The sequence below is a fragment of the Chryseobacterium sp. OSA05B genome (assembly GCF_019970065.1).
Lineage (GTDB): Bacteria > Bacteroidota > Bacteroidia > Flavobacteriales > Weeksellaceae > Chryseobacterium.
The window spans coordinates 1-57,671 of the sequence record NZ_JAHXYH010000009.1 but is presented as its reverse complement, the minus strand read 5'-3'; the positions used below and the strand labels follow the sequence as shown (position 1 = coordinate 57,671).

General features: G+C 38.8%; 50 protein-coding genes (1 of these 50 running past the window's edge). 35 read left to right on the top strand and 15 right to left on the bottom strand.

Going from position 1 to position 57,671, the window contains the following annotated elements:
* The 8 genes from LC419_RS22595 to LC419_RS22560 all read left to right on the top strand — a co-directional run.
* Positions 1-1,242 carry the final stretch of a DUF2723 domain-containing protein gene (locus LC419_RS22595; protein ID WP_223609478.1) on the top strand. The gene continues 2,244 nt to the left of window position 1, outside the view, so 1,242 of the gene's 3,486 nt are visible here — the last part of the coding sequence; its start codon lies off the left edge, out of view; it ends in the stop codon at positions 1,240-1,242.
* 170 nt (positions 1,243-1,412) lie between these two features.
* Positions 1,413-2,414: a GlxA family transcriptional regulator gene (locus LC419_RS22590; protein WP_223609477.1), complete on the top strand. Its 1,002-nt coding sequence runs from the start codon at positions 1,413-1,415 to the stop codon at positions 2,412-2,414.
* 204 nt (positions 2,415-2,618) lie between these two features.
* Entirely contained in the window at positions 2,619-3,251 is a 633-nt protein-coding gene (locus LC419_RS22585) for a DJ-1/PfpI family protein (RefSeq protein WP_223609476.1), read from the top strand.
* Positions 3,252-3,570: 319 nt separating this feature from the next.
* Complete coding sequence (locus LC419_RS22580) at positions 3,571-3,795, top strand: hypothetical protein (protein WP_047454104.1); 225 nt, start codon at positions 3,571-3,573, stop codon at positions 3,793-3,795.
* 100 nt (positions 3,796-3,895) lie between these two features.
* Positions 3,896-5,608, top strand: coding sequence for a S41 family peptidase (locus tag LC419_RS22575; protein WP_223609475.1), 1,713 nt, complete (start codon positions 3,896-3,898; stop codon positions 5,606-5,608).
* 56 nt (positions 5,609-5,664) lie between these two features.
* Positions 5,665-5,829, top strand: a complete 165-nt coding sequence (locus tag LC419_RS22570; protein WP_223609474.1) for a hypothetical protein — start codon at positions 5,665-5,667, stop codon at positions 5,827-5,829.
* Positions 5,813-7,018, top strand: a complete 1,206-nt coding sequence (locus LC419_RS22565; RefSeq protein ID WP_223609473.1) for a lanthionine synthetase C family protein — start codon at positions 5,813-5,815, stop codon at positions 7,016-7,018. Before LC419_RS22570 ends, LC419_RS22565 begins: the two co-directional genes overlap by 17 nt.
* Complete coding sequence (locus tag LC419_RS22560; RefSeq protein ID WP_223609472.1) at positions 7,008-10,118, top strand: lantibiotic dehydratase; 3,111 nt, start codon at positions 7,008-7,010, stop codon at positions 10,116-10,118. Before LC419_RS22565 ends, LC419_RS22560 begins: the two co-directional genes overlap by 11 nt.
* A 58-nt stretch (positions 10,119-10,176) precedes the next feature.
* Here the strand turns inward: LC419_RS22560 and LC419_RS22555 are convergent, their stop codons facing one another.
* The gene (locus LC419_RS22555; protein WP_223609471.1) at positions 10,177-10,668 is read right to left on the bottom strand and encodes a GNAT family N-acetyltransferase; all 492 of its coding nucleotides are present in this window, start codon (positions 10,666-10,668) and stop codon (positions 10,177-10,179) included.
* A 326-nt stretch (positions 10,669-10,994) separates the two neighbouring features.
* Between LC419_RS22555 and LC419_RS22550 the strand changes: the two genes are divergently transcribed.
* The 3 genes from LC419_RS22550 to LC419_RS22540 all read left to right on the top strand — a co-directional run bounded on the left by LC419_RS22550 (position 10,995) and on the right by LC419_RS22540 (position 18,012).
* Positions 10,995-12,428 (top strand): tetratricopeptide repeat protein, encoded by a 1,434-nt coding sequence (locus LC419_RS22550; protein WP_223609470.1) that lies wholly within the window; start codon positions 10,995-10,997, stop codon positions 12,426-12,428.
* A 73-nt stretch (positions 12,429-12,501) separates the two neighbouring features.
* On the top strand, positions 12,502-13,926 hold the full coding sequence (locus LC419_RS22545) for a tetratricopeptide repeat protein (RefSeq protein WP_223609469.1): 1,425 nt from the start codon (positions 12,502-12,504) through the stop codon (positions 13,924-13,926).
* Positions 13,927-14,994: 1,068 nt separating this feature from the next.
* Positions 14,995-18,012 (top strand): reprolysin-like metallopeptidase, encoded by a 3,018-nt coding sequence (locus LC419_RS22540; protein WP_223609468.1) that lies wholly within the window; start codon positions 14,995-14,997, stop codon positions 18,010-18,012.
* A 126-nt stretch (positions 18,013-18,138) separates the two neighbouring features.
* On the opposite strand, the gene LC419_RS22535 is transcribed toward LC419_RS22540, so the two are convergent.
* Complete coding sequence (locus LC419_RS22535) at positions 18,139-18,516, bottom strand: VOC family protein (protein ID WP_223609467.1); 378 nt, start codon at positions 18,514-18,516, stop codon at positions 18,139-18,141.
* 267 nt (positions 18,517-18,783) lie between these two features.
* On the opposite strand from LC419_RS22535, the gene LC419_RS22530 reads away from it, so the two are divergent.
* The 3 genes from LC419_RS22530 (at position 18,784) to LC419_RS22520 (ending at position 21,549) form a co-directional block, all read left to right on the top strand.
* On the top strand, positions 18,784-19,788 hold the full coding sequence (locus LC419_RS22530) for an aldo/keto reductase (protein ID WP_223609466.1): 1,005 nt from the start codon (positions 18,784-18,786) through the stop codon (positions 19,786-19,788).
* 16 nt (positions 19,789-19,804) lie between these two features.
* Positions 19,805-20,707, top strand: a complete 903-nt coding sequence (locus tag LC419_RS22525; protein WP_223609465.1) for an AraC family transcriptional regulator — start codon at positions 19,805-19,807, stop codon at positions 20,705-20,707.
* Between the two features lie 77 nt (positions 20,708-20,784).
* Positions 20,785-21,549, top strand: coding sequence for a hypothetical protein (locus LC419_RS22520; protein ID WP_223609464.1), 765 nt, complete (start codon positions 20,785-20,787; stop codon positions 21,547-21,549).
* Positions 21,550-21,792: 243 nt separating this feature from the next.
* Here the strand turns inward: LC419_RS22520 and LC419_RS22515 are convergent, their stop codons facing one another.
* From LC419_RS22515 to LC419_RS22505, 3 genes are all read right to left on the bottom strand, one after another.
* The gene (locus LC419_RS22515) at positions 21,793-22,296 is read right to left on the bottom strand and encodes a DinB family protein (protein ID WP_223609463.1); all 504 of its coding nucleotides are present in this window, start codon (positions 22,294-22,296) and stop codon (positions 21,793-21,795) included.
* 80 nt (positions 22,297-22,376) lie between these two features.
* Entirely contained in the window at positions 22,377-23,537 is a 1,161-nt protein-coding gene (locus LC419_RS22510; RefSeq protein WP_223609462.1) for an NAD(P)/FAD-dependent oxidoreductase, read from the bottom strand.
* Positions 23,538-23,562: 25 nt separating this feature from the next.
* Positions 23,563-24,321, bottom strand: coding sequence for an AraC family transcriptional regulator (locus tag LC419_RS22505; RefSeq protein ID WP_223609461.1), 759 nt, complete (start codon positions 24,319-24,321; stop codon positions 23,563-23,565).
* Positions 24,322-24,509: 188 nt separating this feature from the next.
* On the opposite strand from LC419_RS22505, the gene LC419_RS22500 reads away from it, so the two are divergent.
* The 5 genes from LC419_RS22500 (at position 24,510) to LC419_RS22480 (ending at position 29,022) form a co-directional block, all read left to right on the top strand.
* On the top strand, positions 24,510-25,649 hold the full coding sequence (locus LC419_RS22500) for a CDC27 family protein (protein ID WP_223609460.1): 1,140 nt from the start codon (positions 24,510-24,512) through the stop codon (positions 25,647-25,649).
* A gap of 52 nt (positions 25,650-25,701) precedes the next feature.
* A complete protein-coding gene (locus LC419_RS22495; RefSeq protein WP_223609459.1) occupies positions 25,702-26,694 on the top strand; it encodes an MsnO8 family LLM class oxidoreductase in 993 nt (330 codons plus the stop codon).
* A gap of 16 nt (positions 26,695-26,710) precedes the next feature.
* Positions 26,711-27,073 (top strand): hypothetical protein, encoded by a 363-nt coding sequence (locus LC419_RS22490; protein WP_223609458.1) that lies wholly within the window; start codon positions 26,711-26,713, stop codon positions 27,071-27,073.
* A gap of 78 nt (positions 27,074-27,151) precedes the next feature.
* Complete coding sequence (locus tag LC419_RS22485; protein ID WP_223609457.1) at positions 27,152-27,733, top strand: Crp/Fnr family transcriptional regulator; 582 nt, start codon at positions 27,152-27,154, stop codon at positions 27,731-27,733.
* Between the two features lie 353 nt (positions 27,734-28,086).
* Positions 28,087-29,022 (top strand): ketopantoate reductase family protein, encoded by a 936-nt coding sequence (locus LC419_RS22480; RefSeq protein ID WP_223609456.1) that lies wholly within the window; start codon positions 28,087-28,089, stop codon positions 29,020-29,022.
* A gap of 157 nt (positions 29,023-29,179) precedes the next feature.
* On the opposite strand, the gene LC419_RS22475 is transcribed toward LC419_RS22480, so the two are convergent.
* The 7 genes from LC419_RS22475 to LC419_RS22445 form a co-directional block, all read right to left on the bottom strand.
* Positions 29,180-29,893: a hypothetical protein gene (locus LC419_RS22475; RefSeq protein ID WP_223609455.1), complete on the bottom strand. Its 714-nt coding sequence runs from the start codon at positions 29,891-29,893 to the stop codon at positions 29,180-29,182.
* 115 nt (positions 29,894-30,008) lie between these two features.
* The gene (locus LC419_RS22470) at positions 30,009-32,156 is read right to left on the bottom strand and encodes a S8 family peptidase (RefSeq protein ID WP_223609454.1); all 2,148 of its coding nucleotides are present in this window, start codon (positions 32,154-32,156) and stop codon (positions 30,009-30,011) included.
* 200 nt (positions 32,157-32,356) lie between these two features.
* On the bottom strand, positions 32,357-32,707 hold the full coding sequence (locus LC419_RS22465) for a 4Fe-4S dicluster domain-containing protein (protein ID WP_223609453.1): 351 nt from the start codon (positions 32,705-32,707) through the stop codon (positions 32,357-32,359).
* A 157-nt stretch (positions 32,708-32,864) separates the two neighbouring features.
* A complete protein-coding gene (locus LC419_RS22460) occupies positions 32,865-33,188 on the bottom strand; it encodes a 2Fe-2S iron-sulfur cluster-binding protein (RefSeq protein WP_223609452.1) in 324 nt (107 codons plus the stop codon).
* Positions 33,189-33,211: 23 nt separating this feature from the next.
* Entirely contained in the window at positions 33,212-33,772 is a 561-nt protein-coding gene (locus LC419_RS22455; protein WP_223609451.1) for an NADPH-dependent FMN reductase, read from the bottom strand.
* 6 nt (positions 33,773-33,778) lie between these two features.
* Positions 33,779-34,279: a DUF2480 family protein gene (locus tag LC419_RS22450; protein ID WP_223609450.1), complete on the bottom strand. Its 501-nt coding sequence runs from the start codon at positions 34,277-34,279 to the stop codon at positions 33,779-33,781.
* A 143-nt stretch (positions 34,280-34,422) separates the two neighbouring features.
* Complete coding sequence (locus LC419_RS22445) at positions 34,423-35,049, bottom strand: superoxide dismutase (protein ID WP_223609449.1); 627 nt, start codon at positions 35,047-35,049, stop codon at positions 34,423-34,425.
* 192 nt (positions 35,050-35,241) lie between these two features.
* Here LC419_RS22445 and LC419_RS22440 point away from each other — a divergent pair, with 192 nt between their 5' ends.
* A complete protein-coding gene (locus LC419_RS22440) occupies positions 35,242-35,877 on the top strand; it encodes a metalloregulator ArsR/SmtB family transcription factor (RefSeq protein ID WP_223609448.1) in 636 nt (211 codons plus the stop codon).
* 126 nt (positions 35,878-36,003) lie between these two features.
* Here the strand turns inward: LC419_RS22440 and LC419_RS22435 are convergent, their stop codons facing one another.
* A complete protein-coding gene (locus LC419_RS22435) occupies positions 36,004-36,390 on the bottom strand; it encodes a hypothetical protein (RefSeq protein ID WP_223609447.1) in 387 nt (128 codons plus the stop codon).
* Between the two features lie 172 nt (positions 36,391-36,562).
* Positions 36,563-37,942 carry an MFS transporter gene (locus LC419_RS22430; RefSeq protein WP_223609446.1) on the bottom strand — a complete coding sequence of 460 codons (1,380 nt, stop codon included), beginning with the start codon at positions 37,940-37,942 and terminating at the stop codon, positions 36,563-36,565.
* Between the two features lie 74 nt (positions 37,943-38,016).
* On the opposite strand from LC419_RS22430, the gene LC419_RS22425 reads away from it, so the two are divergent.
* The 3 genes from LC419_RS22425 (at position 38,017) to LC419_RS22415 (ending at position 40,338) form a co-directional block, all read left to right on the top strand.
* Positions 38,017-38,883: an AraC family transcriptional regulator gene (locus LC419_RS22425; RefSeq protein WP_223609445.1), complete on the top strand. Its 867-nt coding sequence runs from the start codon at positions 38,017-38,019 to the stop codon at positions 38,881-38,883.
* A gap of 199 nt (positions 38,884-39,082) precedes the next feature.
* On the top strand, positions 39,083-39,577 hold the full coding sequence (locus tag LC419_RS22420; RefSeq protein WP_223609444.1) for a MarR family winged helix-turn-helix transcriptional regulator: 495 nt from the start codon (positions 39,083-39,085) through the stop codon (positions 39,575-39,577).
* The gene (locus tag LC419_RS22415; protein ID WP_223609443.1) at positions 39,574-40,338 is read left to right on the top strand and encodes a hypothetical protein; all 765 of its coding nucleotides are present in this window, start codon (positions 39,574-39,576) and stop codon (positions 40,336-40,338) included. Before LC419_RS22420 ends, LC419_RS22415 begins: the two co-directional genes overlap by 4 nt.
* Positions 40,339-40,347: 9 nt before the next feature.
* On the opposite strand, the gene LC419_RS22410 is transcribed toward LC419_RS22415, so the two are convergent.
* Positions 40,348-40,974 carry an RNA polymerase sigma factor gene (locus LC419_RS22410; RefSeq protein WP_223609442.1) on the bottom strand — a complete coding sequence of 209 codons (627 nt, stop codon included), beginning with the start codon at positions 40,972-40,974 and terminating at the stop codon, positions 40,348-40,350.
* Between the two features lie 242 nt (positions 40,975-41,216).
* Between LC419_RS22410 and LC419_RS22405 the strand changes: the two genes are divergently transcribed.
* The 12 genes from LC419_RS22405 to LC419_RS22350 form a co-directional block, all read left to right on the top strand.
* Positions 41,217-42,164 carry a FecR family protein gene (locus tag LC419_RS22405; protein WP_223609441.1) on the top strand — a complete coding sequence of 316 codons (948 nt, stop codon included), beginning with the start codon at positions 41,217-41,219 and terminating at the stop codon, positions 42,162-42,164.
* Between the two features lie 58 nt (positions 42,165-42,222).
* Positions 42,223-45,531, top strand: coding sequence for a TonB-dependent receptor (locus LC419_RS22400; RefSeq protein ID WP_223609440.1), 3,309 nt, complete (start codon positions 42,223-42,225; stop codon positions 45,529-45,531).
* A 299-nt stretch (positions 45,532-45,830) separates the two neighbouring features.
* Positions 45,831-47,144, top strand: a complete 1,314-nt coding sequence (locus tag LC419_RS22395) for a hypothetical protein (protein WP_223609439.1) — start codon at positions 45,831-45,833, stop codon at positions 47,142-47,144.
* Positions 47,145-47,212: 68 nt separating this feature from the next.
* The gene (locus tag LC419_RS22390; RefSeq protein ID WP_223609438.1) at positions 47,213-48,136 is read left to right on the top strand and encodes a T9SS type A sorting domain-containing protein; all 924 of its coding nucleotides are present in this window, start codon (positions 47,213-47,215) and stop codon (positions 48,134-48,136) included.
* A 210-nt stretch (positions 48,137-48,346) separates the two neighbouring features.
* Positions 48,347-49,087, top strand: a complete 741-nt coding sequence (locus tag LC419_RS22385; RefSeq protein WP_223609437.1) for a hypothetical protein — start codon at positions 48,347-48,349, stop codon at positions 49,085-49,087.
* Between the two features lie 15 nt (positions 49,088-49,102).
* A complete protein-coding gene (locus tag LC419_RS22380; RefSeq protein WP_223609436.1) occupies positions 49,103-50,452 on the top strand; it encodes a S41 family peptidase in 1,350 nt (449 codons plus the stop codon).
* A gap of 37 nt (positions 50,453-50,489) precedes the next feature.
* Entirely contained in the window at positions 50,490-50,762 is a 273-nt protein-coding gene (locus LC419_RS22375; RefSeq protein WP_223609435.1) for a hypothetical protein, read from the top strand.
* A gap of 532 nt (positions 50,763-51,294) precedes the next feature.
* Positions 51,295-51,864, top strand: a complete 570-nt coding sequence (locus tag LC419_RS22370; RefSeq protein WP_223609434.1) for a sterol desaturase family protein — start codon at positions 51,295-51,297, stop codon at positions 51,862-51,864.
* Positions 51,865-52,183: 319 nt separating this feature from the next.
* Complete coding sequence (locus LC419_RS24255; protein ID WP_223609433.1) at positions 52,184-53,671, top strand: T9SS type A sorting domain-containing protein; 1,488 nt, start codon at positions 52,184-52,186, stop codon at positions 53,669-53,671.
* A 5-nt stretch (positions 53,672-53,676) separates the two neighbouring features.
* Positions 53,677-56,115, top strand: a complete 2,439-nt coding sequence (locus tag LC419_RS22360; RefSeq protein WP_223609432.1) for a hypothetical protein — start codon at positions 53,677-53,679, stop codon at positions 56,113-56,115.
* Positions 56,094-56,729, top strand: a complete 636-nt coding sequence (locus LC419_RS22355; protein WP_223609431.1) for a hypothetical protein — start codon at positions 56,094-56,096, stop codon at positions 56,727-56,729. Before LC419_RS22360 ends, LC419_RS22355 begins: the two co-directional genes overlap by 22 nt.
* Positions 56,730-56,737: 8 nt before the next feature.
* A partial coding sequence (locus LC419_RS22350) for a DUF6443 domain-containing protein (RefSeq protein ID WP_223609430.1) occupies positions 56,738-57,671 on the top strand: 934 nt, incomplete at its 3' end.

The window sequence follows — 57,671 nt, the reverse complement described above, 5'->3', positions numbered from 1 at the left end:
GACGGTGTGAACGACCAGATTTATATGATGAAAAAAGAAGACTGGGAAGGTGTTTTCTCTATGTTAAAAGAACAGGGCGTTCCGGATACGGAATTCGGGGCCTTTAGAAAATACCTTACGCAGGATTCTATGACTTTGAAAGAGGCGGTGAATTTTCTGAAGTTCAAATCTCCTGAAAAAGACCATCTTTTAAAAATGTATTTCGGAGAAGAAAAATTTGAGGAATACAATATTCTTCCCGTTAATAAATTCATCCTTCCGGTGAATAAGGAAAATGCATTAAAGGCTGGAATCATCACCCAGGACGATCTTCCGAACGTCGTGAACCAGATTCTGATCACCTATAAAGGCAACACCCTTTACAAAAACAACCTCATGATGCTGGATATGCTTGCGAATTTCGACTGGAAACGTCCCATCAACTTTTCTTCCGGAGGAGTTTATGATAGCGAAAATATTTTCTATCTGGATGAATACCTGCAATTTGAAGGATTCAGCTACAAACTCGTGCCTATTCGTACCGCTCCTAAGCCGGATGGTGATATGGGCCGGGTAGATGTGAATGCTCTTTATCATGTGGTGAAAAATTTCAGATGGGGAAATTTTAAAGACCTTAGTATTCATTATGATGAAGCCGCGACATCCAATATCATGGTTTACAGAATGACGGCAGGAAGAGCCGCCTCAGCATTAGCTTTAAATGGACAGAAAGGAAAAGCGCTGGAGATTTTGGATCTGGTTTCAAAGGAAATTCCGGCCCAAAAATACAATGATCCGCGTTCGCTGAGTTCCATTGTGACAGGGTATATCATGACAGGACAGGAGAAAAAGGGTCTTCAGCTCGCCGAAATCCTTAAGAGAGAAATTTTTGAAGAATATGATTATTATCTGAGTCTTTCTCCTGCATTCCAGAAGCAGTCAGCCAGACAAATGCGGGTGAAACCTATGGAATATTCTATGGTCGTAGCCGCAGTCACAGATGCTTATAAAAAAATTGGTCAGAATGAGAAAGCCTATGCCTATCTGGTGAAATCCATAGAACCTATCGATAAAAAGTTCAATGTTTTCATTAAAGAATTGCAACAAATGGGAAAAGAAAAGGCAATGAAGGAATCTGAAAATGTGCAGAAGATTGCCCCTTTCTATCAATATCTGTTTGATGTAATGCAGCCTTTTGATTCCACTTATTCAAAAGAAAAGGAAGATCAGATTACCAGAGCTATGATTAAGGTGACACAATAAACTAGAGAAGTATTTCCATAATATCAAAAAGCCTCCAAATTTCGATTTGGGGGCTTTTTTGTATAGAATTTAAACTAAATAAAAAATAAGAGATTTGGCCGAAACGGTATCTTTTTTGTCATTGCAGACAGAATGCTTTATCTGTAAATTTGTACCACAAGGAATGAGCTATGAAGACAGCAGAAAACAATTCAGAAACGAAAAATATAGTGCTTTTGGTACTGCCGCAGGTACAGCTGCTTGATATTGCAGGTCCTTGTGATGTGTTTACATCTGCCAATCGTTTTATGGTCAATGAGCAGCCTTATTCCGGGTACAGGATTCATTTGTTATCGGGAACTTCAGAGAAAATATTGTATTCAGGTTCCGGAATGCCGATTATGTGCAGCCATACCATTTATGATATAGATTTTCCTGTAGACACTTTATTGGTTGGAGGAACGGACCTTGCTGTTCTGAATGATCTGAATACAGACATTTATACTTTTCTCCAAAAATTAACCCCGAAAGTACGACGGATGGGATCAGTCTGTACCGGAGCATTTGTACTCGCCAAAGCCGGTCTTCTTCAGGGGAAACAGGTAACGACGCACTGGAAATTTGCAGATATACTACAAAAGTCTTATCCTGAACTGGAGGTGAATGTCAATCCATTTTTTATCCGTGATCAGCAGATCTATACCTCAGGAGGCGTTACTTCAGGGATGGATCTCGCATTAGCGCTGCTGGAGGAAGATTTTGGTAAGGCGACGGCTTCGGAAGTAGCCCGTCATCTCGTTCTGCATCTGCACAGACCGGGGATTCAGCCACAGTTCGGAAATGCCCTGCCGGATTATGATATGATGAGCCCTTTCATCAAAGAAGTCAGGGATTTGCTTAAACATAAACTCGGAGAACATATTTCAGTAGAAGATATGGCCGAAGCCGTCAATATGAGTGTGCGAAACTTTTCCAGGGTATTTGTAAAAGAATCCGGATTGACGCCCGGACGGTTTCTGGAAAAGATGAGGCTGGACCAGGCGAAAAATATGCTGGAATTTACAGATTTGAGTATTGAGATGATTGCAGATAAATGTGGTTTTGGAAGTTCTGTTTCGCTCCGAAGGCTGTTTCTGAAACACATTTCCCTTTCTCCTTCCCAGTACAGAAAGGCTTTTAAAGGAACCGAATAATCATTTTATTTTTTTGAATTTACCATTGACCGCGAAAAATAGCTTCGGGGAACAATATTCTTGTGAAAATTTTGAACTTTGATAAGGACATCCTAACTATTTAAAAGAATGCCAAATAGTAACTTCTGTCCTCCCTCTTCCAGCTTCCAATCCTGGTTTTTATTTTCTTAACATAAAATTCAATTTAACTCTAAATATCACATTATGAAAGATGTAGAAAACACCAAAACAATGAATGCCGCATTTTTAATCTATGATCAGGTAGAAGTATTGGATCTGAACGGTCCATTGGATGTTTTTGTAAAGGCCAATGCTTTATTCCCCGGAAGTTACCATTGCTATACGGTGGGGAAAACCAGAGAGCCTGTATATGCTGAAGCCAATACCATGGCGCTTATTCCAACGTATGACATTGAAAATTGTCTGAAACCGGATATGATCGTGATTCCTGGAACCAATCCTGAACATGTGATGAAATATCTTCAGGATGACGTTTTTCAGAGCACAGTACTGAAGTGGGTAAAAGATCAGTATGAAGACGGAACAACGATCTTTACAGTGTGTACAGGATGTATGCTATTGTCCAGAACAGGTATTCTTGTCCATCATGAGATCACCACTCACAGTATGCTGCTGGACGCACTGGAACAGCACAATCCGGAAAGTATGGTCAAAAGGGGAGTACGATATGTAGATCAGGGACAACGTATTACGACAGCCGGAATTACAGCCGGAATAGATGCTGCATTATATTTGATTGGAAAACACCAGGGGCAGGAAGCTGTAGATACAATTGTAGCGCTTTTTGAATATCAGCATGCGAATTCGGATAAATAGAAAGGTCCGTTTAAACAAAAAAGTAATCAAAAAGCCGATGATCACCTTTATTTAAGCAGATTTTGAAATTTTTTTTAATATTTTTCAGTAAGATTTTTCTGTGAATTATATTCATTTTTCATTGTTATCAATTCTTGTTTTTCCCTTTGCTGTGGCTTAATACAAGTGAATTCGGAAACTGAATGTTCTATGAAGCTGCCTCGTAACAGAAACTTACTGATAACTTTGACCGGCTCGATTCTTCCCGTTTTCGTGATTTTTTGTTTTATATGTGAAATATTTTTTTATTTTTGTTCTGCAATTAAAATAATTAACAACCATGAAAAAATTAACAAAACTTAAATTTGATAAGAAAGTTATCAATGAGTTAACAAAAGTAGAGCAGAGCTCTGTAAAAGGAGGTGCATTAGAATTGGAACAGGAAGTAGGTGTTTCCAAAGATTTTGATACCCCAACATTTAATGACAAGTGTTTTGACGGAGGTTCTACAACTTTCAGAAAAGCTTGTACATGGTGTGGTTTCTTCCACAGTACGAAGTGGTAAAAAATAGCTAACTATTTGCTGCAGATGATTTGTTTTAATTAACAGATCATCTGTGTTTTTATATGGATATACTGCCGGGAACTTCTTAGCCGTTAATTTTATGAAAATCAAATTTTTTTTCGGAATTCTTGTTTCGGTTTTGATCGGGATCTTTTTTTTCAGTAAAAGAAATACCACCAAAGAAGGCACAGTCCTTTTCTACAATAACATTCCGGATATCATAAGTGATTCTTCCGCGGTAGGAAAAGAGAAAGAGCTGCTGGAATTGTGTAAAATCTGGGGGGCCATAAAATACCATTCATCCGATCGCGATCTTATGCTGTCTTCCGATGCCTCGCTTATCAAAGTCTATGAAAAAATCATGGCGGGCAAAGCAGATCTTAATCATTTAATTTCCCGGGACCTTCAGTTACCCGCACATAATAAGTCCGAAGCCCGTCAATCCTACATCGGTTTTCTACCGGATAAAAACTGGATTGAAACTTCCGGAATCATTAACCCGGAAAATAAGAAGAATTTAATAGAATTTATTGCTGCATCTTATCGGAATTCCGGTGAAAGGACGGTGACGGCTGAAAATAATGGAGAGTTAAATTTTGAAGATGATTCCTTATTTTTTGATGAATCAAAAACAACACCTGCAAAACGTTTCCTTTCCCTGTGTAAGCTGTGGAATATTACCCGTTATTATTATCCTTATTTTCAGACTATTTCAGGAACCTGGAATGAGGTCTTTTTTGAAATGCTGCCTCTATTCATTAATGCTAAAAATGAGCAGGCATATTATGCGGCGGTTCAGTTATTCGGTTCCAGATTAATGGATAGCCATGTTGCGGTCAAAATGGGGGATTCTGATGAATATGAAGGAAAATATGTAGGAAATGTTGTTTTAAAAACCATAGAAGGAAGAACTTTTGTAAAAGGTTTCATCATCAATTCTGTTCAGAGCGCACTGAAGAAAGGAGATGAAATACTGGCCATTAACGGACAGGATGTTATTTTGGTTCAGGACAGTTTAAAAAGGAAAACTTCAGGTTCCAATGATATTGTTTTAAGCCGTGATATCAATCGTTTACTGCTACTTTCCAAAAAGAAAACAGTTCAATTGGAGATTACAAGGCAAAACAGAATGATGACCGTTCAGGAACATTTAACGCATATCAATACGGCAAGAGAGGCTGAAGAAAAAGAATATAAAAACAATGCCGGAAAGGCTGTGTCTAAAATTATAGACCGGAATATCGGATACATTAGAATCAATGATATTTTTTCCGGGAATTTCAGGGTTTCTTTTGAGAAAATAAGACAGACTAAAGCCATCATTTTTGATTTAAGGGCTTATCCTAATGAAATAGCCGTAGATTTCCTCAAGTATTTCGATACCAGACCTTTTCAAACCATGAATTTATATCGGGCTGATGTCATATATCCGGGAATGATGAGAACTATAGAAAATGAAATGCATATTCCTGATTCAAAAAAAGACGCTTATACAGGACCTGTTGTTCTTTTGATCAACGAATATACCCAAAGTCAGGGCGAAAGCATGCTTCTGGCTATGAAATCAATAAAAAATTCAGTTACTTTAGGCGATTATACAGCAGGAACCAATGGAAATGTAATGGTGATCAAACTACCCGGAAAAACGAAGATCCGGATGAGCGGAATAGGGGTGCTCCTGCCTGATAACAGTACCACTCAGAGAACGGGAATCAGACCTGATATTCTGATTCAGGAAAATTCAGCTTCCTTGCTTAGAGGTGAGGATATCCAGCTGAAAGAAGCGATTAATTATATCAACAAAAAACTATGAAAACCAAACGTATTATAACCCTTTTTTTGATAAGTTTTATCACGGTAAACTTATTGATGTACCTAGACTATGAAACTGTTTCACTGATAGAAATATACAGGAATTCCGAATCAACCATGGAAGTGGCTTTCGGGACATTGATCCTGTTTATTGTGCTGTTGGTGATCTATTATATTGCGTATCTGATCAGAAAAAAAATGCTGCATGGAAAAACAAGATGAATTGAAAAAGCTGATTGAGATCTGCGAAAAAGAAATTAAGGAAGATATCGTAGACCTGGGCATTTTCACCGGATATCCAGGGCTGGCCCTGTATTATTTTGAAAAACATAAGCTTTTTAACGACAGTGAGGCATTTGAAAAGTTTGAATATTATCTGGATAAATCCCTCAACGGACTTCAGGATGACAAGGTTTTTTCTTTATGCTCCGGTTCTGTGGGGATCTATTATCTGATCTTTTACCTTACCAAAAATAAATATTTTGACGAACCAATTGAAGAATCCTTCGAAGAATTTCCCGAATATGCCGATGATCTTCTCGAATACTATGCCGGAAAAAGAAATTTCGATTATCTCCATGGCTTTATGGGTGTTCTGTTCTTATGTCTGGAGCTGTATTCATTTAGCACGGATAATGATTTTAAACATAAAATAAAAGACAGAATCATCACGGTGGTTCACCTGCTGAAATCCCTGTCTGTGCCGGTAGACGAAGACAAAATAGCCTGGATCTCAAAAGGTCTTTACAGTAAAGTGGAAGGCTTTTCATTTGGTTTTGCGCATGGAATTCCAAGTATCATAAGTCTGCTCAGCAATGTATATACGGCCGGTATTGAAAAGGAAATCATTAGAGAAATGCTGGATAAATCCTATAATTTCATCAGATCTGTACAGGGAGATTACGACGGTTCAAGCTTCCCGAATTTCATCACTGTACGTGACGGAGAGCGTATAGCCACCGACAGCAGCCGTCTGGCCTGGTGTTATGGTGACCTCAGTGTAGGGATCGCAATGCTGCATTACGGCAAAGCAATGGGAAATGAAGAAAGTATTTCCGAAGCTGAAAAAATACTTTTAAAAACCACGGAAAGAGAATACGGAAAAACAGGTGTTGTAGATGTATTCTTATGCCACGGCAGTTCCGGGCTGATCATGATGTACCAATATCTGTACAGGGTTACAGGAAATGAAGCCTTTAAAAAAGCGACAGATTTCTGGACCCGGGATACCCTTACCATTGGCAGCCATCCGGAAACCGGCATGAGAACATGGCTGGGCAGTGAAGGCTGGATAGAACAGGATACCATCCTCGAAGGCCGCACGGGACTGCTGCTACAGCTGTATGCTGTAACTCATGAAAACTATAAAAACCCATTAGAAAAACTATTTTTACTAGACCATGAACATTGAATTTATAGATAAAATGATCCTCAGGACGCCCATCGGGTCTATTGATGATCTTAAACCTATCAGTGAGATCAAAGATATTGCTACAGACGGACTGAAGTTTGTGGAAAAAACTTTTACAGGACACTTCAGACTGGCGCTTCTGTATGCCACAAAAAATTTATTTGAGGAAATTACAAAAGCCATAGAGACCAAAGACCTTCCTGAGAAAATGTTTTTCAGCTATGTAAAATATTATGTGCGCTACTGCTCAAGGTCTACACCGTTCGGGCTGTTTTCTACCTATGGTGTTTGCGATTTTAAAGAAGGTGGTGACTCGTTTTCCGTGGAGATAGAGGAGAGCGAAATCCGTATGAGAATAAGCCTGAGCTATATCTACGAATTAAGCAGGGAAATCAGCAGCAGTAAAAACCTTTGGAAGTACAGCTTTCTGTATCCTAATCAAACAGCTTTCAATATTGCTGATGATATTCGGTATAATGAACTGTATATCAAGCCGTATTCGATGAATTACAGATTGTCATCGGTAGCTTCCAACGATGTGCTGGAATACATCTTTTCAGAAAGCGGGCAGGGAATCTATTTTGAAGATCTTTCCGCAAAACTTCAGGAAGAAGGCTACGAAAGTGATGAAGTAGAAGAATATCTTTATGAACTGATTGAAAATAATGTTCTGTTGATGGATATTTTTCCGTCACCTGCCACGAATCATTATGTAGAGGCATTCATAGAAAAATTAAAACAGTTTAAAGATAATGACGAAGTTATTTCAATAAAAGATAAGGAAAAAACGCTGAATCAAATTATTGAAGAGGTAACTCAACTTCAGAATCATCTTAAAACCGTGATCAAAGAATCAGAAGCCGGATCATCGGAAAAACTTGAAAATCTGCTCCTGAATGAAATGCAGAATATCGATGTAACCAGTTTCAGAGACGGTGAAGCGGAGATCAGCAGCAAAGTCTTTCACAATGTAAGAAATACGCTTCTTTCACTTTCCCACCTGAATTCCAGACGGAAAGAAAAAGATCCTTCACTGACCCAGTTTATTGAGGAGTTTAAAGATAAATACGGCGAATCGGAACTTCCGCTTTTGCATGTGATTGATCCGGAGCTCGGAATTTTTACGGATCGCGTGAGCAGTATTTCCACACCATTTCTGGATGGAATTCTTTTTCAGACCGGAGGCGGAAAGGATTATAAATTCACAGAAGTTGATCAATACCTGTTCAGCAAATACCAGCATGCTCTTCAGTTCGGGAAAAGCGAGGTTGTATTGACGAAAGAAGAATGTGCAAAGTTCAAACCTTCCTACTCGAGGGTTTTCAGTCAGACTCTGAACTGTAATATGACTCTGTTTAAAGATCAGCAGAATCAAACGGTAACAGCTATTCACGGGGCATTCGGGTCCAGTGCGGTGAATAATATGGGGAGATTTACCCATGGTTCTGAAAAGTTACAGAAACTGGCCGAAAAAATCGTAGAGATAGAATACGAAAACCTGCATGATTCGGTAGAATACGCTGAAATTGTAGATCTGCCAAGTTTAAGGCATGGAAATCTAGTGGTGAGGGAAAATTATCTGAAAGACGAAATTCTGATCAATATTCCAGCCCCGTCTGATACAGGAAAAAATACCATAAAATTATCCGATATTACCATTTCCATACGAAGTGAAGAGGTGATTTTAAGAAATAAAAATACCGGGAAGATCATCGTTCCCCGCTTGAGTAATTCTCATAATTTCCAGCTGCAGAATCTATCCCATATTTACAGATTTCTGTCGCTCATTCAGGTTCAGTGGGACTGCTCGATCAGTTTTTCATGGGGCTTTATAGATTCCTTTGCGAAATTTACTCCTCGTGTAAAAATTGAAAAAGTAATCGTCAAAGAAGCAGCCTGGAATCTGAATCAGGTCGATCTTACCTTTTTAAAAGCAAAAGAAGAAGACCTTTTCTCAGAATTCAAAAAATTCAAAGAAGAATGGAAAATTCCGGACCATGTTTATCTGGTGGAAGGGGACAACAAACTTCTGTTTGATCTTTCCTCTGAAGTTTTTATCCGTCTTTTCGTTTCTATGATCTCGAAAAAAGGGAAAATTACCTTAGTGGAAGATCTGGTTACGGAAAATTCCAATGTTGTGAATGCGGATAAGAAACCTTTTTATTCTGAGCTCCTGATTCCGGTTATCATACAGGATGAAAAGCAGAATTTCCAGTTTAAAGACTTTTCCGGTAATCGTTCCAAGCTATCCCCGCTGTCTGAATGTTTATATATGAATATCTATACCGGCGAGCAGCAGATGGATTCTCTGATCAGGAATGAGCTTTTTGAACTGAACGGAAAATTGTTTGAAAAAGATCTGATCAACAACTTTTTCTTTATACGGTACAACGAAAACGGAAACCATATCAGACTGAGGTATTTTATCAAAAATTATGAAGTCTACAATGATCTTTTTGCCCATATCCGGGAAGCGATGGGTAAATATATCGAGCAGGATATCATCAAGTCATTTGAGATCACCACTTACAAAAGAGAGCTTGAAAGATATGACTATGCCGGTATTGAATTTTCTGAAACCTATTTCGGGAAAGAAAGCACCATGATCATGCTCCTGTTGAGAGAGCTTGACGAAATCGGGTTTGAAGACCGTTGGCTGGCGGGAACTGTTTTCATAGATAAACTGTTGGATAAGTTTGCGTATACACTGGACGGTAAAATGGAATTTTTCACTCAGCTGAGCAGCCAGTTCAATCAGGAATTCAATTCCAATAAAGCACTGACAAAAGTAATTGCTACAAAATATAAAGCATCCGAACAGTCGATCCACAGCTCTATTGGGTTGAAAAATGATGAATTAGCCAATGTTTACAGACTGTTTGATTCATTCCTGAATTCTTTCTCACTTGATAATCTTTTAAGTGAAAAGGGCAGGGAAGACCGCAACAGCTATGTGGGAAGCTTAATTCATATGTTCTTTAACAGGCTGCTTGTTTCCCAGCACAGAAAGCAGGAACTTGTGATTTATAATTTCATGCTGAAGTTTTATAAAACTCAGTTGAATAAAACGACATCGGTGAAAGAAACTCCTGTTGTATAAATAAATAATTCAAAAATAATTGAAAGTCCACCGAATCGGAGATTCGGTGGACTTGTTTTTATCCTGCGGTATGAAGATAAAGTTGAGTGTTACCGGAATTTTCATTTTGCCAGCTATCTTCAATGACCTCTGTAAACCCGATTTTTCTGTACAGATTGTAGGCTTTTTCATTTTTATCCGTCACTTCTAAGAAAATGGTGATCCCGGGAAACCTTTCAGAAGTTTCTTTAATCACAGCCCGAATCAGTCCCAAACCGATATTCTTTCCCTGAAAACTCTCTTTTACATACATCTGGTAGATACTGCCTGTAAGATTTTCTTCTTTTACAAAAGCACAGATTCCGATCAGTTCATCATCTGAAAATGCACCTGCCATAAATCTTCCTTGCGTCTGATTCTCGATATCGGATTCCATTCTGAACTTTTCAATTTGTAAAGCTTCCTGATAAACGTCCCCGAATGATTCCGGAAATTTTTCCAGACTTTCCAGCCTGATGTTTCTGTAATTTTTGCTTTCGTGAGGTAAGAGTACGCGGTAATTAATATTCATATGAAATAAAATTCGGATTACTTTTTTTAGTGATATTAGTTAAATTTGAGGAAATGTTTTTAAAATAAAATCATTCCTTTTAATAAAAAAATAATTATTCCCTTTTTTAATTAATACATTTAATAAGAATGTTTCTAATTAATATTTTTGTTTTCTGTTTTTTATTCAATTTTAAGCGTGAATTTTCTTATATTTATCACGTAAAAAACGAATAAACCATGGATATGTCTAATATTGGTTATTAGACATTAAAAAACGACAAGCTGCATAGAAATACCGATTACTGGAAAAATAACGGATAAATTGTATATGAACACCATCCTATTATGAAAAATTTGATAGTCCGCACATTACGGATGAGTATACTATTTATTATTATTTCATGCAACCAGACTTCTACTTACGATCATACAGAAGACTTTGATGTACCCTTAATCAGGCAGAATAATGACCTGAATGCGTCCGGGGAATTTGAAGCCCTTGTCCGTCTTAATGGGGAGTACTTTAAAAAAGCGGGTAAGATGGGATATGAAGAAGGAAAAGGACTCTGCTTTCTAAACGTTGCTAATGTCAATTCTACAGAAGGGGACTATGAGAGGGCTCATACTCTTTTGGATAAGGCCGGAGAAAGTCTCAAAAGATCAGAAAATAATTTCCACAGGGCAAAATTTTACGACAGCTACGCCCATTATTATTCACATCTCAAGCAGTATGATAAAGCGATCATCTACAGTGATTCTGCCCTTCATTCTTTGAAAAAAGCACCTGATTCGGAGCTTAAAAAAAAGCTTATGCCCCGGATTTATACCAATAGGGGAACTTATTTTGCATGGAAAGGACAATTAGGAAATTCACTGAAAAATTTTCATAAGGGAAATGCTTTGGAGAAATCAGCGTATTCCAATTGTATGATCGCCCAATATCATCTTTACACCGGCAGACCGGACTCGGCAGGAATATATGTGCTAAGGGCAGAAGAGCTGATGAAGCATCACAAAACACCTGATATTGAGAAACTTTGGGTCTATTATACACTAGGGTATTACAACAACGAGATCAACCATTATGATGAAGCTGAGAAAATGCTGAAGACCGCCCTGGAGCTCAGTATAAAAACCAGACTTACCTATTCTTTTCATATTAAAGATGTATACAAAGCGCTTGCAGACCTCTATAAAAAGAAAAATGACAGAGAAAAGGCCTATTTTTATCTGAATAAATATCTGGAGGAAGACAACAGGCTCGCGGAGGCAAGATTTGCAGCCATCAACACCACTACAGACAGTTTTATAGCTGAAGCCAAGAAAGAATCTGATAAACGCGAAAATGATCTATGGATTATTGGAATTTTGTCCCTTATCATCATTTCGGTATCCGGAATGTCTGTCTGGAAAAATATACAGCATTTAAAACTCAAGAAGAAAAGTCTTAAAACAGAGACCGATACACTTAAAAACCGCGTATACGAAAAGAAACATCAGGAAGTGGTGGATCTGGCCAAAAGAAATGATTCTTCTTTCCTTATGAAATTTAAAGAATTATATCCTGAGTTTATCAGCAGTCTGCTCACCATCAATCCCGATCTTGAAAATTCCGAACTGGCCTTTTGTGCCCTGCTCAAACTGCATTTTTCTTCCAAGGAAATAGCTGACTACACATTTGTTCAGCATAAATCTATTCAGCAGAAAAAGTACAGGATTAGAAAAAAACTGAATATTGAAGGGGATCAGGATATTTATGAATTTTTAGATGCGATTTAAAAGACGGGTTTATTTTAGAGCCGGGGAAAATGGATGTATACCTTTATTGATTAACTTTATAGAAAAACGTATCATGATACGCTGTCTTACTTTCGTACTATTTCTCATCCTGCTTTCGTGCAGTAAAGATCCTGACCAATATGAAAAGGATTTTGACACTCCTTTGCTGAAACAGAATGAAGAGCTGCGTCTTTCGGGTAATTATGATGCTTTGGTTAAACTGAATAAAGATTATTATCAAAAAGCAGAAAAGAAAGGGTATGCGGAAGGAAAAGCACTGTGTTTCCTGAATCTCGCCAATGTAAATCTGCCCCTTGAAAACTACAAAAGAGCCGAATTTTTCTTTAATAAAGCAGAAAATATCCTTAAATATTCGAAAAGTAATATTCACAGAGCTAAATTCTACAATGACTTTAGCAATTTTCAGTTGCACCTTAAACGGTTGGACAAATCTTTTAAGTATAATGATTTAGCAATGAGTTATATAAAAGATACTAAAGACTCGCCGTTCCGCAACGATGTTCTCTTTAAAATCTACTATAAGCGCGGAGATTATTTTTACAGAAAAAAGATGTATGATCCAGCGCTGGAATATTTTCGTAAAGCAGGGAAATTAGACCATTCAGGACGCATTGAATGTGCTATTGGAGATCTTTATCTTTATGGATTTAAAAATATGGATTCAGCACGGTTTTATCTGTCTTCTATAGCCGAAAAATCTAATCTGCAGGGTAGGGTTGATGGTGTGGCTCTTAATGCCAATACTGTTCTCGGCGAATATTATATGATGAACAAGCAGTATGATAAAGCGGAAAAATCACTATTGAAGGCATTGGAAATCAACAAGAAAACGAAATATGTCTTTGCTCAGTATACCAAATATGTGTATACAGATCTTAGATCCCTGTATGAAAGTATGGGAGATAAAGAAAAGGCACTCTTATTTTTGCAGGCCTATACAGAGGAAAGAAACAAATCCGATGCGGCTTTGCTGGAAGCAATCAACCATGACATGGAAGGCTTTATCACAGAGACCGAGACCGATTCGGAACATCATAGAAGTAAGGTACTGCTCTTGTGTATTGCTTCAATATTTGTTTTGTCGCTGGTTGGGATGTACCTGTGGAAAATTGTCAGACAGCTGAAAGAGAAAAAAATAGTACTTAAATACGAGGCAGAAAAGCTGAAAAACCAGATGCATGACAATACTCAGGAAGAAGTGATTGAGCTGGCAAGAAAAAATGACCCCGGATTTTTAGACACTTTTAAAAAAGCGTATCCAGGCTTCATTGAAAATGTACTGGCTTTGAATCCTGATCTTGAAAATTCGGACTTAGTTTTCTGTGCGATGCTGAAACTGCATTTTACTTCCAAAGATATTGCAGGCTATACTTCAGTTCAACCCAGATCTGTTCAGCAGAAAAAGTACAGACTTAGAAAAAAGCTGAACATTCCAACGGAAACAGATATCTATCAGTTTTTTGACAGCTTGCTGTGAAGGGTTCGGAGTGAAGAGGTTTCGTGATTCGTGATTCGTGTTACAGGTTACGAGATCTGTACGGATATTTCCTTAGACTTATCCTAAAAGCTGATGAAGGGCTGCCTTAAAAATAAATGACATTCTGTATTTTTCTTACATCTTCTTTCATCAAACTTTCTTCCTTTTTGAATAAAAAAAAACTGCCTGATCATATCAGACAGCTCTCGAAATATTTTTTTCCATCATAACTGAAAACCCATTTCACCACTTGTTGTTTGTTATTTCAAATTTGCACTTTTTATTAAGAAAATAGAAAAAATATTATACTACATGGGTACTACATTGTTATTTTTTTTCACTAATTATCAAATTTTAATTAATTTTTAATAGGCAGTTCGAATGCTTTTTTAAGGGGTTATGTAGTTGATTTTTAGTCAGGTAATGTCTGTGGGTGCAAGCTGTATGATCATGTTTTTCCTTTTTTATGGGAGTTTAATTTTGATTGACCGGCATTTTTTATTATTGATCAGTTATTGGCTTTACTTTTTGCAGTAGTATACAAGTAGAGTGTTCATTTTTGGATTTCTTTTTTATATACAGGAATTTTGGACAGGATAATTTTTTCGATTATTCGTAATAATGAAAATTTGGAATAGCTGCCCGACTTTGTCAGGTGGCTTTTTTATTTGATGGGATCAGTGAGTTGGATCTTTTAATGACCAAATCATTAATAGGTTGAAAAAGTTCAGCTTAGGATATTGATAATTTCCTTCTTCTTTTTCTACAGTTATCTTGTACATTTTCGATTCCATAGAGAAAATTATGTTAAGTCTCCTCAAATGTGATTGATTTCTAATTGTTTGTTAATAAGTGAATTATGACTTGGAAGTATCTGAGTAGTAGGTGATTTTATAATAGTTTCAATGCAATAATGATAGATTTATTTTTTTTAATGAAGTTTTATTGTTTGATGAAATTTATTCACAACAAATACCTTCGGTTTAAAGGATCATTTTTAATGAATGATTATGAATCAGGGATAGTACTTCAGTTAAATTAAACCACCTATTTATATTAACCCCTTTTATGAAAAAGAAAATTTTATTAGTTAGTGTTTTAGCTGCCGGATTTACATCTGTTTATGCCCAGAGATGGGAGCCTGTAGGACAGAAAGTATCTGAAATCAGAAAAGATGTTGAAATCACAAAGGCGTACAGAGTAGATCTTACATCGCTCAGAAATCTTCTGAAAGATGCTGTAGAAACAGGAAAGAACGCAAAACCTGTGATCATATCTTTGCCTACAGCAGAAGGTAAGATTGAGAAATTTGCGGTATACAGTAATCCTGTGATGGCAAAATCTCTGGTAGAAAAATACCAGTTGGGTTCCTATGTCGGAGCCGGGATCGATGATCCCTCCAAATATGTAAGATTCAGCACATCGCCTACAGATATGCAGTCTATGATCATCAAAGACGGGGTATTCCAGTTTATAGAACCTGTTTCAGCGGACAAAAAAACGTACGGTGTTTTCTATAAAACAAAGAGAACAACGGGAGAACACGGCTTTGAATGTGGAATGAATGAAAAAGATGTCAAAGAAATTAAAGCACTGGAGGCTAACGGAAAAAAAAATCTTTCTAACGTAGGCATTACCAGCAGACCTTCCAGCACAAAATACAGAACATACAGACTGGCACTTTCTGTTACCGGAGAATATACCCAGTTCCATGGAGGAACTCCAGCCGGAGCACTTACCGCAATGAACAATACGATGAGCCGTGTGAACGGGATCTTTGAGAAAGATTTTGGAATTCACCTTACTGTTCAGGACTTACCGGGAATTATTTATACTAATGCTGCCAATGACCCTTACTCAGACTCAGGACCTGGCGTTGATGATGCCTTATGGAGTGGGGAATTAATGAATACGCTTACAGCAAATGTAGGAAGCGGATTGTTTGACATCGGTCACCTTTTCGGAGCTTCCGGTGGTGGTGGTATGGCAGGTTGTATCGGATGTGTATGCAGCGATGATGCAGCTCTGGATAGTGACGGTATTCCTTCGAATTACAAAGGGGCAGGATTTACTTCTCCAGCTGATGCCGTTCCTCAGGGAGATTCATTTGATATTGACTATGTAGCTCATGAAATGGGGCATCAGTTTGGAGGAAACCATACTTTTTCACACAATTCCGAAGATAGCGGAGCGAATGTTGAACCGGGAGGAGGAACAACCATTATGGCTTACGCAGGAATTACCAGCGATAATGTTCAGATGGTGAGCAATCCTTATTTCCATTATAAAAGTATCGACCAGATTCTGACGAATATGGAAGGGAAGGTAGGATGTGGTACAGAACTGGAAATTGACAATAATACGGCGCCAGCTATATCTCCTATTGCATCTTATACAATTCCTAAAGGAACTGCTTACTATCTGGAAGCTAATGCGGTAGACGCTCAAAATGATCCGGTAAAATATACATGGGAACAAAATGATAGCGTAGGGGGTGGAACTACCATTTCAGGAGACACCGGTTGGGGCTATAATCCTCAGGGAGCTTTAACCAGATCTTATACAGGAACGGCCAGTGGAAGAAGATATTTTCCTAAAATGGAAACGGTAATGAATGGTTCACTAACCAACAAACAGGATTGGGAAACGGTTTCTTACATTCCGAGAATACTTAGATATGCCGTAACGGTAAGGGATGAAAATCCTCAGCGTCCAATGCTTTCTTCTTCAGATGTAACACTGACTGTAGGAAACGACGGACCATTCAAGTTTAATGGACTTACAGCAGCTAGTGTACTGTATAACAACGCATCCAATACCATCACCTGGGATGCTGCCAATACAAATAATGCCCCTTACAATGTGGCCAATGTAAAAATAGATTACACAGCCGATAACGGAATCACCTGGACAGACCTTGTCGCCTCAGCTCCTAATACAGGAAGCTATACAGCACAGATGCCTGCCAATCTTACCGGTGCCGTTAAACTGAGAATATCTTCATTGGGGAATGTGTTTTACGCGGTGTCTCCTGCCGTTAATGTGGGAGCAGCTCCAACGTCGGCAGCAGCAGCTCCAACAGGAGTTTCTTCAATAGATAAAGAAGTCTTCAAAACCACAGCCCGAATATCCTGGAATAGCGTACCGGGAGCTAATACCTATTCTGTTAATTACAGAAAACAAGGTGAAGCCAACTGGCAAAATGCTACAAGCCCGACGAATTCTTTGGTACTGACCGGTCTTGAAGATGAAAAGAATTATGAAACACAGGTAGCAGCTGTTGTCAACAGTGTTCCGGGTAGCTTCTCTGCCAATTACGTTTTTAAAACTAAAGGTTTAACAACGGGAGTAGATTACTGTATCCTTAATTCAGGAATATCAAACTACTCTGCTATAAGAAGAGTACGTGTCGCTAATATCGACTACGATGATCCTACATACAGAACGTATAAAGACCTTAGCGAGGACCTTACAAAAACAGTCAATCTTACTAAAGGGACTCAATATACCTTTAAACCGACGATCCGTTCATCGCCAGGCTATGGAGCTAACAGACCTGTGAACATTTCTGTTTGGATCGACTATGACAGAAACGGAACATTTGAGGCTTCTGAAAGAGTGGGACAAACTGCTGGAAATTCTCCTGCCGGAGCCTCATCTATTAATTATGGGGATATCATCTTTACAGTACCTGCTACAGCCTATGCAGGAGATAAACTGTTAAGAATGAGGGTTGTTGCTAAATATGGAACTGCAGCATTAGGCAGTGTGTGTGGTGAGCTTTCAAGTGGAGCAGGCGGTATTATGGATCTTCCTGTAAGGATTACAGGCGGACTGGCTGTCAGTGAGACTAAGAATACAAAATCAGAACTGTCCATTTATCCAAATCCTGCAGATACCTATGTAGAAGTGAAAAACATCAAAGGAAAAGCAGATTATAAGATTTACAGTGCAGACGGAAGACTGGCACTGGAAGGAAAACTGGAAGGAAAGAGAATTAATGTAGCAGCATTGGTTAAAGGAGTGTACATCATTTCAATTACCGGCGAGACTGAAACTTACAGCACCAAGCTGATTAAGAAATAAAAAATGAGATACTTCAGGTTGAAGGGCAGATTAATCACCTGTCCTGAACTGGAGAAAGATTTCATGGTACCTTTTGTGAAGAAAGAGCCTGGTATTGCACCGGGCTCTTTCTATTTTATATATTGTTTAGCCAATCGGTTCCCAAAGCTGAATTTTATTCCCCTCAAGATCCAGAATATGAAGGAATTTTCCATAATCATAGGTTTCAATACTGTCCAGGATCATAACATTCTCCTTTTTCAATTCCTCTGCCAGAGCTTCCAGATTTTCCACTCTATAGTTGATCATGAAATCCTTGTCAGAAGGTTCAAAATATTTTGTAGTTTCTGCAAAAGGAGCCCATTGGGTCAGCCCTTTTTTGTTCGGATCTTCACTTTCGCGCCATTCAAAGCTGGTTCCATATGGACTTGTTTCAAGGCCAAGATGGTTTTTGTACCATTCGTTCATGGCGGTCGGATCTTTTGATTTGAAAAGGATACCTCCGATTCCTGTTACTTTTTTCATGTCTATTTTTTTAATCGTTAGAATTAAGATCATCGGAAGCTGATCGGTGCTTCCGTCTGTTTTCAAATATATGTAAAACTTTTCACCGGAATATTCTTTTTGTTTTAAATGATAAGCTTTTCCGGATGAAATAATGTCAATGATGATGGTATAAAAGCTGGTGGTTTAAGAAAAATACAATTCCGTGATTTACATACGAGATTCGTGATTCTGCAAACATCCACCTCCTGATTTATGCTGAATTTTGTATCAATAAAAATCAACAATATGAAATTGAATCAGGTAAAATTAGGCAATCAGGGTTTGATAATCCCCAATATAGGATTAGGCTGTATGGGAATGACCGGTTTTGAAGACGCCAATATGTATGGCGAAGCAGATGAAAACGAAGCCATTGCAACCATCCACCGCTCCCTTGAATTAGGCGGGAATTTTCTGGATACCGCTGATCTTTACGGACCTTTTAAAAATGAACAGCTGATCGCGAAAGCCATGGGAAGTAACCGGGATCAGTATATCATCGCAACAAAATTCGGGTGGGAAATAGACGATTCCGATAAGGTGACCTGGGCGATTAACGGAACCAAAGATTATGTGAAAAAAGCGGTAGAGAGATCGTTGAAAAATTTAAAAACGGATTATATCGATCTTTACTACATGCATCGCCTTGACAAAAATACTCCGATTGAAGAAACCGTTGGTGCAATGAGCGACCTTGTTAAAGAAGGAAAAATCGGGTACATAGGTTTATCTGAAGTATCTTCTGAAACCGTAAGAAGAGCGAATGCAGTTCATCCTATTACGGCTGTACAGAGCGAGTATTCTTTATTTGAAAGAACTGCAGAGGAAAAAGGAGTTTTAGCAACGCTGAGAGAACTTGAGGTGGGTTTTGTGGCGTATTCACCATTGGGACGCGGTTTTTTATCCGGTCAGATTCGTTCCATCGATGATCTTCCGGAACATGATTTCAGAAGAGGAATTCCCCGTTTCCAGGAAGAATATTTTCATAAGAATATTGAACTTGTGAATGCAGTAGAAAGTATGGCTGCAGAAAAGAATATAACATCTTCACAACTCGCTCTCGCATGGATCATCAGTAAAGGTATCATCCCGATTCCCGGAACAAAGCGCAGAAAATACTTAGAACAGAATATTGAAGCGGCCGGAATTCAGTTAAGTGAAGACGATCTTTTAAAACTGGAAAGTATCGTACCTTTGGGAACAGATACAGGCGCTCCGTATGATGAGTTCAGCATGGGGCTTTTAGATTAACCATATATGATAGGCTATGAATACCATTCACTCTGTTTCCGCTTTTCACCGTTTGCTTTCGCTGCCGGAACCTAAACATCCGCTGGTGAGTGTGATCAATTTATCAGAAAGTATATTTCTGGACGACGAAGTCTGGAAAGGTTTTGTCAACAGATTTTACTGTGTTGCCCTGAAACGGGAATCAAAAGGAAAAGTAAGATATGGCCAGCAGCATTATGATTACGATAAAGGAGTTCTGAGTTTTACTGCACCCAACCAGGTGCAGTATCTCGACTTCCACAATATGGAGTGCGGCGCAGGTTATCTCTTGATTTTCCATGAGGATTTTATACTGAGACATCCTTTAGCCCAGACTATTTCCGGCTATGGATTCTTTTCCTATGCTGTGAATGAGGCTTTGCATTTATCTGAAGATGAGGAAACTAATCTTATTGAGATTCTTCATAAAATTGATAAGGAATGTCAGCATATTGATCAGCATACGCAGGAAATCATTCTCTCACAAATCGATCTGCTACTTAATTATTCCAATCGCTTCTACGAACGGCAGTTTATTACCCGGAAAAATGGCAGCCAGCAGCTGTTGGCGAGGTTTGAGAAGTTTCTGAATGATTATTTTGATCAGGATCAGTCTGCAGAAAAAGGGCTTTTGAGCGTACATCTCATTGCCGAAGCCATGAATCTTTCACCTAATTATCTGAGCGATCTTCTGCGAATCCACACCGGTCAGAATACCCAACAGCATATCCATGAAAAGCTGATCAGTAAAGCCAAAGAAAAGCTGTCTGCAACCGAATTGTCAGTGAGTGAAATTGCGTACAGCTTAGGCTTTGAGCATGCCCAGTCTTTTAGTACTTTGTTTAAAAAGAAAACAAAAATGGCTCCTTTAGAATTCAGGGCGGGATTCCGATTTAACTGATTAAAAAAAGTATTTTGAAGGAATTTCCTGAAATGCTTACATTTGGGTTCTGCCTGTATGGCCAAACCTGATCATTTATGAAAAAAAAAATATCGAGCTTTGTCAAGTTCACCTGGCTTCCTTTATCACTTATCCTGATCTGCGGATGTTCAAAAGAAGAAAAAAAGCCTCAGTCCACTGATAAAATCGTCTCAGATACTACAGCAGTTACCACTTCTGAAAAAGCTGAACCTGTTGTTGAAACGAAAAAAGATCCCGCCGAATTTGTACCGGAAGGTTATAAGGTTTTTGAGAAATCTTTCGGAGACTTAAATAAGGACGGAGCAGAAGACTGTATTCTCATCATCAAAAAAGTAGATCCCGCTAATATCGTCAACGACGAATCCCGCGGAAAACTCGATCGCAACCGCCGTGGAATCATCATTCTTTTCAAAAAAGGACAGGGGTATGAACTTGCCTCTAAAAATGAAACCTGTTTCTCCTCAGAAAACGAAGAAGGAGGAGTGTATTACGCACCCGAACTGGATGTTTACGCTGAAAAAGAAAAGCTGTACATTCATTATGCCCATGGCAGATATGGCTATTGGACCTATACTTTCAGATATGGAAGCTCAGATTTTGAACTGATCGGCTATGATGGCAGCTCTAATACAGGTCCAAGAGTGAACAGTTCGACCAGTATTAATTTTTTAACCGGAAAACAGCTTGATAAAACCAATGTCAATAATGACGCGGAAGGCGGTGATGAAGTATTTGAAGATAGATGGAAAAAATTAAAAACAACAAAACTGATGACGCTTTCTGAGATCAAGGACTTTGATGAGCTGGATTTTTATGACTAAAGAGATATCAGAGGCTAGACATCAGATTTCAGACACAAGATATGAGACTCTTTGAAAATCTTTGATTTTCTTGCGCCTTAAATATTCACATTTAGAAAAAACCTTGCGCCCTTACGTTTATCCAAAAATCCATCTGCTTATCTAAGCATCTAAACAAGGATCGGATTAACTTATTTATTACGAATCAACAAACAACTGCATTATTTTAACTAGCAACTGACAATCAGCTACTCAAAACTGTAGCTACAACCTCACACTCATATCCTGAACCTCTTCAGCCGAAAAGCCGTAGATCTGGGGAGTTTTCACATCCAGCAGATTGAGGTAGATGTATAATTCGCCCCTATGATGGATCTCATGTTCTATCATGGCCCTCAGCCATTTCCAGACAGAAATTTCATTTCCCGGAGGTGTCAGACATTTGCGGTTGAGGTCTTCGTCAGAAAGCCCACGAATAATTTCTATCGTCTGCCTGTGCATTTCATTAAAGAATGCGATGATCGTCTCATAACCATCTGCCAGCTCTTTTCCGCAACCCTGGTACGCACTTTTTCTTCCCGAAATGGTTTCACCGTACATATATCTTTCGATCGCAGCAATGTGCCTGATCTGATCACCAATCGTAAATTTTCCCGGTTTATACGAAAAATCAAGGTGCTCCGGCGGAACCACTTCAATAAGCCGAAGCGTTCTGGCCCGTACTTTTTCATAATAATCAATAAATGATGTTACAGAGGTGATTTCCATAAATAGGTCTTTTGCTCCTGTAAATTATTGAAAATAAAGGGACGGGCAAAAACATTTCAGACTATTTTGTGCTAAAAAACTTAATGACTGGTGAAAAATTCCAGCATCGTAGCCAATGCCGTTTCAGAATGCATCTTTTCTCCATTGTCTAAAGAATCTTTGGTAGCTTCAGCAGCTCTTTGACGCATCTGATGTTCATAAAGGGAAATGGCTTCCTGCAATGTACCGAATTGATCAGAAGTCAGACATTGGCTGAGTTCCAGGGCATCCAGCATCGCCATATTCGCGCCTTCTCCGGCAAAGGGAGGCATCACGTGAGCGGCATCACCAAGCAGAGTCAGATTGGGTTGAGCTTTCCATAGCTGATTTAAAGGCATCGAATAGATTGGACGCGGAATAAAAGGAACCGAAGCGTTTTCAAAAAGCTCGTACCAGATGCTGCTCCATTCAGGATATTCTTTTTTGAACCATTCCAGAATCTGCTTTGGATCAGAAAAATCTAGACCGCTTTCTTGCGCCCAGTTTTCATTTGTTCTGAAACTGGCGTAGAATCCAAGATCACCGCTTCCTTTCTGACCCAGAAGTAGATTTTTATTATTTCCGAAAGCCATTATTTTACCGTCTTTGATCAGTTCTTTGATACGAGGAGCCGTTTTTTCAGCATTGGAAACATTCCCTTCCAGCATTAAAATTCCCGAATAGATCGGTTTAACGTCTGTAAGGTAAGGGCGGATCTTTGAATTGGCACCATCGGCAGCAATCACAATATCTGCATACGCTGAAAAACCGTTTTTAAAATGCAGGAGCCAGCCTCCGTTTTGTGCTTCCATCGAAAGAAAATGGCTGTCCCATACCACGGTTTCTGGTTTTAGAGAGTCGAGAAGCATATTTCGCAACGGTCCACGGTCTATTTCAGGACGGAAATGCTGATTCCCGAAATCTTCATCAGGTTTCGTTTCATGATCACTGTAAACGATTTCCGCATGTTCGTTCACGATCAGTGTTTTGTCTGCACCGGGACGGTAATTCTGTTTAAATTCTTCCAGCAGATCTGCACCGCGCAGAGCATCCATACCCGAACCTTCATGCATATCGAGCGGGGAACCCTGTACCCTTGCATTTTTATTGAGATCTCTTTCATAGACTTTTATATCAGCACCTTTAAGCTGTAAAAGTCTGGCCAGCGTCAGTCCTCCCGGACCTCCGCCTACTATGGCAATTGATTTATTTTCTATTAACATTGTCATTCATTTTACTGATGCAAAATTATTTCTGTTTCAATACGGATAATAGTATAAATCGGTCATTTTTATTTTTGGATAATTCTTTCGGAGGTACGCCTGAAAATTTTTTGATTTCTTTGATGAAATGAGTCTGATCTGTAAAATTGAGCTCCGGAAATAGTTTACCATCAGCAATATGTTCCAAGGATGCTCTGAAGCGAAGAATCGTGGAATAGGCTTTTAAAGAAAGTCCGAACTGCTGATTAAAATAACGGTTGATCTGTCTGCTGCTCCAGCCTATCTGTTCCGAAAGATCCTTTACGCTCATTTCGCCGTTTGAGGAATAGATGAGGTCAAAAAGTTTTCGTTTTCTTTCATCAACGGTTTCAGGGAGAAGTTTTGTTACGATTTGCGATATTTTTTTGGTGAATGTGTTGAGATCTTTAAAATCATCCGTTGTGAGATTCCAAAAGTCATCAGGAAGAATTCTCGCGGTATTGAGCAGATCAGCAATTGAAGTTTTCAGGATATATTCAACGGCGATTGGCCTGAAACTGACAACAAAAGCGATCGTTCCGGGTAAGATAGCTCGCTGTTCCGGTGCCGTTTCCAATCCGATGAGAAAAACACTGAATGGATCATCAGGTCCGAACCGCATAAAAAACAAATCGACTCGTCCGTCAGGCATTACGACAACTTCTTTTGCTGTATCAGACGGATTATGAAACATGCCGATATTTTCTACAAAGCTGGCCAGAGAAGGATCCGGTTTGATAAATTGGTAATAGAATTCGTTGTTCATAGAAATGTTGCACTGTTTTTTGATCGGCTTTTTCAGGAAATTAAATTACAAAAAAACTGGAATTAAAAACAAAAACAGGTATGATTGATCTTAAGTAAAATCTGTTTATATCTTTAATTAGTGAATAATTTCATTGTAAAATTTGGAAAATATTCAAATAACTGATAATTTAGTTACAAATCACAAGTATGAAAATCCTGATTTGCATCTGCCTTTTTATTTCCAGTATTTCAAACCTTACTGCTCAGGCAATCGATAAAGAAAAACTCCTTGAGTATTATGAATCCCAGCGGTATGCCGAAGCTGCCCAATATCTGCAGGATATCTATCCTGAAGATACGAAAGACATCAAAGCATTGACCCAAATGGCTTATTGTCATATGATGTCGGGAAAGTTGCCGGAAGCAGAGAAAAACTATCTGAAAGTGAATGCTGCTGAACCCAACAATATTCCTGTTTTATTCAGTTTAGCAAATATCAATTCCAGAAGAGGGAACGGAAAGAAAGCCAAAACCTACCTTTTACAGATTGTTCAGCTGGACAGTCTCAATTTCAATGCCTACAGACAATTGGCGGGTTTCGGAGATACTGCTGAAGAAAAGCTAAATTACCTGAAGAAAGCCAATACCTTGAATACTACGGATCCTGATGTTGCTTTTGATCTCTCTACAGCTTACCGTGAACTTAAGCAGTATCAACGGGCCTATGATGTGCTCAGAATAGCTATCGAGGCTGATAATGGCAACTTTACATTACAATCTGCACAGCTTCCTTTAGCTAATCAGCTGGGAAAATACAAAGAAGTCATTGAAACCGGGGAGAAGCTGATAAAAGAGGATTCGGATGCCAACGTGATTAATGAGATGGGGCAGGCTTATTTCTATTTAAAAGAGTATCAGAAATGTGCAGCTCTTTTTAAAACATTGGAAGACTTGGGCATTCAGAATGAAGGAACTTTATATTATATGGCTCTGAGTTATCGCGAACTGAAGGACTATGATAACGCAATACTATATGCTAAAAAAACCATCGATGAAGGGATCTCAAAGCATACGGCGCTTTACTATACTGCTTTGGCGGGCATTTATGAAAATAAAAATCAGTTTTCAGAGGCTTTGGAAGCGTACAAAAGAGGTCTTACGTTTCATCATACTAATCATACAATTTATTACCGGTTGGGAGTTCTTTATGATTTCAACCTGAAACAGACCAAAAATGCGGTAACCTACTATAATCTGTATTTGAAAAACAAACCGGATCCGGAGAAAGAACAGGAACAGATCACATATGCCAAAGCACGAATCATAGCATTAAGTTCAAAGACATAGGCCTCTCAATCGATAAATTATTTTTAGTTTTACAGTAAAGTAAACAGCTGGTATGAAATTAAAATTAGGCATTCTGGATCAGTCTCCAACCGTTGAAGGAGGGAGTGCTTTACAAGCCTTAAAGAACAGTATCGATCTCGCCGTATGTGCAGATGAAGCAGGTTTTCATCGTGTGATCTACTCTGAGCATCACGGGGTGGAAGCCTACGGGAGCTCCAGTCCGGAGATTCTTTCTGCCGTGATATTAAGTAAGACCAAACGCATCAAAGTAGGAACAGGAGGGATTATGATGAAGAATTATTCAGCCTATAAGATCGCGGAATGGGCGAAAATGCTGGGAAGTATGTATCCTGAACGTTTTATTCTGGGACTGGGAAAAGCACCGGGAGGTTTAAAGGATGCCGTTTCAGCGCTTAATAATCACAGACCTGTTGTTTTATCCAGCCAGGAAACAAAACTTGAAGAAATTATACAATATATTAAAGAAGAGAAGGGGATTTATGGAGGACTTATTGCTCAACCTACACATGTTGCCCACCTTCCTGAGATTCTTTGGCTTGGCTCGGGAATCCAGTCTGCTACAGAAGCTGCAAAACATGGCGTAGGATATTCCTATGCGGATTTTATGAGAAATGATCAGGGAGTGGACAGTACTGAAACCTATCTAAACAAATTTGACAGAAACCGGTATAGCCCGGTTCCTTCACTGCAGGTTGCTGTTGCAGTTTCAGTGGAAGAAGATCTGAAATCGGCCCGATATAATGCCTACGGGATGGCTTACCAGTTTCTGCAGGCAAGGCATATTCAGGCTCCTGAAGCCCTTCTTTCCACTGAAACAATTGAAAAGAGGATTCTCGGAACTGAAGATGAAGAAGAATTTTTTAAGATTCTGGATCATATTATTCTGGGAACTCCCGGAAATATATCAGAAAAGCTTCTGGAAAAGGCTGAGGAATACAATACGGATGAGCTTTTGATCCTCTGTAATATGTATCGGGAAACAGACCGTATGGATACCTACAAAAGTATTATATTGGCCAATTAATAATCACACCTTGCTTATGAGCTACAATATCCAGTTATTCACCATTAAAACAAAAGAAAAAGAACAGGCAGCCGATGACGACAGCTTTTTTGACAGGGAAGAAAATCTTGTACCTTTTACAGAAAAACAGGTCACCGGATTAAAGGAACGTCTTTTAAAATACAACTATCAATTAACAGGAGAAGATGACTACGGGCTTCATTTCAGTCACCCGGATGAAGATTTTGGAAATGCTTTACTGACAGAAAAAGGCCTATATTTCAATGCGAATTTAAGTGAAAGCTCTATTTTTGAAGTGGGAATGACTGCATCTGAATTTACCGATACCGGCGAATTTGCAAAATATGATCCACAGAATGAAGGATGGGAGGAATTTTAGTCATGATTTCCTTTATTCATGGTAATTCTCATGGAATTTATGTACTTTTGAAAGTGGCGTGAAACGCATTGAATTATTATGGACAAATCATCTATTAATACCTATTTCCACTCTCTGTTTGACATCAAAGAAGAGGTGGTGGAGAAAATTACAGAGACATTCATCCCCTTTGCCTTAAAAGCGAATGAAGTACTCCTGAATAGAGATGAGGTCAGCACCAAAACATTTTTTTTGGAGAAAGGCTATGTCCGTTCCTTTATTCTGAATGAGGATAATGAAGAAATCACTACCAATATTTATGCAGCGCCCTGCTTTGTCAATGACTTTCTGTCGTTCTTCAGACAGCAGCCTGCAAAGGAAACCTACCAGACCATTACAGCCTGTTCGTTTTGGCAAACGGGGTTGGAAAATGTACAGCATAATTTTCATAACATCCCGGAATTCAGAGAATTCAGCAGATTGCTCTTTGTACTGAATTATTACAGCATCCACGACCGCTTGATCGAAATGGCTAGCCAGAAAGCTTCTACACGGTATTTCAACCTGATGAAAAAGCATCCGGATATATTCCAGCATGTACCGTTGAAAGTTATTGCTTCCTATCTGGGAATAAAAGACAGTTCCTTGAGCCGGATCAGACGGGACATCAATAAAATGTAGTCGTATGGGTTTGAGAGTTTGGGGATACGTGATACGTGTTTGGGCGTCGGAGGGTTTGAAAGTAAAAGGGAGCTACTGGTTGCTGGTTTCTAGTGATTTATTTAATGAGTTGCCATCTGGTGACTGTGGGCCTCGAAGTCACAGTCATACTATCTGATGTTTTTGCATCTTGACTCTTGGTTCTTGAATCTACCAATCACTATTGATATTTCTAACCTCAACCTAAAAGTCTCATGTCTCGTGTCTGAAATCTGATGTCTAAAATCTGCTGTCTAAAATATACCCTCCAATTTCTTCGCATTTGTCAAGTGATATATTCAGATTTGAAAGCCATCTTTGTTAAAAATTAATGTATGACTAAGAAACATATCGTAGTGGCCGGATTAGGTGGAGTAGGCGGATATTTCGGTTTTAAAATCAATCAGGAAAATGAGACTGCCCAAAAATATAAGGTAACTTTCATCGCAAGAAGTGAAACATATAAAAAAGTAAAGGAAAATGGTTTGGTTCTTCTTTCTCCCGAACATTCTGTAAACCATACCCATCCAGATGCTATAGTGCAGAGTGTTAATGAGATCAATGATCCGGATTTGGTGTTGATTTGTGTCAAAGAATATGATCTAGAGAATATCTGCCGTCAGCTCAAAGACACCATCGGCAAGGATACCATACTACTTCCTATGATGAACGGTGCCGATATTTATGAAAGAATAAGAAAAATAATTCCGGATCATATTATTCTGCCGACATGTCTTTATGTAGCTTCACATATCAAAGAAAAAGGGGTTGTTGAGCATAAAGGAAAAGCAGGAAAAATGATCGTAGGCAGAGATCCGCAACATTTTTCAGAGGATGTAAACTGGATCGTAGATCTCCTTAAAGAAAGTAAAATCGACCTTGATTTTAAAGATAATTCCTTAACAGATATCTGGACCAAATATATTTTCATCGCCAGCTTCGGGCTTGTAACAGCAAAGCATAATTCCTCTATCGGAACCGTTTGTACGAATGATGAACAGAAACATGAAGCATCAGAGATCATGAAAGAGATAAAAGCGATTGCTGATAAAAAAGGAATCGTTCTGGATGAAGATATTATTCAGAAAACCTTTGACAAAGCAGCTGCATTCCCTTTTGAAACGCCCACTTCTTTGCAACTCGATGTCAATTCCGGGAAAAAAAATAATGAGCTGGAACTCTTAGGGGGTGCCGTTCTGAATTTCGGAAAGGAACTGGATATTGTAACTCCTTGTACCCGGAAAATATACAATGAGATCAAAGCTTTTTAATTCCTTAAATGGTGAAATGGTAAAAACAGGACAGGAGGCTTGGAATATGAAAAGATAAAATTCTTGATTATTACGATGAAAGGAAAATAATACCTCCTGCCTGTTTAGAAATAAAAAGTGTTATCGTATGTCTTATTTTTTATAAAAGCGTATCCTGTTAATTATTAAATACAAATACCTGCATTTTGGTCAGCATAGCTTCGGTATCACCATTGTAGCCAGCAAAATTGGATGGGACGAAGTTGACAATTTGATTAGCAGACCATGCTGCATATTGAACCCTAAAAGTATAAGTACCAGCAACTAATGTTACAGCTTTAAAAAAGGTTATTGGAGCCGGTAAATTATTAAGTCCGCCCGAAGCATCAGAAGAATTTGAAGATGCATACGCTGATGAAATTTTTACGTTATTCTGTAATAAAGTAAATACACCCTGTGAAGATGCTCCGCTTACAATAGTAGGTCTTAGAGCATAGCCTAAAATCATAAATAAAACGGTTTGGGTTTTACCCGCAGGTACGGTAATGGTGGTTGTCACTCCGGGTACATCCAAAGTGCTTCCCTGATTTATGACTTGAGGAGCTGTCCCCTGTATATAGATTGAGTTGGCTATTGATCCTTTCAAGGTTTCAATACTCTGCCACTCAGGATGTGCATTACTTCCTTTTGAAGTAAGCACCTGGCCTGAAGTTCCCGCAGAACCTTCTGTGTTGTCAGTACCTCCAACATTGACTTCGTTGGTAACCTGTAATGATCCGTTGACATGAAGCGTCTTTTTAGGCGTATCGGTCTTGATGCCGACCTGAGCATACGCTGTACAACACACCAGTGAGGTGCATAAAATACTGAGAATTTTTAACTTTGTTTTCATAATATTGTATTGTGTATCATTTGCTGTTACTGAAAATGTTTCATAAACGGAAGGTTGTTAAAGCTTTTAAATGACTGCAGGCATCATATTAAAATTCTGCCTGCAGCATTTGACACTAGTCTTTAATCACTTTTTTAGAAATATGTATTGTTTCGGTTTTAATTTCTATGATATAGATACCTTTGGCATAAGATGACAAATCCAGAGATTCCCTATCACTGATGATGATGCCGTTTTGCAGCTTTTTGCCGGACATATCATAAACCGCATAAGTCGATTTTTTCGGGGCTTTAAGTATAGTAACAATATCTTTCGTCACAGCAGGGATGACCGCAATACCGTCGTGCTGTCTTTCCGCTTCACCAGTGCTCAGAACCTGCGTATAGCCTGAAACAAGAATCGCGTAGTTTTGTGGTGCATTGGCTCCGGTACCGTTGACCAGACTGCCTTTATTGGTGATCTCTATTCTGTATTCCCGGCTTGCAGCTGGTGTTGGGATAATCACCTGCTCAACGTTATCTACCGTATTATCTCCTTTTATGGCTGGAGTCATTGGGCTTAAAGCGTTTAATTTCCAAGGTTCGTAGGACATATTCGTGGTCGTATCAATAATTCTTACATCCAGATCATTTACTAATTTTGAGGCTCTGTTATTGTGAGCAGTCTGAAAGGTGAGATCAGCAGGAACTGCATAAGCAGGGTCAACCCATGAAATAGTTACTTTCAGAGGTTCGCTTCCTGACGCAATTACTCTCTTTTTATTAGGTGTGCCACTGGTTAAAGTTTCATCATTGAACAGGATCGTGTTATTGGATTTACCGACCAATAATTCCGCTCCTTTTTTGGCATCAATAAATCCCCATCCAAAATGAGGATCCGGACCGATATTTCCTGCTTCCTGAGCAGAATGTATCATTAGGGTTTTAGCAGAGGCAGCGTTAAGTTCAGTACCTCCGAAAAGCTGCTTGTTAATTTGTGTCCAAAGTCCAATAATTCCTGTTACTACAGGTCCGGAGAATGAAGTTCCGCTGTTAACAGTAATTCCCTGGCTTCCCGTTGTATTTTCTGCTGTCGAAGCGCTTCCTACACTGGTGCCTACAGCCGTAATGTCAGGTTTTATGCCTCCGTCATCTCTTGGTCCGGCACTGCTGTAATTAGAATGAATAACGTCTGTTGCTGTGGTATATCTTCCGGCGTTGGCCGTAATAATGTCTGTAGCCCCTACTACAATAATATTTTTGGCCAATGAACCCACCCCGATACAGTCATATCCTGATACACAATTGGCTGCCGGCATCGTATCGGTTGCCGCAAATGGAACGGGATTGTCATTACTGTCGATATAATATTTCGGAAATGCTGAAGTTCCAGGATAGGTAGGTCCAAATCCGTAACTGTTCCCAGCTGATTTTACAATGACATAGGAAGGATTGGTGTAGACAATCTGATCATAATTCTGATCAGTGGTAAAATAGGTTCCCTGAATATCATAAGAAGTGGCAGGGCTTGTAAACTCACCATTCCATACCCATGCATTTGCTCCATTGATGGTTTGCAGATCCCAGCCGGGATTTGTTCCGTAAGAATGGTTGGATATTTTAGGCTGTGCAGTTAAAATTTTTTGAAAAATAGTACTGGTAGATGTGCTGCCGGGTAAGACTGTTGTTGCAAAAGCATAGGAATCTATAGTGGAATTTTTAGCGATTCCCTGAAAATTGATGACTTTTGTCGTCCCGTTCGTGAAAGTTACGGACTGTATATAGGGTTTTGCTCCAATGAATCCGGCAACTGAAGTGGCGTGGCCTCCGTAATTCATTGTGGATGCTTCTTTATTGCTGATTCTGTTGGGAAGATTACTAAAGAATTCATGTTCGGCAAATACTCTGCCTGAATTGGCGATTTCGCCACCGTCAAAAATAGTAAACTTAATATTTTCTCCATTAAAACTTCCTGTCAGGCCACTTACAGTTCCGTTCTGAATAAAATCGGAATTGGAGTTTTTGATCTGGTCGATGTCATGGGGCTGAAGAAAGAATGGTTTTCCATTGGGTTGAAAACCTCCCAAACGGCTTCTTTTTTCTTCAATTTCTTTTTGAACCTCCGTGTTTTTTTCGCCTGATCCATATTGTTTTGAAATATATGAGTCAAATTTTTCGCTGTTTTCCTTATTTTGTCTTTCAAATTCTCTTTGAAGAGCTTCATTATTTTGTGCAGAAGCAAGAAAAGTGATTAGCGTACTGATCAGAAGTAATTGTTTTTTCATATGTGTTAAGCTTTTTATTCGAGTTAAATAACTCTGCAATTAAAAAAACTTTATCAGTGATATAAAAAAAACACCATTAAAAACTTGTTAACAACTTGAAGTATTTTCCATTTATTTTGTTAACTAAAAAATAAATAAAATACTGAATATCAATGTTTTGTTTTTTATAAATGTTAGCTTTTTGGCTTTCATAAATAATCCTACTCTGTATGTAAAAATCGTTGACGGTCCAACAGCGTTTCTTCGGTCTCACGATGCTCAGGATCGTCTACACAACAATCTACGGGACAAACTGTTTTGCATTGTGGTTCTTCGTGAAAACCTTTACATTCCGTGCATTTTCCGGGTACGATGTAGTAGACATCATCTGAGTATGCCTGTTGAAAGGTGTTTGCATCTGCTTCTTTTCCGTCCGGAAAGACAAATTTTCCTGAAAGTTTTGTCTTGTCCTGCCAGCGCCAGTCGATGGCGCCCTCATAAATTGCTGAGTTAGGACATTCAGGTTCGCAGGCTCCGCAGTTGATGCAGTCATCAGTTATTGTAATAGCCATAAATAGGTAAGGTTTTAAAGGGTGGTTTTAAAAAAGGGATTTCCTTCGACTTTTGGCGTGGGAAATCCCTCCGTCTAAACATAACTTAAATGAAAAAAAACAATAGGCTATAAGCATCGATCGGTCCAGTGCTCAAGCAATTTTCTTTTATTTTGAATTAATTCTGTGCAATTTCTATGGAAAGGCCGTCCATTTCAGCCGTGAGCTGAATCTGGCAGGCAAGTCTGCTGGAAGGGAGTGTCGTAAAAAGTTCGGATAAGAGCGCCTCCTCCATATCACCTTTTTCTGGAAGCACTGAAGCTTCACTCAGAATGTAACAGTGGCAAGTCGCACACATCGCCATTCCTCCGCACATCGCTTCCATAGGCAGTTCATATGCTTTGCAGAGATCTTTGAGACTAAGCCCCATTTCCAGAGGGCACATCAGTTCATGGATATTTCCTTCCGGATCCTTTACTGTGATTGTAATTTCATCCTTCATTATCATCAATCAATCGTTGTTATTCATTTTGTTGTACTTTCTATCCTTTTTGTAGTGGCAATGCTGATCAGTTTATCGAATTTTTCAGAATACAAGAGAGATATTTTCGAGGGGTCTTCGGGATCAAATAATGCAGTTCTCATCACAGGGACGCTGAAAGGCAACGGCCATGCCCGTAGTGATTTAGCGACAACATCCATCGTATTGATGCCCTGCATGGCATGCAGCCCGTCTGCCCAGCAAACCAGTCCAATCGTTTTGTCCGTGAGGTAGGGCTGATAATACCCCGAGGTAACTTCAAGCCAGTCCAGGCAATTTTTCATCACTCCGGGAATGCTTCCATGATAAAGAGGAGCAAGCCAGAAATGAATGTCTGCTTCCAGAAACAGCTGGGTCATACGTTGTACGGCCAATGGTGTTTTGGTGAGTGTAACATCGAAGAGAGGAATCCCCGAATCTGCCAATGTAAAGATTTCACTTTGGAAACCGGATTTCTCAAGTTTTTCTGCAAAGTATCGGGAAATCCTGCCCGAGGTTGACCCAGATCTTCTTTCCAATGAGCCGTTGAATATAATTGCTTTCATTGTTTTTTAACTTTTAAAAATTACTTTCGGCAAGCCTATTTCACCATACATCAACGTTTTAACCAAAGGCTTAAGGAGCCCGGCCGCCAGTAAATAGAGTGACGGATCGTGATCGGCTCTTGCCCTGACGACCACTTTCTGGTTTTTATAGCATTTCAGATCTGCATACATCAGGCGGCGTTTCCAGAGATCCAGCAAAATGTTTTCTGCACTGTTTAAATCTGCGTAAACAGCATAAGGAGACAGTTTTTCCATTAACATCATAAATGCCCAGGGCGGAATAATGGCATCTGTAGAGCAGATAATCCCTACAGCTTTTTCGTTGTACACAGAAAAATCTACAGCAGAAATTGATTCTTTAAATTCTTTTTCTTTTACAATCATTCCCATGAAAAGGTGGTCTTTAATATCCAGCTCTACGATTTCCGTAGTGGGTTTATAATTTAAAAGATCCAGAGCAATGATTCCTGAAGCTTCTGCTTTATTGATAAAAACTTTCTGATCCATAATTGATTCTTTTGTTAAGGTACGGAAGTTCCAAGCGGGAAGAGAGAAGTTTAAGATAATTTTATCATGCTTATACTCATTTTTCCGACTTCCAACCTCTTATCTTAATTTTCTTAACCCGAATTCAGGGTATTAAATTTGATTTATCTGATTTTTGAAAGCGCTTCTTCGTATTTTTTTTCTACCGCTGACCAGTCGAGAACAGACCAGAGATAATCAAGATAATCCGCTCTTTTATTCTGATAAGCCAGATAATAGGCATGTTCCCATACATCTATTCCAAGAATCGGGAAGCCTCTGTTGGCAGACTGGGTATCCATCATTGGATTGTCCTGATTGGGCGTAGACGTAATAGCGATTGAGCCATTGAATTTTACATATAACCATACCCATCCTGAACCGAACTGTCCGAGACCGGCTTTTTTCATTTCAGCTTTAAAATCTTCAAGACTTCCAAAAGTGCTGCTGATCGCCTCTGTCAGTTTTCCTTCAGGGTTTAATTTCGGCTGAGGGGAAAGAATCTCCCAGAATAAGGAATGATTGTAATGTCCACCGCCGTTATTTCTAATAGCCGGACTGTATTCACTTATTCTCTGAAGCATGGAATCGAGATCTGCAGACGTTTCATCAGCTGCTTTTAAAGCTGCATTCAAATTATCAACATACGCCTGATGATGACGCTGATGATGGATGGTCATGGTTTCTTTATCGATGAATGGTTCCAGTGCATCGTAGGCATAAGGAAGCTGTGGTAATGTGAATGAGTTCATTTCTTTTATTTTTTTGATTAATGTGTTTCAAAGGTAATCATATATTTTAATAAAAAAACCATTTAGTTGTTTTATGTTGTGGTTTCCATTTAATATAATGATCTGATTTTTACGTATTTAATGAATTAAATGGTAAATTATAGAAAATGACTATATTTGTTGTAGTAAATAAAACAACTCAAATATTGTCAAATGAAGAAGCCGGCAGCTGACCGCATCCTGATGTTTTTAAAGATGAGAGGGGAAGTCACATCCCTTTTGATCTCTAAAGAACTCTCCATTACAAAGGAGGGTGCGCGAAAGCATTTACTGAATCTAGCCGAGGAAGGTCTCATCAGATCAGTCAACAAAAGTGAAGGCGTAGGGCGACCATCTACTTACTACACACTTACAGAAAAAGGACTTTCCCAGTTTCCCGATTCTCATGCGGATGTTACGGTTCAGATCCTTCGGTCTGTAAAAAATCTTCTGGGGGAAAATGCTTTGGATCTTTTGATTAATGACAGAGAAAAAAACACGTACGAACGCTATGAAAAGGCTTTAGTAAAAGCAGAATCTCTGGAACAACGCCTGGATGTACTGGTAAAAGTCCGCAGCGAAGAAGGGTATATGGCAGAATGGACAAAAGAAGGAAATGACTATTTTCTGATCGAAAATCACTGCCCGATCTGTGCTGCCGCCACTGAATGTCAGGGATTTTGCCGTGCCGAACTCTCTAATTTCCAAAATCTGATTGGTAAAAATTATCAGGTGGAAAGAGTTAATCATATTTTGTCTGGAGGGCAGAGATGTGTGTATAAAATTAGTGATGAATTTTTAGTTAGGTAGCAGGTTGCAGGTATAAAGTGACAGATTTATGTTAAAATATCAATAAGAGCGGGCTTTAGCCCGCTTTCAATTTATATATATCGCAAAGGCTTTAGCCAAAACTTAAATTACAATCCCACAATATTGTCAAATCCATTTTTCAATAAGATGGAGCCAAAATGCTCTTTCTTCACCAATCATAAAAACGGCTGATGATTTTCTGCGTGTTACTGTATTTCCTGTCGTCTGAATCTCAATATAGAAAGCCAATCCATGATTTTCTGTAGTATGCACCTCAATATTTTCGAGAACAATGTTTCGATCCTGAAATTGGCCATAAGCGCCCGGTAGCCATTCTGAAAAATCGGTAAAAGTGATGGTGTCACTATTACCATTCACCATTTTGAAATCTGCATTAAAACCTGCCAGAAGCTTTTTGTAAAGACTTTCCTGATCTCCTTTTCCACGAAACCATGCTTCAATATCGTTGTGGAATTCTTTAATTTCTTGAATGACTTTTTCTGTATTATTCATAATTTTAAATAGATATATTTTGTATTAATGGTAAGAACCAAGATCAGGCTAAGGTTGAGGCAAAGATTGAGGTGAATGGCAGATTCAAGCTCAACAATTCCGAACCAACAACCCATTTACGCTCAAATTCTCAAACTCTCTCACTCCGAATCCCGAAACTCGTAATCTGAAATTAATCTTTACTGTATTTCAACAGGGTTTTATTGATGAAAATTCCAATGATCTGAACTGCGACAATCATCAAAACAGCTAATGCAAAAGCTTTTGGAAATCCCCAATATTCTATGGCACTGAAAAAGGCCGTTCCAATAATAGTTCCCCCGGTTACACTTCCGATCTGTATACTGATACTGATCAGACCTGATGCCTGTCCCGCTTTTTCTTTACTAATCAAAGCAATGGCTTTACGCATCATCACTGGCATAATAATGCCATGACCAAGCCCGGCTAAAAACAAACTGATATCAGTGCCGAAAGAAGGCTTTTCCTGACCATAAATCAATAATGAAGTCAGGGAAAATCCTGTAATTAATAAACCCAGGCCTACATAGATCATAAAATGGGAAGAAAGCTTTATCCTCGAAACAAGTAACGGTCCAAGAAAGAAAGCAATCCCGTATGGAATAATAGCCAAACCTGTTTCTATTGGATTCTGGTGCAGAAACTGCTGCAAATAATACGGATAGCAGATAAACAGTCCTGCTGTGAAATTGTAAAAGAAAATAATCAGAAGGCAGAGAACAAATGGGCGGGACTGTAAAAGAGTAGGGTCCATTAATACAGGCTTATTCTTACGCAATGATTTAACTTCATATCTGTAAAATATCATTAACAGTAAAATGCCTGATAATAGAATCATAGAAATCCACCACGCCCAATGGTATTTCCGGCCGAATATAATGGGACAGATAAGCATCAGTAATGAAATGATCAGTAGAAAAGCTCCGGTAAAATCAATGTTTTGTTTCGTTTCTTCACGGTTATTATCCATGGTAAAATGAATACCGATGATACACAATATAGTGACAGGAACATTCACTAGAAATACCATTTCCCACGAAAGCGTGGTCCAGTGAAGATTAAGCAGAAATCCTCCTAATAATTGTCCCGCAACGGAAGCCAGCCCGAATACAGAACCGAATAAACTGACTGCCTTAGGTTGCTCATTACTGTTGAACAGAACCCTGATGGAAGCCAGAACCTGAGGCGCCAGAAAAGATGCTCCAACTCCCTGAAACAGGCGCGCGATGATAAGAAATGTAATATCAGGAGAAAAAGCACAGGCAAGAGAAGAAAGGAGAAAGAGGTATAATCCCAGGATGAATATTTTTTTTCGCCCGTATAAATCTCCCAGCCGGCCTCCACAGACAACAAGGGCAGCATAAGTCAGCCCGTAAATCGCAACGACTAACTGAAGCTGATGATCACTGGCGTTAAATGCTTTTTTGATGGAGGGAAGTGCCATATTGACGATAAAATAATCCAAAGGAGAAAGAAAAGCGCCTGCAGTCAGATAGCTGAGGGCCTGCCATCGTTTGGGATAGGTATTCATATTTTTTTCTGCAAAATTACCCGCTTATTGTACCTGTAAAATTGTACTTTTGGAGGAAAAATAAGTACTGACACATGAAGATATTACCCGTTGAACGTATTGATGTGAAAGAAATCAAGCTTTGTCATGAAGAAATTCCACTCAAAACGAAAACCTTTCTTTCTTTGGTTTATGTGCTGAGTGGGCATGGAACGCTTACTTATGATGAACGGACTATTACTTTCAAGGAATCTAAGCTTTTTATTATTCCCCAAAATCAGCTGTATCAATTTAAAAGTGAAAATGCAGAACTCGTTGCTATACGGTGCCCGATTGAATTCATTGATAAAATAAGACTGGAAGCCGACCGCATAGAAAGCTGCGAAAATCTCTACAAACTTCAGTATATCAGCAATAATTATCATGCGAGGGCAGGATGTGTATTCCGCAATAAGGATGATGAAGGTTTTGCAGAAGCCCTTATTCTGCAGATTGCCAGAGAGTACAGGAATAAAACCAACGACTATCTGATTATCCGGAACTGTATTTCCATTCTGCTGAATCTTATCGCCCGGAATATCATTGAAAGCGAAACTTCTGATCTGCAGCAGAACAGGAAAGCTTTTTCCATCATGAAAATCATCACTTATATTCAGGAGCATGTAAAAAATAAGGAGAAAACGAGAATTCAGGTGATTGCTGACCATTTTGGAATTTCAAAGAATTATTTCGGGGAATATTTTAAGCAGCATACCGGAGTTTCCTATCAGGATTATCTTTTGGATTATCGCCTGAAACTGGTGGAGACCTATCTGAAATACAGCAGTGCCAGGTTGAGTGAAATTGCTTACGAACTTCAGTTCAGTGACGAAAGCCATCTGTCTAAGCTGTTCAAGAAATACAGAAACATGACGCCTAAAGAATACAGGAAGAATAGCTTAAACCTGAATCAAGGGAGCTAAAGTTAAGAGTTTGCGAGGTGGAGTGTTTGAGAGTTTAGAGTGAATAGGTTTCTAAAGTGCTGATTTCATTTCTGATGTCTGAAATCTCATGTCTGACATCTTACTTCTTTTTAACAAGATCAATAAATTTTAAAATAAATATAAAGTCAACTATATAGTTGACTTTATATTTATATATTTGTAATTAAATCAATAGGAAATGGATCAGGATTTTATTAAAGAATTAGGATATAAAGCATTGGACAGCAGGTTGAAAAGAATAAGCGACCGGATGTCCCATGATGTGAGGAAATTTTACAAAGAAATGAATATTGATGTAGAACCTAACTGGTATCTTGTATTTATGCTGCTTCAAAAAAATAGCGAAATGTCTATTGTAGATATTGCAGAGCCTTTAGGATATTCGCATCCTTCTGTAGTCGCGATTGTAAAAAAAATGGCTGATAAAGAGTATCTGATTATTAAAAAAGATCGTACAGACAAACGCAAACAGATGGTCTCACTTACAGAAAAGGCCATCAAAATGCTTCCGCAGCTGGAGCAGGTCTGGGACAGTTGTGAGAAAGCCATTTTGCAGGTTCTTTCCGATGATCTGGGAATTCTGACTTATCTGGACAGTATAGATGCCCGATTGAAAGAGGACTCTTTTCATGACAGATTTAAAAAAGAATATTTAAAAACAAATATGATATGAGAACACTTATTTTTATGGTAGCTTTTCTGGTCTCTGGACTGACAGCTTCTGCCGCAGAGACTAAAATCATGATCAGGGCAAAAGCAAGAGATGCGAAATTTATCGGAAGTTCTTTGGGAGGTGCCCATATTATTGTCCGAAACAAAATAAACCGACAGATTTTAGCAGAAGGGAATACCACCGGAAGTACCGGAAATACAGATCTGATCATGAAAGGAGCCAAAACAAGGGGCACTTCCATCACAGATCCACAGACGGCAGGTTTTCTGGCCTCAATAGACATCAGCGAACCTACATTTGTAAGTATTGAAATACTCTCTCCGCTGAACAATAAACAGGCACAGGCCAGCGTAAATACGGAGCTGTGGCTGATTCCAGGAAAACATATTCTGGGCGACGGAATTATTTTAGAAATTCCGGGATTCATTATTGATATCCTCAAACCGAGAACCCATCAGTATATTGCTTTGAATTCCATTAAGGGAAAACCTTTTCCGTTTCAAGCCAATATTGTCATGATGTGCGGATGTGTTGTGGACAAAAACGGGGTCTGGAATTCTGACGAAATTGAAGTCAAAGGAATTATTAAAAAAGATGGTCAATATATCAAAGACGTTACTTTATCACTCGTCTCTACCAATCTGTTTGAAGGAAGTGACATGCTGAATACGCCCGGAAATTATGAACTTACTGTATATGCTTATCATGAAAAATCCGGTAACACGGGAGTTGATAAGGTAAATTATGTGGTGTACGAATAACCGCTCTGTTTAATATTTCGTCAAAAGTTCCATCAACATCAGGATAGATGCCAGTTTTTTAGAAGACTGGTATTCCGGGTTGAGCTGGTCCCGTATTTCCCCTAATGCTTTGCTTAATTTATTACTTACGGTTTTGTTGCTTATTCCCAGAGCTTCTGCCGTTTCATCAACAGACATATTTCTTCTGATTCTCATATCATACACACTCTGCTCCGTAGAAGGAAGCTGTGAAACCACCTCATCGATCATCAACAATAAAGCAGAGATCTCATTTTCTTCAATAATTTCAAAATATTCTGTGTCCGATATATCGATCTCGCCGGTAGGATCATATTCATCGATACTGATGGTAGACGGTGTCTTTTTAGAACTGTTGTAATGATCGATGATCCTGTAATGCAGGTAGCGGAGCAGGTATCCTTTTGCACTTTCTGATTCATCGGTCTGTATGGCAGCTGTATCTTCCAGTATCTTGACCCAAAGATTCTGCAGGAGTTCCTCAGACATCTCCTTATCTCTCGTTCTCGTGAAAACAAAACGGTAAAGACTATCCCAATACCGCTCGTAAAGCAGCATGAATGCAGGACGGTCGCCTGATTTTATTTTCTTTAATATCGTAGAGTCTGTTGGTTTCATATTGTTACCGCAAAATTACCTAAAGGAAAATTAACTTTTTATGAACTTTGGGGATTCTAAGATTAATTATTTCTGAAAAATATCCCCGGAATGTGAATCAAATGTTGAGAAAATAGATAAATGGCTTAAAATTATTAACAAGCTGGTTTTAATGTGAATACAATATTAAGAACCGCTTGGGGAAGTTTTTCATTTTCACAGTCTTATAGATAGAAGTATCTGTGAATACCATGAAATATTTTATGAAGAGCCAAAAATATAAAAGTACTGCCGCTTTCGTTTTTAAGCTGTGGCAGAGGGAAGTTTCCGAAGAAAAAATCTCAGCAAAGGAAGATGAATTATTGAGTCAATGGAAAAACCAGTCAGAAAAAGATCTTGATGAGATCCATATGAAAGAATCTAAAGAAAGAGTCTTGTCTGCGCTGGAATTATATTTCATCAAACCGGTAAAAACCACCCCGATCTATCCATTAAAAAAATACGCTTATACCGCTGCAGCGGCATTGATACTTCTGTTATCAGTTGGAGGAATCCTTACCTATACTACTTTCTTTAAGCCGGATACTTACACCGCAGATACCGGAAACCGTAAAGTCTATCTGGCAGACGGTTCTGTGGTCACCTTATTGAAAGGTGCAGAACTTACCGTGGACAAATCATTTCCCGGTTCCACAAGAATGGTGGATCTGAAAGGAGATGCCGTTTTTTCCGTGGCAAAATCAAAAATACATCCATTTATAGTACGTGCAGACGGCTTCAGTACCAAAGTATTGGGAACTGTTTTTAAAATTTCCCAGTCCGGGAAAGATAAATCTGTACACCTTTATGAAGGAAAGGTAGCCGTATCCTCAGTAGGAACGGAAGTTTCTTATCTGAAGCCTAACCAAAAGTGGACGAATTTCGGGGTAGCCCATACCGCGGCAGTATTATCATTGACCACAGAAAAAAAATCAGGAATGCAGAAAGTAAAATTACTGTCATTGAGTTTCAACGATGTTTCATTCAAAGAAGTGGCGGATGTCATGCAGGCTAATTATAAAATTAAAATTGTGTATCCGAAAGAAACGTCAGAGAAAAGAATCACAGCAGATTTTACGGGAGGCACAGCTGATGAAAATATGGAAGCGCTGGCATTTATACTAGGACTGGAAGTACATAAAGAAGATCATATCTACACCTTAAAAAAATAAAATCACCCTACAGAATTAACCCTACAAAATAAAACTTTTAATAAGAGAACTTGAACATATGAAAAGATTGAAATGCGGTCTTACCGTTGCAGCAGTATTTTTTACGTTAGCAGCCGAAGCACAGGAACTGGTCCAGAAAGTATCATTTGCCGTCCCGGCAAGCAGACCTCTTATTGAGGTACTGGAGGATTTTGCCGGAAAAACGGGAATGAGGCTGGCTTATTCTAAAATGGACATCAAAGAGCTGAAAGTGAAAGGCGTAAAATGTGAAAATACTTCTGTCAACAACTGTCTTAAAGATATTACAAGCGGACTTCCGGTAGCATTCCGTCTCCGTGGAGACCTGATTTCAATAAAATATGAAGGAAACGGCATCTCGGTTATCGGTAACGGAAAAATCTCAGGAAAGATAGTGGATGAAATTGGAAATCCTGTTGCCGGCGCTGAAGTGACAGTAGCAAAGAAAACCATCTTAACTGATAATAACGGTGATTTTGTAGTGGAAGTTCCTTCAGGAGTCTATACCCTTATCGTAAAAGCTTCAAAATACAGCCCATTGAGGGTAGAAAAACTTTCAGTGAATACCAATGAAACCAGTACGGTATCATTTGCGATGAAGCAGGCATCCGATAAGATAACGGATATTAAAGAAGTAGTCCTTACGGCAACCCGAAAGGCTGATACCCAGGCAGGACTATTGGCCCAGCAGAAAAAAGCAGCCCAGATGAGTGACGGAATCTCTGCCGAGCAGATCGCAAAAACGCCTGATAATGACGTTGGGGGAACATTGAAAAGAGTCACGGGAATCACGACGATCGACAATAAATATGTAGTGGTACGTTCCATGGGAGAACGTTGGAATACTGCAGCCATGGACGGGATTAACCTTCCAAGTACTGAGGCTTATAACCAGAACTTTTCATTTGATATTATTCCCACATCCATGGTGGAAAGTATAGTGGTGAGCAAGACTGCAACACCGGATATGAATGCCAGTTTTGCAGGCGGTTATGTAGAAGTACGAACCAAAGATATTCCCAATGAAAACTTTACGACGGTAAGCTTAGGAACTTCCTATAATGATCAGTCGGCGTTTAAAGAATTTCTGACCCGCAAGCAGGGAAAATATGATTATTTCGGATATGATGACGGAACAAGAGATTTTCCTAAAGGCCTTGAACCCACGGACTGGAACAATCCTCTGTTTTTTGAACAGTCTAAAAGATTTACCAATGATAATTTCAGCACTTTCAAAACGAAAGCGGATATGGGATCCAATCTGCAGCTGGCGCTGGGAAGAACCTTTGCCCTTAAAAATAACAATAAGTGGGGATTTGCGGGAGCATTTACAGTAAGAAACGAGCAGAATAAACTGGATATAGACCACACAGGAAGGGGAAACTGGCTGGATACGACAGCACCCTACGATCCAAACTGGCAGGCGAATGGAACGGATCCTATCGTATTTTATAATTTTAAAAACAAAGGAGCTTCCTATAATTATAATTCCACGCTGGCGGGAATGTTGAATTTCGGTTTACAGCTGGGGAAAAACAGAATTTCCTTCCGTAATTCATACACCCATATCTATGATAATACACTGACAAGGGTGACGGGTTGGAATGAATATACAGGAGGAAGCGGAATGGCCGCCAATGCGGAAGCATCCTATAATTATTTCTACAACGGAATTATTCCCAATAATGATCCCGCACAGATAAAAGCTCTGGACAAACCGTATACTGACAATACCAATTATCCTATTTATCAGACGCTTTTGCAGAACAAACTGGAGGGAAATCACAAAATCGGAGATGTAGATATCAACTGGTTTGCTGCAAGGACAGGCGTAAAATCTGACACCAAAGACTACACGCAGTATCTGAGCCAATATGATTTTGTGGGAAGTGAGATTCTTACCTATCATATGGTATACAATTCAGCAGCAAATTTTTACAGGGGATATATCGCCAATAAAGAAACGGATTATAACTATGGAACTTCCCTGAAATGGAATATAGATACGGGAAATTTTAAAACTGACATTAAAGCAGGTTACGCCGGTGTTATAAAAAACAATACCAATCAACAGCAGAAATTCTTTCTTAGAGTGGATGAAAACAGGGATGTTCCCAGCAGTGAAAAAGGATTTATGTCGTTGTATGGTTCTTTGAATCAGTGGTTTGATGGTTCTAAATATGTTCCGGGAGGAATTGGCTGGCAAACAAAACCGATGTATAAAAATGACAAATATGAAGGGAAGGTGACCCAAAATGCATTTTACGTCATGTTTGACAACAGATGGAAGAATCAATTCAGGTTGGTTTGGGGAGTTCGTGCGGAATATTTTAAATATGACCTCATTTCTCAGCAAGTGGACGATTCGGATAATCAAAATGTTAAAAAAGCGCCTATTGATGATAAGGCATGGCAGTGGATGCCGTCTTTCAATTTTACGTACAGTCCTACCAATAAGATCAATGTAAGACTGGCTTACAATAAAACGGTCATTAGACCTCAGTTTAATGAAAGAACAGGGCTTCCGTATTTTGATCCGGTAGCCAATGGATTAATTTACAATACAGAAATGACCTCATCAGTTGTTAATAACTACGATTTCAAATTTGAATGGTTTCCAGGTCTGGGAGAAATATTCTCTGCCGGATTGTATTACAAGGATATCGACAGGCCTATTGAGCGTGAAGGACGTCTCTCAAATGAAGGAAATCTCTTTCTGTATAATGGGAATTCTAAAAATGCAAAGCTGAAAGGATTAGAAGTGGAGGTAAGGAAAAATCTTGGATTTATTGCGGATGGATCTCTGCTGGAAAAACTTTTTGTTAGCGGAAATTTCACTTACAATACAACTAAGGTCATTGCTTTCAAAGACCAGTATAAAACAGGGGAGAATGGTGAAACCTATGAAGTGGAGAGACCATTATACGGACAGACTCCTTATGCCTATAATTTAGGAATGACCTATGACGGAAGCCGTTTTGGTGCCAGTTTTTTATACAACGCCAAGGGTGATCAGTATATCACAGTAGGTTACGACTATAACGGAGAGGAAATACAGCGTCCTTATGCGGTAGCAGATGCCCAGCTTTCCTATAAATTTTTAAGAAACAGAAATCTCGAAATTAAATTCAACGTTAGAAACCTTTTCAACCGAGTGAAGGAGTTTTATAACAATTTCAATTCCTATTCAGTGCCCAACGGATCCGGCGGGAGTACCATATCAACGGACCGTGAGGCGTGGCAGCTTCTTCCGGGCGCTACAGACAAATATGACAAGAATATCGATAAGATCACATTTCGGGCCTACAGTGGAAGAGTATTCGGGGTAAGTGTGAACTATACATTTTAAAAGATTATAAAGAACAGAATACAAGAGCTCATTGATGTAATGCACAGGTTTCGGAAACCTGAGGACGATCCGGATCAATACTGATGATGCGCACAGCAGTACAGGATCAGATAAAAACCGGCCGCTGTTGTTTTTTTTCCGGACAGCAGCGGATAAGCAGGGAACCCCGGCAGGACAGCTCCTCCTGAAATGCAGGGTGATTATACAACCAAATCGCAGGAATATAGAGGCGGATGTTCCTAAATATTAAAAATTCGGTCATAAAAATAATATAACCGGGTCTACTAAAAATTATAACAATGAAAAAACTAACTTTAATTGCTATTGCAGCATTATCTCTTACTGCTTGTCAAAATGATAACCTTGCAGATTCTTCTTCTCCTTTTGAAATGAAGCCTGCTTCTGCTGAGTATCTTACAGCTTCTTCTCTTCCTGTAACTACCGTAAGCGGTGATATTACTTCAAGTACTACATGGAGTGGTGTTGTAGAACTTGATGGTATCGTAACTGTGAAGAATGGTGCTACATTAACTATTCAGCCGGGAACTTTCATTAAGGCAAAACCGAATACATCCAATACTGCTACAGGAGTTTTAGTAATCTCTAAGACAGGTAAAATCAATGCTACCGGTACAGAATCTCAGCCGATTATTTTTACAAGTTATAAACTGTTAGACGGAGACGAAAACACAACGGCTGCTCCAGGAGACTTCGGTGGGGTGATTATCTTAGGTGATGCACCTGCCAATACACCTGATACTAAAACAATTGAAGGGTTAACAGGTTCAGATTTTTATTACGGTGGTTCCAATGCATCTCACAACGGAGGTACATTGAAATATGTTCGTATTGAATTTGCTGGATTCGATCTTTTAGCGCCTAACTCAGGAAATGAGATCAACGGTCTTACTTTAGGAGGTGTTGGAAATGGTACTACTTTAGATCATATCCAGGTTTCTTACGGTAAAGATGACTCTTTCGAATTCTTCGGAGGTACGGTAAACGCTTCTAACCTTGTTTCTTTTGCTGCAGATGATGACAACTTTGACTTTGACAACGGATACACTGGAACTATTACCAATGCACTTGCTTTAGCAGATACAAACTCTACACACAGTTTGAGTGGTGGTGTTTCTGATACTAACGGTATTGAATTGGATAATAACGCAACAGGTACCGCTACACCATTGATCACTAATCCGGTAATCAACAATCTGACAATTGTAGGATCACGTACTAATGTGTTATATACTACAGGTACACCTTCAGGATCTTATTATGAAAACGGTATTCACATCAGAAGAAACGGAAAATTAACGCTGAACAACGCCGTAGTGACAGGATATCCTGTTGGAATCAAAGTAGAAGGTACAGGTTCTGAACTTACTTCAGCTTCTAACCTAAGCTCAATCCAGGTACACGGATTTACAACTTCTGTTACAGGTACAGGTACATCAGGAATTCCTGCTGCCAACCTATTGACAGGAACTACCGCTTCATCTTGGGGTATGAGCCAGCCGTTCTTCAACGAAGGACCATGGAACGTATCTCCTAGAAATAGCGGAAACTTCCAGGGAGCATGGACTAAATATGACTTCTCTATTGTAGAATAAAACATTAAATGCAGGGGAAGCTTCCCATGTCTTTCCCTGCTTTTTTTAAATCTCTAATAATCTGTATTATGAAAAAACTATTTTTATTATCTATTGTACTGGTATCTCAGGCTGCAGCAGCGCAGATTCAGGTATGGAGCAATTCTTTTGATACACCCGCTGATCTTCAGGGATGGACTACTCATGACCTTAACAACAACGGAAACGGATGGGTACAGGGACAAAATATTTATTTAAACGGTACCGCTCTTACTTATGGTACTTCCGGGACGCTTCGTTATTCGACAAGTCTGGTTCCTTCAGGTACAGTTCCAAGCCTTGCTACTGAAAACGACTGGATTATTTCTCCGCAGATCAATCTGGAAGGAGCATCCGGAACCATCAATCTGGCAGCGTATATCGGAAGACAGAGAACCACGCACCTTAATTTCGGACGTGATATATATATTTATGTAAGCACCCCTCAGAAACCCGTTCCTACATTGGCAGACTTTCAGGCAATGACTGTGGATGGAAGTGGAAATGATATTCCAAGTCCATACAGAATTATAGCTGGAACGCTCAGCAACCCTTTTCCAACTGATCTTACTCAGTTTAAAGAAAACGTTCTAGATATTTCTGCTTTTGCCGGTAAAAAGATCTACATCGCCTTATGGTCTAACAGAAAAACAACAGGAAACAATCTGCAGAATATTAACATTGATGAAATGGCGATTTATGCTTCAACATTTTTGGGAACAAAGGAGGTAAAGAAGAAAGAAAATCTAACTAAAATAACGGAAAACCCGGTAAAGGAATTTCTTCAGTTTCAACTGAATCCAGACTTTAACGGAAATAAGACGGAGGTGAATATTTATAGTGTAGCCGGACAGAAAGTGCTTTCAGTACCTTATAACAGATCTGTGAATGTAGCATCATTACAGGCAGGAATATACATCGCTGAAATTTCTGACGGAAAAACAACGGAAAGACTGAAGTTTATCAAAAAATAATCACAGTCACTATCCACCACCTACAGAGCATTCTGCAGGAATTGAAATGAAAACTTTAATCGGTCAAAAATGATTTGAAGCTTCCCCGCAGAGACTTTTTTTGACCATAAACATATCTGACTTAGTTTTTTTATAATTATCCTATTGTCCCGCTTATCGACGGGCGGGACAATATTTCTAAGTCCGGTTTTATAATTTAAATTGATATAAATGAATAAGTTCATTACACTTTTATTTTTTACCCTATTGGTTTCCTGTGCAGACAGCAGCGTAATGCAGCCGTTTGATAAATCGCAGAAACCTGCTCAGGTTACGATCAAAGGATATTCAAAGCCGGATGTTATCCAGCTGAGGCTGAACGGAACCCCGGTATCCATTAACGGAAGCACGTCTTACACCAATAAAATAGAAACCAGAATTGATTTTGTCCTGGATGAAGGCGAAACAGACAGACTTGGAATCTACAACAATGAAACGGGCGCTGAGGTAGCCCATTATAATATGACCTACAACAATATCGACGATTACAAAACCCTGAACTTCTTCAATCTTCCGGGGATTTTTCTTCAGGCTTCAGCTGTAAAACCACAGGTCAATCTGGGGAAAGTAGGATTTGAATTCATTTTCCCAAATCTTGGTGAATATTCCGGGACCACATTAGCCAATGTGAAAGGAATTCTGAGAAGAGAAAATGGAGTCGTGCTGGCAGAATTTGACAACATCGGAAAGAAGAGCTTTACGGAAGTAAAAATATATAACTATTTCAGTAATACAGCTCCGGTTTATCTTGAACTCTATAAACCAGGAACTACCACTCCCTATATCGGATCTGAAATCATCAAAGTTAAAATAAAACAGGACATGGGAGCGAATCTGATTGTGATTCAGGAAAAAATGGAAAACGGTGTCCTTACGGTCAAAGGAGATATCGATGTAGCAGATTATCTGTAATACCAGCCCGTCTCTATGAAAAGCTTTATTTATTTTCGTCTGTTACTGCTTGTGGCAGTTTCACTATTGGTCTTATCATGCAATAATGATGATGAGAGCGGTCCCTGTTTTCCGGAAGGAAGCACAGAATCTGTCAACCTTTGGGTACAGGACAGCATGAGGCGGTATTATTATTGGGCAGATCAGATGCCTGCGAAACCGGATTACCATCTTCCGGTGAAAGATTTTTTTAAAAGTCTGTTGTCATCTCAGGACCGTTTTTCATTTGCGGTAGATACCCAGGATCCCTCTTCCTATCCGCGGTCTGTCCGGAATATGTATGGTTTTGATTACGCAGTGATACAGCTACCGGATGGGAATGTAGTCACCACGGTTAAGCTGGTAATGAAAAATTCTCCGGCATTCAATTCAGGCTTGCAGAGAGGAATGATAATTACAAAAATCAACGGCCAGGCGATTACTGCATCCAATGCAGAACAGCTAACCTCATCGATTAAAGACCAAACTGTAATAGATCTCACGGTAGGAAACTGGAAAAACGGAACGGTTGCGGATGAAAAGACCATTAAAGTTTATTATGGATATTCTTTTGAACAGCCTCTGGAATCTAAAATATTTGAAAAAAACGGTAAAAAGACAGGGTATCTCTACATCTACGATTTTCCGGATGGAATGACATCAGCGCTGAATCAGAAATTCGCTTTGTTCAAAGCTTCCGGAGTTCAGGAACTGATTCTGGATCTCCGTTACAATTACGGTGGTTCTGTATCTTCAGCTGCAGCACTCTGCTCCCTGATTCCGTCAAATATTACAACATCATCACCATTTATTGTGTACAGAGGAAACAAAAATGGAGGCGAGGTGAAAAGAACATTTGCCCAGCAGATTGCTTACGATCCCGCTGCTCTTGATTTCAATACCCTGCGAGCGAATGCCCTGGGACTGAATAAAGTCTATGTCTTAAGTTCTAACAGTACGGCTTCTGCGTCAGAGATTGTGATCAATAATCTTAAACCTTATCTGCAGGTTATTCAGATAGGAGATGTGACATTGGGTAAAGATATGGCCGGATTTATGGTGGAAGATAAGCGGAAACCTAAAAAAATCTCCTGGCAGCTTCACCCTGTGATTTATAAAGTCTTTAATGCCAATGGGGAAGGAGCTTACAGTAACGGAATCCCTCCACAGATTGTAGCCAGTGAATATGAAACATTGCCGCTGCTTCCGTTGGGAGATTCAGAAGAAGCTTTGATTTCATCTGCCCTGAACAGTATTTATTCAAAATCAGCAGGAAAAGATGCTATAAACAGCAGTATTAAGATTTTATTTCAGAGTGATACGCCTTCTGCTGCTATCGGAAAGTAATTGTCCTTTTTAGCTTTAATACATAAACCAACAGCCTATGCAGGGAATAGAACCTAAATTTCACAGCAGCCTCACAGACCGGATGGAGTATTACCGTGGTCTTCTGAAGAAAACAGCCGGGACTTCGGATATCCAGCCTTCTGACATGATTTCAAAAATATCGGAATTGAGTGAACTGTATGAAGATTATCTGGCCAATAAAAGACAATTGGAAAGGAGCATCAAAAACTACAGACAGTATCATAATGATCTGCGTAAACAGCTGACTCTTCGGGTGCGGGAATTACGACGCAAAACGAGGCAGAAGTGATTTTATTTAACCACAAAAGTCTCAAAATTTTTCTAAAGTTTGGTTGAATAAAGTTGAAAACAAAACTGCATTGAAGAACACATAAAATAGTCTCAATCATCTGCGTAATCCGTGGGAAAAATAATTAACTATGCATTAATGGGAAAAGTTTTTTAAACACTTTAGTTATATTTAATGTAAATGCATTGAGCATATAAAGTTCACTTAAGTTTTTTGAAAATCTTTGATCTTCTATGAATGTGAATTTAATGTTTTCAGGATATTTTCAAGCAGATTTTTAAGTGTTTAGAAGATTGAACGGGGTATTTATTCTGTCTTTATTAGATTCTTTAATATGAAATTCATACATTTATCAAGTTTGACAGATAACGGTTGTATGTATCTTGATTGGTTTCAATTTTCGGAGTATGTAAAGATATTTTGGCAGTTCTCATGGCTTCAATGGATCATATTCAGCATTCTATCCAATATTTTTTTGTGCTTATTTTCAATAGGCTTATATCAGTTTATTGATAAAACATGTCGTAAAGACTTGCTGCAGGAACAAAACCACCCTGTTACTAAATCAGATTTATATCTCAGCCTTCTTACTGTTTTCTGTAATAGTTTAGTGATGCTGTTTGGTGCCTTTTTATGGAAAAACAATTGGATTGTTCTTGACACTGACCCATCTGCAATATCTGTTTTTCTGGAAACCATTGCTTTAATCCTCTTAATGGATCTTCTGATGTATTTTTTTCATTATGCTGCTCATCTGCCTTTTGTGTATAAACTCTTGCATGGCAGGCATCATGAACATGTAAGTACTAATTTTCTAAGTCTTTTTGTATTACATCCTTTCGAAACCATAGGTTTTGGATTCATGATTTTAGCCTTACTCTTGAGCTATGATTTTTCTATAATTTCTATAAGTCTTTATTTACTCATCAATCTGATCTGGGGGACCATAGGACATCTGAACAGGGAATTCTTCCCGGCATCCTTTGATCAGTTTTTTGTTGGAACGACAAGGTTTCACAACCAGCACCATCTGGATGGAAGTAAAAATTTTGGTTTTTATACCTCTATCTGGGACAGGCTGTTCGGAACATATCGATCATAAAATATTCATGTATTTGACATTTTCAAGTTTTATGCGTCATGTTCTGTCGCTGGGTAAGAATATCTTTAAAGTATCAGAATATATCATTAAAAAAGACACACCTGATACATTCACATTAAATCTCATGAAAGAGATTTGCGTGTGTTAAGAATTGTTAAATTTGTCGTGTTATTTATAAAACTAATATGAATTTAAGCACAAATAGATGAAGAGATTCTATTCAGGTGCATTGACCTTATGCGCGCTTCTGGGGCTTTCTGCCCAGGAAGTATTGTGGCAGAAAGACATTAAATCTTCTACACAGAATTTTCTAAGCTAGGTGACCACGACTATTGATCAGCAATATCTTATTTCCGGAAGCTCTATACAGAGCAGTAAGCTTCAGGCTGAAGGCAGTAAGCAAAATAACGGTTACGATTTCCATTTAATTAAACTGAACCAACAAGGTGAACAGGTCTGGGAAAAATATTTCTCAGGACAGAACCATGATTATCTCTCAGCTTCCGTAGCAACACAGGAGGGAGGATTTCTTTTGGCCGGGACTTCTTATTCCGGAAAAGGACTGGATAAAAAAGAAGATTCCAAAGGAGGATCTGATATCTGGCTCATCAGAATCAATGAATTCGGAGATGAGCTTTGGCAGAAAACATTGGGAAGTGCTTCTGATGAGGAAGCCAGGTCAGTTATTCAAACTACGGATCTGGGATTTTTTGTCGCTGGAAATGTTCAAAATTCCTCTAAGGGTTATGGTTCAAAAGATGTTTGGATTTCAAGACTGGATAAAAACGGTAAAATTCTTTCTGAAACTGTTCTGGGTGGAAAAGGTTTGGATGAAGTTGAAAAGATGATTCCTACGAGAGACGGTGGCGCATTGTTAGGAATTTACTCGAGGAGTTCCGAGATCCGGGTTTCGGGTTCTAGTGATAAGTCGTCTTCAGCAACCTCGTATCCTGTATCCCGAACCTCTAAATCTACAGAAAACTTCGGTGAAGGAGACTACTGGATCGTAAAGCTTGACAAAACTGGAAAAGTAGAATGGGAAAAGAATTTCGGAGGAAAAGGAGATGATCATATCAGAACATTGGCCTTAACATCTGCAGGATATGTAATCGGTGGAGAATCCAGATCAGAAAGGTCAGGAAATAAAACAGGAGGTATTGAAGAAGGAACTGATTTATGGTTGATCTCTTTAAATGAAAGAGGTGATGAGATCTGGCAGAAATCTTTCAATTTCAAAAACAGAGATATCTTAATGGGTATGAGTGTCCTTCATTCTGCAGATGAAAAATCTTTAAAAGGAATTCTTTTAGGTGGCTACACACAGGCAGAAGGAAAAATACAAACAGATGACGAAACATTCTGGATGCTGTACCTGAACCAAGACGGAAATGAAGAGTGGAGAAAATATGTCAAAGGAGAATCCAGAAAGAAAGAAGAAAGACTTTCAGATATTAAATTAAACAGAGACGGCTCCATCATTCTGGCAGGAACCAGCGCAGAAGAACTTGGAAAAGAGAACTGGAAGATTGTGAAATTGGGAGACAGTCAGATCAATAAGCTGATCGAAAAACAAGACATTAAAATTTATCCGAATCCGGTATCCGATTATGCTTACGTGGAAATAGGCTTTGACTTTAAAGAAGCGGATATTATGCTGTATGACATGGGAGGAAGACAGCTTCAGAGTTTGAAGACGAAGAATAAGGTGACGAAGATCAATACTCAGAATTTGATTCAGGGGGCTTATCTGGTGACAATAAAGACGGATACGAATAAAACAGCTAGCGCTAAATTGATCAAGAAATAATAACCATGAAAAGAAATATAATTTTAGCCTCAACATTATTGAGCTTTTTATATCAGGCACAGGGAATACAGAATTATAAAAATTTTGGAAATAATTTCTTTCCTCAAAGTCCCAACACGACGCCTTTTGCAGCTACTGGAAAATATCCTGTTAATATGTATAAGGGAGTTCCTGTTATTAATATTCCATTATTCAGCACACAGAAAGGACAAAGTACTTTCGCCATGTCTTTAGATTACAATGTAAAATCAGTAAAGCCTTCTACAATTCCTACATGGACAGGTTTGGGGTGGAATCTGAATGTAGGAGGTTCCGTAACAAGAATTGTAAACGGAGGAGTGGATGAGGTGTATACTGGAATATATACCGTTCCGTATAACCACTTTTCCTACCTGGATAATTATTCCATGCTGGATAATCCGAATTGGGACACACAACAGGCATTGAATGATTTTTTTGCCACCAATTTTGATAGTAATTTACCCAACACATTTCCAACTGTAGTTCCTGCACCTGATGAATTTATTATTAACGTAGGCGGAATCACAGGTAGTTTTTATTTAAATGAAAAAGGAAAGTGGATTGGTCGTACCAGAGAAGGAAGAACTTTTAAAGTGGAACATCAATATAAGTTTGATTATAAATTACCTGAGAATGTTATTGTAGGAACAGAGTATAACACAATTCCATCATATTATACACTGAAAAGGATTCTGTACGGATTCACGATCACCATGGATGATGGAACAAAGTATATTTTTGGCCTGAATGATACTGCTATCGAATTTTCATCAACATCTGAGCAAGTAGATACCAGTTTTAATCCTCAGATTGTTCCGGCTTCATGGCAAGTAAAAGAAATTCTCTATCCAGACGGCAGAAATACAAAATTTACTTATACTCGTGATGATAGGAGTGTCTTTGTAGTAAACCGAAGTGGAAATGCTTCGTGGGATAAAAATGGATCATTATTCGGAAATATCAGTAATTCCTCTTCTACAGGACAAACATTTATTTTGACCAGCAACAGGTTGAATAATGTTTTTTTAACAAAAGTAGAAGGAGAGGATTTTGTTGTTAACCTTAACAGATCTATGGCCAATCAGAAAGAATATGATGAATTCGAATTTCCCGCAAGCGAATGGATTCCACCCTATAAACATCATTTGAAAAGCTATGACATGCATAAGCATTGGTATAAGCTTGATAATATTACCGTTACAGATAAAGCAGGGAAAATAATAAAAAATATTGCTTTTAACTATAATAATGATCCTAACAATCGACTTTTACTTAATAATTTATCCATCAATACAGTAGAAAAATATGTGTTCCAGTACAATGCTACGAAATTGCCAAAATACACGACTGATAAAATTGACGGATGGGGATACTATAACGGAAACAATTTTGAATCCGATTATTTCTCACTATATACCATGACTCCTGACCAGCAAAAAAACGTCTATCAGAATATCTATCCGACTTACAAATTGCCTAATCTTAATCTGACCAAGGCACAAACATTGGAACAGATCACTTATCCTACTGGTGGAAAAACAAACTTTGAATATGAATTGAACGATTATTCGAAATATGGAGATAAGGATATGAGCCAAAGTAGGTTAAAGCTGTATACAACTTCTGCAGTTAAAGAGACGGGAGGTGGCTTAAGAATTAAAAAAATTAGTTCCTGTAATGAAAATAATAATTGTTTTAACAAAACGTATTCCTATATAAGTGATGATGGAACTTCTTCTAGTGGAATACTCCCATACAAACCTATTTATTTAATAGAGGGGGGCGAGTCATCGATAAACTATAGTTTTTGGGATTTCAATTTTAATTCTTACCAAAGCCTTAAAGATGAAGATAATTCGGTAGGCTACAGTAAAGTAACTGAGATTGATGATAACGGTGGAAAAAAAGAAAGTTATTTTACCAATTTTGATCAGGAAAGTTCAAATGACCTGAGAGGTAGAGCTTATATGGGCTGGGGAATATCCGCATTGTATAAGCAACTGCCTTATACTTCATATTCATTGATGCGAGGAAAGGCTTTGAAAGAAATTATCTGGTCTGATACTAAAAAGATAAGTGAAACCAACTATAATTATATACAGCAACAGGATTATCTGAGAGCTTACACATCGATTCATAAACGTTTCAGCCAAAGTGTAGGGACACCAGGCTCATCCTTTCAAAATGCCGGAACATGGTACGGGGTTTTGCTTGATGCGTACCATGTAAATTTTAATACCAGTTTTCTGTCTCAGAAGAAAACAGTTTTTGAGAATATAGAGACGATTGAAACCAATACCTATAATAGCGCATACAACACACTTACTAACAGACTAAAAATGATGGAGCTGACAGCTATGCTACAACCTATAAATATGCTTCGGACATTAATAATCCGGCAATGCTTAATGCATATATGGTAGGAATTCCTGTAGGAAGTGAAACGAAAAAAAATAATAAAACAATCGAAAAGACGGATAATGTTTATCCAACATCATTGCCCACAGGGCAAACTGGAAATCTGTTGCTCCCCACATCTATTTTGTCATATGATCTTCAAACAAATTTGCCATCCGAAGAAGTGGTAATTAACCGATATGATAATAAAGGAAATCCTATACAATATACCACAAAGGGAGGTAATACGACAGGAATTGTCTGGGGATATAATAAAACCCTTCCCATTGCTAAAATAGAAGGTAAAGATGCGGCTTTCTTTTTGGGTATGTTTGACACAGATATTGTTTCTTTAAGTAATGCTTCCAATAATGATATTAATCCTGCTACGGAAGACACATTTAGAGTGAAATTAGATGCTTTCCAAAAAAGACAGTTTAATTTAGATGTATCTATTACTACCTATACTCACGATCCGTTGATTGGTGTAACTAGTATTAGTCCGCCATCAGGAATGCGAGAGCTTTATATCTATGATACAGCCAACAGGTTGAAAGAGGTAAAACAGCTGGATAAGGATGCAGCTGGAAATCCTGTGTACAAAATTGTGAAAGAATACCAATACAACTATAAAAACTAAACACAACCATGAAAAAGATAATTATTCCCATCGGGGCTTTGCTGATGGCTCATTCAGCTCATGCTCAGCTTACCCAGGGAGAAAACTATGTGTATTCCAAATCTTATCTTGATTATAATATCAGCGGACAGCCTACAAAAACGTCCGAAACCGTACAGTATATGGATGGTCTTGGAAGACCTAAACAGGTCGTTAATGTAAAAGCCTCGCCTTTAGGAAAAGATGTGGTTACCCATATAGAATACGATGGTTTCGGAAGACAGGTCTATGATTTTCTACCCGTTCCTCAGGCCGGAACTCAAAATGGAGGGATTGTCCCTATGTCATTGGCTAATGCAACCCAACCCGATATCTATGGTTCTGAAAAGATCTTTTCAGAGAAAGTTTTAGAAAACTCACCCTTGGATAGAATCCTTGAGCAGAAGCAAGTCGGAAATGCATGGAGCACTAAACCTGTTACATTTGGCTACGATGCTGTTACGGTAGGAGATGGAGTAAGAAAATTCACCACTGTAACCACATGGGAAAATGGCGCTACGAAATCTGTTTTGGGAGAAAACTGGCTCTATACCGACAATCAGCTTTATAAAAATACCGTAACCGATGAAGACGGTAATAAAACCATAGAATTTAAAAACGGAAAAGGACAGACTATCCTTCTTAGAAAAGTGGTCAACAGTACCGACAATGCAGATACCTATTATGTGTATAACGAATATGATCAGCTCGCCTTTGTTCTCCCTCCCATAGCTGGTATGAGGGGCGACATTGTCGCCAACACGGTAAAGCACGACGAACTTTGTTACCAATACCGCTATGACGGAAGAGGGAGATTGGTAGAAAAGAAGCTACCGGGCAAAGGTTGGGAATATATGGTGTACGATAAAGCAGACCGGCTACTTCTTACCCAGGACGCCAATATGAGAGCTTCGGGTAACTGGT

Coding starts and splice junctions, on each gene's coding strand:
- LC419_RS22470 (WP_223609454.1), bottom strand. CDS start 32,156: ATGAAAAAACAATTACTTCTGATCAGTACGCTAATCACTTTTCTTGCT.
- LC419_RS22525 (WP_223609465.1), top strand. CDS start 19,805: ATGAATACCATTCACTCTGTTTCCGCTTTTCACCGTTTGCTTTCGCTG.
- LC419_RS22395 (WP_223609439.1), top strand. CDS start 45,831: ATGAAAAAACTAACTTTAATTGCTATTGCAGCATTATCTCTTACTGCT.
- LC419_RS22410 (WP_223609442.1), bottom strand. CDS start 40,974: ATGAAACCAACAGACTCTACGATATTAAAGAAAATAAAATCAGGCGAC.
- LC419_RS22380 (WP_223609436.1), top strand. CDS start 49,103: ATGAAAAGCTTTATTTATTTTCGTCTGTTACTGCTTGTGGCAGTTTCA.
- LC419_RS22435 (WP_223609447.1), bottom strand. CDS start 36,390: ATGAATAATACAGAAAAAGTCATTCAAGAAATTAAAGAATTCCACAAC.
- LC419_RS22415 (WP_223609443.1), top strand. CDS start 39,574: ATGAGAACACTTATTTTTATGGTAGCTTTTCTGGTCTCTGGACTGACA.
- LC419_RS22590 (WP_223609477.1), top strand. CDS start 1,413: ATGAAGACAGCAGAAAACAATTCAGAAACGAAAAATATAGTGCTTTTG.
- LC419_RS22575 (WP_223609475.1), top strand. CDS start 3,896: ATGAAAATCAAATTTTTTTTCGGAATTCTTGTTTCGGTTTTGATCGGG.
- LC419_RS22555 (WP_223609471.1), bottom strand. CDS start 10,668: ATGAATATTAATTACCGCGTACTCTTACCTCACGAAAGCAAAAATTAC.
- LC419_RS22475 (WP_223609455.1), bottom strand. CDS start 29,893: ATGAAAACAAAGTTAAAAATTCTCAGTATTTTATGCACCTCACTGGTG.
- LC419_RS22390 (WP_223609438.1), top strand. CDS start 47,213: ATGAAAAAACTATTTTTATTATCTATTGTACTGGTATCTCAGGCTGCA.
- LC419_RS22480 (WP_223609456.1), top strand. CDS start 28,087: ATGACTAAGAAACATATCGTAGTGGCCGGATTAGGTGGAGTAGGCGGA.
- LC419_RS22405 (WP_223609441.1), top strand. CDS start 41,217: ATGAAGAGCCAAAAATATAAAAGTACTGCCGCTTTCGTTTTTAAGCTG.
- LC419_RS22485 (WP_223609457.1), top strand. CDS start 27,152: ATGGACAAATCATCTATTAATACCTATTTCCACTCTCTGTTTGACATC.
- LC419_RS22400 (WP_223609440.1), top strand. CDS start 42,223: ATGAAAAGATTGAAATGCGGTCTTACCGTTGCAGCAGTATTTTTTACG.
- LC419_RS22580 (WP_047454104.1), top strand. CDS start 3,571: ATGAAAAAATTAACAAAACTTAAATTTGATAAGAAAGTTATCAATGAG.
- LC419_RS22550 (WP_223609470.1), top strand. CDS start 10,995: ATGAAAAATTTGATAGTCCGCACATTACGGATGAGTATACTATTTATT.
- LC419_RS22530 (WP_223609466.1), top strand. CDS start 18,784: ATGAAATTGAATCAGGTAAAATTAGGCAATCAGGGTTTGATAATCCCC.
- LC419_RS22505 (WP_223609461.1), bottom strand. CDS start 24,321: ATGAACAACGAATTCTATTACCAATTTATCAAACCGGATCCTTCTCTG.
- LC419_RS22445 (WP_223609449.1), bottom strand. CDS start 35,049: ATGAACTCATTCACATTACCACAGCTTCCTTATGCCTACGATGCACTG.
- LC419_RS22420 (WP_223609444.1), top strand. CDS start 39,083: ATGGATCAGGATTTTATTAAAGAATTAGGATATAAAGCATTGGACAGC.
- LC419_RS22465 (WP_223609453.1), bottom strand. CDS start 32,707: ATGGCTATTACAATAACTGATGACTGCATCAACTGCGGAGCCTGCGAA.
- LC419_RS22355 (WP_223609431.1), top strand. CDS start 56,094: ATGCTTAATGCATATATGGTAGGAATTCCTGTAGGAAGTGAAACGAAA.
- LC419_RS22495 (WP_223609459.1), top strand. CDS start 25,702: ATGAAATTAAAATTAGGCATTCTGGATCAGTCTCCAACCGTTGAAGGA.
- LC419_RS22570 (WP_223609474.1), top strand. CDS start 5,665: ATGTACCTAGACTATGAAACTGTTTCACTGATAGAAATATACAGGAAT.
- LC419_RS22540 (WP_223609468.1), top strand. CDS start 14,995: ATGAAAAAGAAAATTTTATTAGTTAGTGTTTTAGCTGCCGGATTTACA.
- LC419_RS22450 (WP_223609450.1), bottom strand. CDS start 34,279: ATGGATCAGAAAGTTTTTATCAATAAAGCAGAAGCTTCAGGAATCATT.
- LC419_RS22375 (WP_223609435.1), top strand. CDS start 50,490: ATGCAGGGAATAGAACCTAAATTTCACAGCAGCCTCACAGACCGGATG.
- LC419_RS22535 (WP_223609467.1), bottom strand. CDS start 18,516: ATGAAAAAAGTAACAGGAATCGGAGGTATCCTTTTCAAATCAAAAGAT.
- LC419_RS22430 (WP_223609446.1), bottom strand. CDS start 37,942: ATGAATACCTATCCCAAACGATGGCAGGCCCTCAGCTATCTGACTGCA.
- LC419_RS22515 (WP_223609463.1), bottom strand. CDS start 22,296: ATGGAAATCACCTCTGTAACATCATTTATTGATTATTATGAAAAAGTA.
- LC419_RS22560 (WP_223609472.1), top strand. CDS start 7,008: ATGAACATTGAATTTATAGATAAAATGATCCTCAGGACGCCCATCGGG.
- LC419_RS22520 (WP_223609464.1), top strand. CDS start 20,785: ATGAAAAAAAAAATATCGAGCTTTGTCAAGTTCACCTGGCTTCCTTTA.
- LC419_RS22585 (WP_223609476.1), top strand. CDS start 2,619: ATGAAAGATGTAGAAAACACCAAAACAATGAATGCCGCATTTTTAATC.
- LC419_RS22545 (WP_223609469.1), top strand. CDS start 12,502: ATGATACGCTGTCTTACTTTCGTACTATTTCTCATCCTGCTTTCGTGC.
- LC419_RS22360 (WP_223609432.1), top strand. CDS start 53,677: ATGAAAAGAAATATAATTTTAGCCTCAACATTATTGAGCTTTTTATAT.
- LC419_RS22455 (WP_223609451.1), bottom strand. CDS start 33,772: ATGAAAGCAATTATATTCAACGGCTCATTGGAAAGAAGATCTGGGTCA.
- LC419_RS22385 (WP_223609437.1), top strand. CDS start 48,347: ATGAATAAGTTCATTACACTTTTATTTTTTACCCTATTGGTTTCCTGT.
- LC419_RS22490 (WP_223609458.1), top strand. CDS start 26,711: ATGAGCTACAATATCCAGTTATTCACCATTAAAACAAAAGAAAAAGAA.
- LC419_RS22440 (WP_223609448.1), top strand. CDS start 35,242: ATGAAGAAGCCGGCAGCTGACCGCATCCTGATGTTTTTAAAGATGAGA.
- LC419_RS22565 (WP_223609473.1), top strand. CDS start 5,813: ATGGAAAAACAAGATGAATTGAAAAAGCTGATTGAGATCTGCGAAAAA.
- LC419_RS22510 (WP_223609462.1), bottom strand. CDS start 23,537: ATGTTAATAGAAAATAAATCAATTGCCATAGTAGGCGGAGGTCCGGGA.
- LC419_RS22500 (WP_223609460.1), top strand. CDS start 24,510: ATGAAAATCCTGATTTGCATCTGCCTTTTTATTTCCAGTATTTCAAAC.
- LC419_RS22460 (WP_223609452.1), bottom strand. CDS start 33,188: ATGAAGGATGAAATTACAATCACAGTAAAGGATCCGGAAGGAAATATC.
- LC419_RS22425 (WP_223609445.1), top strand. CDS start 38,017: ATGAAGATATTACCCGTTGAACGTATTGATGTGAAAGAAATCAAGCTT.